The 57,057-nt window shown below is 72.9% G+C and carries 48 protein-coding genes and 2 pseudogenes (2 of these 50 cut by a window edge); 25 read left to right on the top strand and 25 right to left on the bottom strand.

Annotated elements, in window-relative coordinates:
* Positions 1–2,115, bottom strand: the 5' portion of a protein-coding gene (locus IF89_RS0105310) for a phosphoketolase (RefSeq protein WP_030761872.1). Its footprint begins 282 nt before the window's first position; 2,115 of the gene's 2,397 nt are visible here — the first part of the coding sequence; the start codon lies at positions 2,113–2,115; the stop codon falls past the left edge of the window.
* Between the two features lie 442 nt (positions 2,116–2,557).
* Here IF89_RS0105310 and IF89_RS0105305 point away from each other — a divergent pair, with 442 nt between their 5' ends.
* Positions 2,558–2,914, top strand: a complete 357-nt coding sequence (locus tag IF89_RS0105305) for a hypothetical protein (protein ID WP_051806810.1) — start codon at positions 2,558–2,560, stop codon at positions 2,912–2,914.
* 59 nt (positions 2,915–2,973) lie between these two features.
* A pseudogene (locus IF89_RS37710) lies at positions 2,974–3,911 on the top strand (flotillin domain-containing protein); the annotation flags it as partial.
* A gap of 182 nt (positions 3,912–4,093) precedes the next feature.
* Here IF89_RS37710 and IF89_RS0105295 read toward each other — a convergent pair.
* The 4 genes from IF89_RS0105295 to IF89_RS0105280 all read right to left on the bottom strand — a co-directional run bounded on the left by IF89_RS0105295 (position 4,094) and on the right by IF89_RS0105280 (position 6,139).
* On the bottom strand, positions 4,094–4,624 hold the full coding sequence (locus IF89_RS0105295) for a hypothetical protein (protein WP_030761866.1): 531 nt from the start codon (positions 4,622–4,624) through the stop codon (positions 4,094–4,096).
* A gap of 248 nt (positions 4,625–4,872) precedes the next feature.
* The gene (locus IF89_RS0105290; protein WP_030761863.1) at positions 4,873–5,268 is read right to left on the bottom strand and encodes a response regulator transcription factor; all 396 of its coding nucleotides are present in this window, start codon (positions 5,266–5,268) and stop codon (positions 4,873–4,875) included.
* Positions 5,265–5,840 carry a hypothetical protein gene (locus IF89_RS44460; protein WP_158717806.1) on the bottom strand — a complete coding sequence of 192 codons (576 nt, stop codon included), beginning with the start codon at positions 5,838–5,840 and terminating at the stop codon, positions 5,265–5,267. Before IF89_RS44460 ends, IF89_RS0105290 begins: the two co-directional genes overlap by 4 nt.
* Positions 5,837–6,139: a hypothetical protein gene (locus IF89_RS0105280; RefSeq protein ID WP_158717805.1), complete on the bottom strand. Its 303-nt coding sequence runs from the start codon at positions 6,137–6,139 to the stop codon at positions 5,837–5,839. Before IF89_RS0105280 ends, IF89_RS44460 begins: the two co-directional genes overlap by 4 nt.
* A 351-nt stretch (positions 6,140–6,490) precedes the next feature.
* On the opposite strand from IF89_RS0105280, the gene IF89_RS0105275 reads away from it, so the two are divergent.
* Together IF89_RS0105275 and IF89_RS0105270 are read left to right on the top strand one after the other, a co-directional pair.
* Positions 6,491–7,375: a helix-turn-helix domain-containing protein gene (locus IF89_RS0105275; RefSeq protein ID WP_158717804.1), complete on the top strand. Its 885-nt coding sequence runs from the start codon at positions 6,491–6,493 to the stop codon at positions 7,373–7,375.
* A gap of 152 nt (positions 7,376–7,527) precedes the next feature.
* Entirely contained in the window at positions 7,528–8,517 is a 990-nt protein-coding gene (locus IF89_RS0105270) for a helix-turn-helix transcriptional regulator (protein WP_030761854.1), read from the top strand.
* Between the two features lie 95 nt (positions 8,518–8,612).
* Here IF89_RS0105270 and IF89_RS0105265 read toward each other — a convergent pair whose 3' ends face one another.
* The 4 genes from IF89_RS0105265 to IF89_RS37705 form a co-directional block, all read right to left on the bottom strand.
* On the bottom strand, positions 8,613–9,017 hold the full coding sequence (locus tag IF89_RS0105265) for a hypothetical protein (RefSeq protein ID WP_030761851.1): 405 nt from the start codon (positions 9,015–9,017) through the stop codon (positions 8,613–8,615).
* A 48-nt stretch (positions 9,018–9,065) separates the two neighbouring features.
* Positions 9,066–9,497: a DUF2690 domain-containing protein gene (locus tag IF89_RS0105260; protein WP_051806808.1), complete on the bottom strand. Its 432-nt coding sequence runs from the start codon at positions 9,495–9,497 to the stop codon at positions 9,066–9,068.
* Between the two features lie 200 nt (positions 9,498–9,697).
* A complete protein-coding gene (locus tag IF89_RS0105255) occupies positions 9,698–10,882 on the bottom strand; it encodes a cytochrome P450 (protein WP_030761845.1) in 1,185 nt (394 codons plus the stop codon).
* Positions 10,872–11,579, bottom strand: coding sequence for a tRNA-dependent cyclodipeptide synthase (locus tag IF89_RS37705; RefSeq protein ID WP_043193026.1), 708 nt, complete (start codon positions 11,577–11,579; stop codon positions 10,872–10,874). Before IF89_RS37705 ends, IF89_RS0105255 begins: the two co-directional genes overlap by 11 nt.
* Positions 11,580–11,966: 387 nt before the next feature.
* On the opposite strand from IF89_RS37705, the gene IF89_RS0105245 reads away from it, so the two are divergent.
* A complete protein-coding gene (locus IF89_RS0105245) occupies positions 11,967–12,941 on the top strand; it encodes a TAXI family TRAP transporter solute-binding subunit (RefSeq protein ID WP_030761840.1) in 975 nt (324 codons plus the stop codon).
* A 73-nt stretch (positions 12,942–13,014) separates the two neighbouring features.
* Here IF89_RS0105245 and IF89_RS0105240 read toward each other — a convergent pair whose 3' ends face one another.
* The 3 genes from IF89_RS0105240 to IF89_RS0105230 form a co-directional block, all read right to left on the bottom strand.
* The gene (locus IF89_RS0105240; RefSeq protein WP_030761837.1) at positions 13,015–14,400 is read right to left on the bottom strand and encodes a sensor histidine kinase; all 1,386 of its coding nucleotides are present in this window, start codon (positions 14,398–14,400) and stop codon (positions 13,015–13,017) included.
* Positions 14,397–15,071 (bottom strand): response regulator transcription factor, encoded by a 675-nt coding sequence (locus IF89_RS0105235; RefSeq protein WP_030761834.1) that lies wholly within the window; start codon positions 15,069–15,071, stop codon positions 14,397–14,399. Before IF89_RS0105235 ends, IF89_RS0105240 begins: the two co-directional genes overlap by 4 nt.
* Positions 15,072–15,159: 88 nt before the next feature.
* On the bottom strand, positions 15,160–16,572 hold the full coding sequence (locus IF89_RS0105230; protein WP_234327657.1) for an MFS transporter: 1,413 nt from the start codon (positions 16,570–16,572) through the stop codon (positions 15,160–15,162).
* Positions 16,573–16,871: 299 nt separating this feature from the next.
* On the opposite strand from IF89_RS0105230, the gene IF89_RS0105225 reads away from it, so the two are divergent.
* The gene (locus IF89_RS0105225) at positions 16,872–18,212 is read left to right on the top strand and encodes a phytase (protein WP_030761828.1); all 1,341 of its coding nucleotides are present in this window, start codon (positions 16,872–16,874) and stop codon (positions 18,210–18,212) included.
* 61 nt (positions 18,213–18,273) lie between these two features.
* Here IF89_RS0105225 and katG read toward each other — a convergent pair whose 3' ends face one another.
* Positions 18,274–20,505, bottom strand: a complete 2,232-nt coding sequence (gene katG / locus IF89_RS0105220; RefSeq protein ID WP_030761825.1) for a catalase/peroxidase HPI — start codon at positions 20,503–20,505, stop codon at positions 18,274–18,276.
* A gap of 291 nt (positions 20,506–20,796) precedes the next feature.
* Here katG and IF89_RS0105215 point away from each other — a divergent pair, with 291 nt between their 5' ends.
* The 3 genes from IF89_RS0105215 (at position 20,797) to IF89_RS0105205 (ending at position 22,182) form a co-directional block, all read left to right on the top strand.
* Complete coding sequence (locus IF89_RS0105215; RefSeq protein ID WP_030761823.1) at positions 20,797–21,216, top strand: Fur family transcriptional regulator; 420 nt, start codon at positions 20,797–20,799, stop codon at positions 21,214–21,216.
* 151 nt (positions 21,217–21,367) lie between these two features.
* The gene (locus IF89_RS0105210; protein ID WP_030761820.1) at positions 21,368–21,736 is read left to right on the top strand and encodes an STAS domain-containing protein; all 369 of its coding nucleotides are present in this window, start codon (positions 21,368–21,370) and stop codon (positions 21,734–21,736) included.
* A 62-nt stretch (positions 21,737–21,798) separates the two neighbouring features.
* Complete coding sequence (locus tag IF89_RS0105205) at positions 21,799–22,182, top strand: ATP-binding protein (RefSeq protein WP_043193078.1); 384 nt, start codon at positions 21,799–21,801, stop codon at positions 22,180–22,182.
* Between the two features lie 116 nt (positions 22,183–22,298).
* Here the strand turns inward: IF89_RS0105205 and IF89_RS0105200 are convergent, their stop codons facing one another.
* The 4 genes from IF89_RS0105200 to IF89_RS37700 form a co-directional block, all read right to left on the bottom strand.
* A complete protein-coding gene (locus tag IF89_RS0105200) occupies positions 22,299–23,186 on the bottom strand; it encodes a SigB/SigF/SigG family RNA polymerase sigma factor (RefSeq protein WP_030761815.1) in 888 nt (295 codons plus the stop codon).
* A gap of 116 nt (positions 23,187–23,302) precedes the next feature.
* Positions 23,303–24,028, bottom strand: a complete 726-nt coding sequence (locus tag IF89_RS0105195; protein WP_030761812.1) for a metallophosphoesterase family protein — start codon at positions 24,026–24,028, stop codon at positions 23,303–23,305.
* Entirely contained in the window at positions 24,025–24,279 is a 255-nt protein-coding gene (locus IF89_RS0105190) for a BON domain-containing protein (protein WP_030761809.1), read from the bottom strand. Before IF89_RS0105190 ends, IF89_RS0105195 begins: the two co-directional genes overlap by 4 nt.
* The gene (locus IF89_RS37700; protein ID WP_324605302.1) at positions 24,276–24,926 is read right to left on the bottom strand and encodes a nucleotidyltransferase family protein; all 651 of its coding nucleotides are present in this window, start codon (positions 24,924–24,926) and stop codon (positions 24,276–24,278) included. Before IF89_RS37700 ends, IF89_RS0105190 begins: the two co-directional genes overlap by 4 nt.
* Positions 24,927–25,161: 235 nt before the next feature.
* Here IF89_RS37700 and IF89_RS0105180 point away from each other — a divergent pair, with 235 nt between their 5' ends.
* The 4 genes from IF89_RS0105180 (at position 25,162) to IF89_RS0105165 (ending at position 31,991) form a co-directional block, all read left to right on the top strand.
* A complete protein-coding gene (locus IF89_RS0105180; RefSeq protein WP_030761804.1) occupies positions 25,162–25,842 on the top strand; it encodes an HAD family hydrolase in 681 nt (226 codons plus the stop codon).
* A gap of 57 nt (positions 25,843–25,899) precedes the next feature.
* Positions 25,900–26,382, top strand: coding sequence for a DUF6328 family protein (locus tag IF89_RS0105175; RefSeq protein ID WP_030761802.1), 483 nt, complete (start codon positions 25,900–25,902; stop codon positions 26,380–26,382).
* Between the two features lie 238 nt (positions 26,383–26,620).
* Positions 26,621–30,571, top strand: coding sequence for a Pls/PosA family non-ribosomal peptide synthetase (locus IF89_RS0105170; RefSeq protein WP_030761799.1), 3,951 nt, complete (start codon positions 26,621–26,623; stop codon positions 30,569–30,571).
* A gap of 97 nt (positions 30,572–30,668) precedes the next feature.
* Positions 30,669–31,991, top strand: a complete 1,323-nt coding sequence (locus IF89_RS0105165) for a M1 family metallopeptidase (RefSeq protein ID WP_030761796.1) — start codon at positions 30,669–30,671, stop codon at positions 31,989–31,991.
* A 118-nt stretch (positions 31,992–32,109) separates the two neighbouring features.
* Here IF89_RS0105165 and IF89_RS37695 read toward each other — a convergent pair whose 3' ends face one another.
* The 3 genes and pseudogenes from IF89_RS37695 to IF89_RS49295 all read right to left on the bottom strand — a co-directional run.
* Positions 32,110–33,753, bottom strand: coding sequence for a PKD domain-containing protein (locus tag IF89_RS37695; RefSeq protein WP_043193023.1), 1,644 nt, complete (start codon positions 33,751–33,753; stop codon positions 32,110–32,112).
* Between the two features lie 470 nt (positions 33,754–34,223).
* Positions 34,224–34,532, bottom strand: a complete 309-nt coding sequence (locus IF89_RS49300) for a ricin-type beta-trefoil lectin domain protein (RefSeq protein WP_324605301.1) — start codon at positions 34,530–34,532, stop codon at positions 34,224–34,226.
* A gap of 697 nt (positions 34,533–35,229) precedes the next feature.
* Positions 35,230–35,901: pseudogene (locus tag IF89_RS49295) on the bottom strand (serine/threonine-protein kinase); the annotation flags it as partial.
* Between the two features lie 446 nt (positions 35,902–36,347).
* Between IF89_RS49295 and IF89_RS37685 the strand changes: the two are divergent.
* The 4 genes from IF89_RS37685 (at position 36,348) to IF89_RS0105135 (ending at position 42,113) form a co-directional block, all read left to right on the top strand.
* Positions 36,348–38,228 (top strand): VanW family protein, encoded by a 1,881-nt coding sequence (locus tag IF89_RS37685; RefSeq protein WP_078628100.1) that lies wholly within the window; start codon positions 36,348–36,350, stop codon positions 38,226–38,228.
* A 183-nt stretch (positions 38,229–38,411) separates the two neighbouring features.
* Positions 38,412–41,045, top strand: coding sequence for a SpoIIE family protein phosphatase (locus IF89_RS0105145; protein WP_420706877.1), 2,634 nt, complete (start codon positions 38,412–38,414; stop codon positions 41,043–41,045).
* A 70-nt stretch (positions 41,046–41,115) separates the two neighbouring features.
* Positions 41,116–41,736, top strand: coding sequence for an RNA ligase family protein (locus tag IF89_RS40640; RefSeq protein ID WP_030761787.1), 621 nt, complete (start codon positions 41,116–41,118; stop codon positions 41,734–41,736).
* Positions 41,733–42,113 (top strand): hypothetical protein, encoded by a 381-nt coding sequence (locus tag IF89_RS0105135; protein WP_030761783.1) that lies wholly within the window; start codon positions 41,733–41,735, stop codon positions 42,111–42,113. Before IF89_RS40640 ends, IF89_RS0105135 begins: the two co-directional genes overlap by 4 nt.
* Before the next feature lie 36 nt (positions 42,114–42,149).
* Here the strand turns inward: IF89_RS0105135 and IF89_RS0105130 are convergent, their stop codons facing one another.
* A complete protein-coding gene (locus tag IF89_RS0105130; RefSeq protein WP_030761780.1) occupies positions 42,150–44,237 on the bottom strand; it encodes a SpoIIE family protein phosphatase in 2,088 nt (695 codons plus the stop codon).
* 231 nt (positions 44,238–44,468) lie between these two features.
* Between IF89_RS0105130 and IF89_RS0105125 the strand changes: the two genes are divergently transcribed.
* On the top strand, positions 44,469–44,822 hold the full coding sequence (locus tag IF89_RS0105125; RefSeq protein ID WP_030761770.1) for a hypothetical protein: 354 nt from the start codon (positions 44,469–44,471) through the stop codon (positions 44,820–44,822).
* A 60-nt stretch (positions 44,823–44,882) separates the two neighbouring features.
* Here IF89_RS0105125 and IF89_RS0105120 read toward each other — a convergent pair whose 3' ends face one another.
* Together IF89_RS0105120 and IF89_RS0105115 are read right to left on the bottom strand one after the other, a co-directional pair.
* Positions 44,883–46,250 (bottom strand): pyridoxal phosphate-dependent decarboxylase family protein, encoded by a 1,368-nt coding sequence (locus tag IF89_RS0105120; RefSeq protein ID WP_030761768.1) that lies wholly within the window; start codon positions 46,248–46,250, stop codon positions 44,883–44,885.
* Positions 46,251–46,381: 131 nt separating this feature from the next.
* Positions 46,382–46,909 carry a flavoprotein gene (locus IF89_RS0105115; RefSeq protein ID WP_030761765.1) on the bottom strand — a complete coding sequence of 176 codons (528 nt, stop codon included), beginning with the start codon at positions 46,907–46,909 and terminating at the stop codon, positions 46,382–46,384.
* A gap of 59 nt (positions 46,910–46,968) precedes the next feature.
* Here IF89_RS0105115 and IF89_RS0105110 point away from each other — a divergent pair, with 59 nt between their 5' ends.
* The 5 genes from IF89_RS0105110 to IF89_RS0105085 all read left to right on the top strand — a co-directional run bounded on the left by IF89_RS0105110 (position 46,969) and on the right by IF89_RS0105085 (position 51,246).
* The gene (locus IF89_RS0105110) at positions 46,969–47,382 is read left to right on the top strand and encodes an SgcJ/EcaC family oxidoreductase (RefSeq protein WP_030761762.1); all 414 of its coding nucleotides are present in this window, start codon (positions 46,969–46,971) and stop codon (positions 47,380–47,382) included.
* Between the two features lie 56 nt (positions 47,383–47,438).
* Positions 47,439–48,263 (top strand): hypothetical protein, encoded by an 825-nt coding sequence (locus IF89_RS0105105; RefSeq protein ID WP_030761759.1) that lies wholly within the window; start codon positions 47,439–47,441, stop codon positions 48,261–48,263.
* A gap of 657 nt (positions 48,264–48,920) precedes the next feature.
* Entirely contained in the window at positions 48,921–49,565 is a 645-nt protein-coding gene (locus tag IF89_RS0105100) for a DUF4360 domain-containing protein (protein ID WP_030761756.1), read from the top strand.
* Positions 49,566–49,613: 48 nt separating this feature from the next.
* On the top strand, positions 49,614–50,300 hold the full coding sequence (locus tag IF89_RS0105095; protein ID WP_051806805.1) for a DUF4360 domain-containing protein: 687 nt from the start codon (positions 49,614–49,616) through the stop codon (positions 50,298–50,300).
* A gap of 397 nt (positions 50,301–50,697) precedes the next feature.
* A complete protein-coding gene (locus IF89_RS0105085) occupies positions 50,698–51,246 on the top strand; it encodes a GNAT family N-acetyltransferase (protein ID WP_030761751.1) in 549 nt (182 codons plus the stop codon).
* Positions 51,247–51,284: 38 nt separating this feature from the next.
* Here IF89_RS0105085 and IF89_RS0105080 read toward each other — a convergent pair whose 3' ends face one another.
* Complete coding sequence (locus IF89_RS0105080; RefSeq protein ID WP_030761748.1) at positions 51,285–53,114, bottom strand: serine/threonine-protein kinase; 1,830 nt, start codon at positions 53,112–53,114, stop codon at positions 51,285–51,287.
* 232 nt (positions 53,115–53,346) lie between these two features.
* On the opposite strand from IF89_RS0105080, the gene IF89_RS0105075 reads away from it, so the two are divergent.
* Together IF89_RS0105075 and IF89_RS0105070 are read left to right on the top strand one after the other, a co-directional pair.
* On the top strand, positions 53,347–54,486 hold the full coding sequence (locus IF89_RS0105075) for a hypothetical protein (protein WP_158717803.1): 1,140 nt from the start codon (positions 53,347–53,349) through the stop codon (positions 54,484–54,486).
* A 324-nt stretch (positions 54,487–54,810) separates the two neighbouring features.
* Positions 54,811–56,961 carry a discoidin domain-containing protein gene (locus IF89_RS0105070; protein WP_030761743.1) on the top strand — a complete coding sequence of 717 codons (2,151 nt, stop codon included), beginning with the start codon at positions 54,811–54,813 and terminating at the stop codon, positions 56,959–56,961.
* Positions 56,962–57,032: 71 nt separating this feature from the next.
* Here IF89_RS0105070 and IF89_RS0105065 read toward each other — a convergent pair whose 3' ends face one another.
* Positions 57,033–57,057 carry the 3' end of a GH1 family beta-glucosidase gene (locus IF89_RS0105065; RefSeq protein WP_051806803.1) on the bottom strand. The gene runs 1,355 nt beyond the window's last position, so 25 of the gene's 1,380 nt are visible here — the last part of the coding sequence; the start codon falls outside the window, past its right edge; its stop codon occupies positions 57,033–57,035.

Raw genomic sequence — 57,057 nt, 5'->3', positions numbered from 1 at the left:
GCGGTGCACCAGCCACGGGTAGCCGTGGTAGGCGAAGATCACCGGCTTGTCGCGGGTGAACAGGGCGTCGTATTCCAGGTCTGTCATGCCGTGCGGGTGTTCCTCGTGGGGCATGAGACGGGTCATGTCGACGACGTTCACCACCCGTACGGTGAGCTGGGGCAGGTGGTGCCGCAGGAGGCCGGCCGCCGCGAGGATCTCCTGGGTGGGTACGTCACCGGCGCAGGCAAGGACGACGTCCGGATCCCGCGAGCCGTCATCGGTGCCCGCCCATTCCCATACACCGGCCCCGCGGGCGCAGTGCGCGCGGGCTTCCTCCAGGGAGAGCCAGTCGAAGCACGGCTGCTTGCCGGCGACGATCACGTTGACGTAGTCGCGGCTGCGCAGTACGTGGTCCGCCACGGACAGCAGGGTGTTGGCGTCCGGCGGCAGGTACACGCGGACGACCTCGGGGCTCTTGTTCAGGACGTGGTCGACGAAGCCGGGGTCCTGGTGGGAGAAGCCGTTGTGGTCCTGGCGCCACACGTGGGAGGTGAGGAGGTAGTTGAGGGAGGCAATGGGTGCGCGCCAGTGCAGGGCGCGGGAGGTCTTGAGCCATTTGATGTGCTGATTGACCATGGAGTCGACGATGTGGACGAAGGCTTCGTAGCAGGAGAACAGCCCGTGCCGGCCGGTGAGCAGGTAGCCCTCCAGCCAGCCCTGGCAGGTGTGCTCGGAGAGGATCTCCATCACCCGGCCGTGCCGCTCGAGGTGCTCATCGGTGTCCAGGACCGGGTCCTGCCATGCCTTGCCGCTCGCGGCGTAAACGGCCTGGAGGCGGTTGGAGGCGGTCTCGTCGGGGCCGACGGGGCGGAAGTCGCGGCGCTCGCCGGTAGAGGCCATGACGCTCTCGAGGAGCTGGCCGAGTACCCCGGTCGGCTCATGGCGGGTCGCGCCGGGCCGGTCCACGGGGACGGCGAACCGTTCTAGCGGGGGCAGGGGCAGCTCCCGGAGCAGCAGGCCGCCGTTGGCGTGGAGGGTCGCACCGAGCCTGCGTTCGCCCTCCGGCACGCAGTCCAGCACCTGGGGGCGCGGCCGGCCGGTCTCGTCGAAGAGCTCCTCGGGGCGGTACGAGCGCAGCCATGCCTCCAGCTGGGCCCGGTGGCCGTCGTTGTCGCGGACTTCGGCCAGGGGAACCTGGTGGGAGCGCCAGGTTCCCTCGACGGGCACGCCGTCGACCTCGGCGGGCCCGGTCCAGCCCTTCGGCGTGCGCAGGACGATCACCGGCCAGCGGGGCCGTCCGGCGGGGGCGCCGGTGCGGGCTTGCTGCTGGATATGCCGGATGCGGTCAAGGGCCGTGTCCATCGCGGCGGCCATGTCCTGGTGGACCTGGTGGGGGTCGTCACCGGTGACGTGGAGCGGGTCGTGGCCGTATCCGCGAAGCAGTTCGTCGAGCTCGGCCTCGGGCAGCCGCGCGAGCACGGTCGGGTTCGCGATCTTGTAGCCGTTGAGGTGGAGGATGGGCAGGACCGCGCCGTCGTGGACGGGGTCGAGGAACTTATTGGAGTGCCAGGAAGCTGCGAGCGGTCCCGTCTCCGCCTCGCCGTCGCCGATGACGCACGCCACCAGCAGGTCCGGGTTATCCAGGGCGGCGCCGTAGGCGTGCGACAGGGAGTAGCCCAGTTCACCGCCCTCGTGGATCGAACCGGGGGTTTCGGGCGCCACATGGCTCGGCACCCCACCGGGGAAGGAGAACTGCCGAAACAGCCGGGTCATGCCGTCCTCGTCGCGACTCACGTCCGGGTAGACCTCGCTGTAGCTCCCCTCCAGCCACGAGTTGGCAAGAACGGCCGGCCCGCCGTGTCCCGGCCCCCAGACGCACAGCGCGTCGATGCCGTGTCGCTTGATGATCCGGTTGAGGTGGGTGTGCACGAGATTGAGGCCCGGGGAGGTACCCCAGTGTCCGAGCAGCCGCGGCTTGATGTGCGCCGGTTCCAGCGGCTTCCTCAGCAGCGGGTTGCCCATCAAGTAGATCTGGCCCGCCGACAGGTAGTTGGCGGCCCTCCAGTGCGCATCGAGCGCACTGAGCTCCTTGTCGCTCAGCGGTACGCCGTGGGGGCGCTCGTCCTTGCGCATGCTTCCTCCATGGTGTGTGGTTGCGGGTGGCAGACGGAGCCGGGCCGGTGGAGCCGAAGCGTGTAACGCCCACGGCGCAGGGATGCGAACGGCCAGAGCACCGCCCGGGGGCTTAGTCATCCCGCACTTTGACGGCCCGCGGCGCCATGGTCGCTAAATGCACCTGCCAGCCATGACGCTGACACAGCGAAAGTCTCGGAGTAAGGGCCAGATGGGCCACTTCAGCAGCCCGCCCTGGGCTGTTCTCGGTAGACCACCACGTACCCGTTTTTTTACGTGTCGTTTGGCTCCGGGCCCTGGGTCGAACGGCCTTTGGCGGGCGCCGATACGTCCCGGATAGGTGGGTCGTGCGGGGTCCGGTCGCACCGCGGCGGCGGGCCGGTCGGCTCTGCCGACGGCAGACGGCGCCCGACAGGCTGAGAGCGACCAAGGAGGAGTTCCCATGAGCGGTCTCAGGACCAGCCAGGCAGTCGACGTCCACGTCCGCAGCCGAGGACGCGTGCCTCAGGGTGCGGACACCTACGCACGGGGGAAGGTGCTCGCGACCCTCGACCACGTGAGCGAAGCGGTGCTGGCCGCACAGGTGAAGCTCACCCAGGCGGTCAATGATTCGGCGGCTCGTCCCGCCGCGGCCCAGGCCGTGGTCGATGTGAACGGCCGACCGGTACGTGTCCACGTGGTCGCGAGCACCATGTTCGAGGCGGTCGACCTTCTGCAGGAGCGTCTGGCCGCGCGGCTGGCCCGGGCACGACGGCACCGTCAGCGCGGGCTCCTTCGGTGCCCAGCAGGCGGGGTGTGACGGCACCGAGAACGGACAGCGTCCGCACCTGCCGCCCGAAGAGCGCCACATCGTGCGGCGACCGTGCCGGCTTCGCCGGACAGGTCGCCGAGGAGGCCGAGGCCAGCCTGTCGGGCCAGGGCCAGGGCCTGGACCTGGACGCCTTCCAGATCCAGGACATCACCGCCGAAGGGTCCTACCTCGAAGACCTCGGACGCCCCGAGGCGGCCCGCGCCAAGCAGGAAGCCGATATCGACGAGGCCAACGCCCGCCAGGCCGCCGAACAGGCCCGCCTGAAAGCCGAGGAGGAAATCGCCGTCGCCCAACGCACTCTGTACCTGCGCCAGGCCGAGATCAAGGCGGAGACCGACGCGGCGACCGCCCAGGCCAACGCCGCTGGTCCCCTGGCGGATGCCGACAGGCAACAGCAGATCCTCGCCGAGCAGGAGAAGGTCGCCGAACGTCAGGCAGCGCTGACCGACCGCCAGCTCGACACTCAGGTCCGCAAGCCAGCCGACGCCCGCCGGTACCAGGCCGAGCAGGAAGCGGAAGCCCTCCGCGTCGCCCGCGTCAGCAGGCCGAAGCCGAGCGCCTTGCCGCCATCGCCGCCGCCCAAGCCGAAGCCGAGCGAGCCCGCCTGACCGGCGAAGGGGAGAAGCAGCGCCGCTCCGCCCTCGCCGAGGCCGAGGCCATCGAGGGCGCCAAGCGAGGCGAGGCCGAACGCGCCCGCCGCGCGGCGATCGCCGAAGCCGTACGTCTGGAGGGCGACGCGGAGGCCGCGGCCATTCTGGCCAAGGGCGCAGCCGAGGCGGAGGCCATGCAGAAGAAGGTGGACGCCTTCGAAAGCTACGGCGACGCCGCGATGATCCAGATGATGGTCGAGGCACTGCCCCAGGTCGTGGCTAAGGCCGCCGAACCACTGTCCGCCATCGACAAGATGACCGTCACCTCCACTGACGGCGCGAGCAAGCTCTCCCGCACCGTCACCGACAACGTCGCCCAGGGCATGCAACTCCTCTCCCAATAGGGCGTGTCTTTCGGATCGGGCCGGGCCCCGCGTGCCCGGCCCGATCCGAAAGACACGCCCCAGCCCTGACCGCGACCTGACGACCCGTGCGGGGTGAACGGTTCACAGGGCGGGCGGGGGCCGAGGGGGCGCGGGCGGAGGCGTGACCGCACGCCTCCGCCGCACCGCGTCGCTCAGGAGCTGGCCGCCTTCGTGCAGGCCGAGCTGCCACCGCAGAAGGTCACGTCCCAGTGGTTGCCCTCGCGGGCGTACACATTGCCTGCCGCGGACCGGTAACGAGCCGCGCCGTCACCGCGGTTGGCGATCCTCGTGAAGCTGCCGGTGATGTAGTTGCTCACACAGCTGGTCGGGCTGAAGTCGATCTTGTAGCCGTTCCAGTGGCTGTAGGTGCCGGAGGCGTGCCCCGTCTCCGTGCCGCCCGTGATGGTCAGGTTGCAGGCGCTCGCCTTGCGCAGGGTGCTGACATCGCTGATCGTGGCTGCGTTGACCTGCTCCAGCGAGGTGCAGCTCGGGTTGTTGCGGTTGCTGCACCCTCCGCTGGAGGACAGGCCGATCCCGCCGGTCGCCTTGAGCTTGCTCACCGCCGAGGCGTGGCTGAGCTTGGCCGGGGCGGCGTGGGCGGTGCCGGGGACGAGCAGGCCGACGAGGGCGGCGGTGGTGCCGACGAGGCTGGTGGCGACGGTGGTGCGGACTCGGCTGCGCATGAGTTTTTCCCCTTCTCGGTGTCGGTGCGCGGTACCCGGGTCCTCACCGCGGTGTGCGGCGTGGACTGCCGGGCGGTGTCGCTCACTTCAGCACCATCAGGGGTGGTTGCCCAGGCCGAACAGGACGGTCGTCCGGTGCAGGACACCTGTCCGCAACCGGACGGGCGGACGGGTCGGGGACCCCTGACCGGACGGGAGCGGTACCGGACCGCAAGCAGCGGGGCTCCGGCTCCGGGCCGCCGCTGTCCTCACCTGCCGACGGGCAGCCAGCCGATCCGGATCGCCGCCAGCGCCAGGGTGAACCGGTTGTTCGCTCCGGTGCGCCGGCTCAGGGACTCCACGTGCCGCCGGACGGAGCGCTCGCTCACGTTCAGCCGGCGGGCGATCGCCCCGTCCTTGGCCCCGCCCGCCATCAGCACCAGTACGTGCCGCTGGAGCGGGGACAGGGGCGGCGGACTGCCGCAGGCCGAGTCGAGGCCGGCGGCCGTCGAGCGGGCGCACAGCAGGTCGATCTGCTCCAGGAGTGCCGTCTGCTCGGCCAGCAGCCGGTGGTGCGCCTTGAGCAGCCGTTCACGGTCCGCCAGCAGCTCCTGGTAGAGCCGCAGCGCCGGTCGGGCCTGCCCCTCGGTCGTCGTACTGGTCATGGTGCTCCTCCCGGCCCGTCAGCCGCGGCCGCGGTGCCGCTCCCGGCCCAGGTGATCGCGCCGTCGCAGTTGGCCTCGGTGAACTGCCGGGCCAGTGAACCGTCACCGGCCCGTGCCCCGGCGGCGGCCTCCTCGGCGAAGCGCCGGCCGTCCGGGTCCTGCGGTCCGTAGGTCGGCAGGACCTCCTCCAGCACCTGCAGCGCGGCAGCGGCGGCAGCGGCATCCGCGCGGTCGTGGGCAGCGGCCCAGGAGAGGTACCAGGCACAGGAGTTGGCGATTTCAAGGATGATCCGTTCGCTTCCGGCGGGCGCCGCGTCCGTTCCCCTCGGGGCGCTGTTCCGGGAGAGCCGGTCGAGGTCCGGCCGGTGGTCGGCCGGCCACCGGAAGTCGCCGGCCGCCCTGCGCAGCGCGGCGTCGAACCCCTGCTGGTCCAGCAGGACCGGCGGGGGCCCGGGGACGGGGGAGCCCGCGCCGGGCCCGCCCGCGCACCCCGTCGGCAGCGCGGACAGCCCGGCGGCCAGCACGCAGGCGACCGTGAGCGACTTCACGGGGGACGGCGCACGCGACCTCACACGGGGTTCCATGGTGGTGCCCTTTCTGCCGGAGGGTCCCGAGCCGGCGTCCAGCCGGCCAGGAAGGGCGCGCCGGTGAGCGCCCGGTGGATGATCCGGTCCGCCGTCGCGGCGGCCTCCCGCGCATCGGCGGCGAGCGGGAAGAGGACGATGTCGAGGCGTCCCGCCGTGGACCGGGTGTACACGTGCTCCAGTCGGTCGCCGGTGGTGGCGGTGGACCAGATGACATCGGTGACGAGGTTGCCGTCGAGGAGCAGCGCGGGCTGATCCGGTGACGCCGACAGAACGACGACGGTCATGATCAGATGCATGGACCGGTCAGTCCCAGATCAGGCCGAAGAAGTACAGGAACATGGCTGGCCTCCCTTTCGGAGAGAGCGGACGGGTGCGGCGGGCCCGCGGGGTGTTCCCGGGAACCAGCTTTCCGTCCGGCACCGGCCGGTGGAAGCGGCCGGCGGTGAGAGCAAGCGTTCCGGAGTGCTTGGTGTCACCGTCCGTTCCCCCCGCCTTACTGTCGGCGGATGTGAAACCGGCCAGATCCCGTGCGTATCGGGCAATCTGCCGGGAGGGCCTACGGATCCGCCCGCGGCTGCTGCATGCTGGTCGCCGTCCGGTCCGAGGCGGCTCGCGCCCAGTACGAGCGGATAGGCATGGACACGACCCTCGATCCTGCGGAGTCCTTCCACCGAGGAGCCCGCAGCGTGCGCTCCCGCCCGGGACCGGCCCTGCGCGGCCAGGTGCTCGGCTACCACGGCTACCGGTTGCCGGACGGCCTGCGCAGGACCCGCCTCGAAGTCCCCGACGGGGTGGTGACCCTGGTCATCGCCCTGGACGGCGGTCTGCGGCTCACCGCCGGCGGGCCGTCGCGGAGGGCCTCGTCCTTCCTCGCCGGGCTGCGCACGACCGCGACGCGGGGCGAGCACTCCGGGGGTTTGCACGGCATCGAAGTGACCTTCTGCCCTCTCGGCGCCTACCGGATCTTCGGAGTGCCGATGCGCTGCTTCACCGAGGCCTTCACCGACCTCTCCGACCTGCTCGGCCCGTCCGCCGGTCTCCTGGTGGAGCAGTTGCAGGAGACCGGCTCCTGGGCCGGCCGGTTCGCGCTCCTCGACGCCGTCTTCACCTCCTGCGCCGAGAAGGGCGGCAGGGTCTCGCCCGAAGTGCGCGAGGCGCTGCGCCGACTGGGCGGGGACTGCCGCCCGCAGGCCCTCCCCGGCATCGCCGAGGAGGTCGGCTGGAGCGCCCGCCACCTGAGGGAGCGGTTCGGGCAGCAGGTGGGGTTGGCCCCCAAGGCCGTGGCCAGGGTGGCCCGGCTGCAGCGGGCCCTGCGCCTGCAGGCGCGCGGCCTGGACGGTGCCGAGGTGGCCGCGCTGGGCGGATTCCACGATCAGGCCCACTGCATCAGGGAGTTCAAGGCCATGACGGGACTCACCCCCACGCAGTTCTCGGCCCACCGGGGCGGCCTGCCGGCGGGCTCACCGCTGGACCGTGTGGCGGGCCGGGTGACCAGCCTGCTGCTGCCGGACCCGGACTGAACTCCGATTCCTACAAGACCGCCGGGCGCTCCCTCCTCCATGCTGCTGTGCGCCCGGGCGGACCGGGCGCGAGCACGGCAGCAGGGCGCCGGGCACGGCAGGACAACGCTCGACAGAGCGGGAACGGATGCTACGCGGGGAGGAGCGCAGGGATGCTGTCCGCACTGGGACTCGACACACCGGCCGAGGCCGTCTACCGGCTGCTGGCCGCCCGGCCCGAGGGCTGGGGCGTCGGGCAGATGGCCGAGCACCTCGGACTGGAGGAACAGCAGGTCCGGGACGCACTGGACAGGCTCGCCGAGCTGACGCTGCTGCGGAAGTCGGCGGACCGCCCCGGGGGATGGCGGGCCATTCACCCCGAACTGGGACTGCACCTCCTCCTGCGCCGCCAGCAGGAGGAACTCGAACGCCGCCGCCGGGAACTGGCCGACACCCATGCCGCGGTGAGCCGTATGATCGCCGACTTCGCCGAACCCGCCGAGGGGAGCGAGGGGCCCGACAGCGAGCGCCTGATCGGCATGGACGCCATCCGGAACCGCCTCGAACGGATCGCCGGCAAGGCCACCTCCTCGGTCTGGACCTTCATGCCGGGCGGCGGCCACTCCCCGGCCTCCATCGAGGCGGCCCGGCACAATGACGCCCAGATTCTGCTGCGCGGAGTGGAGGTGCGCACCCTCTGCCTGGACAGCGTCCGCAACAGCGCCTGCACCCTCGACTACGCCCGTTGGCTGACCGAATCCGGTGGCGAGGTGCGCACGGTACCCACCCTGCCCCTGCGCATGATCCTCGTCGACGGGGCCAGCGCCCTGGTCCCGCTGGACCCGTCGGACACACGGCGTGGGGCGGTCCTGCTGCACGCCGCCGGGGCGATCACAGCACTGGTGACCTTGTTCGAACAGGTGTGGGAAGTGGCCCTGCCGCTCGGCGCGCAGCCGGCCCGGCACCGGGCCACCGGTCTGACGGCACAGGAGCGGGAGCTGCTCACCCTGCTGGCCAAGGGGCTGACCGACGAGACGGCGGCGGGACGGCTGGGCGTCTCCCTGAGTACCGTCCGCCGTTCCATGGCGTCGATCATGGAACGGCTCGGTGCCCGCAGCCGCTTCGAGGCCGGACTGCGTGCTGCGCAGGCCGGCTGGCTGTGATCACCGGCATCGACGCGGCCCGCGCCGCGGTGCCCCGTCCGCGGCGACGAGCGTCGCAGGAGACGGGGCACCGCGGGTCGCGCCTGCTCCTGCGGTCAGGAGTAGACGTTCCAGTTGAGGGTGCCGGTCCAGGAGATCCTGTGCGGGCTGACGACGTCCGCGGCCGCGCCCAGGCAGAAGACCGTACCGGCCCTGAAGCCCGAGCCGAGGCGTTGACGGGCGCCCGAGCCGACCTCCCGGTCCGTCCCGCGGACACTGCGGTCACTGCACTTGTACCAGAAGGCCTTCATCGCGATACCGCCGCTGTCGGCCCTGAGGTAGAGGTGCGAGCCGTCGGCGGTGATGGTGCGGGCAGTGCCGTAGTACGTGTTGCTCCCGCCGACCTGGCCCCCGACGTTGGCCGTGGTGGCCTGGGCCGGGGCGGTGGCCAGCGCGAGCGAGGCGGCGAGCCCGGCCGAGGTGACCAGGAGCCTCCGGGTGGTCGTGCCGAGCGGATTCATGCGGTGCACTTCCTCTCGTGGGAACGGCGGACCGGCATCGGCGGTGCGTCAGTAGCCGCTGGTGCAGGCTGTGTTGGTGCCGCCGAACTCGGAGGGCCAGATGCCGCAGGCCCAGGCCTTCACGTCCTTGTCGTTGATCATGACGCTGTAGAACTTTCCGCTGCCCCGGGTCGTGTACTTCTTCCCCTGGCTGTTCTTGATCTCTATCCGGGACCCGGACGGCGCGTTGATCTTGAATCGGCCCCACGCGGCGCGGCATGACGGGCTGTAGCGCAGCTCCATGGCGCCCATCGGGTCGCTCGACTCCCCTACGGTGCGGGCGTCGTTCTGGCAGTTGGTGTTGGCCGGGTTCAGGCCGTTGCACGCCGACCCGACACAGCTCGGGGCGGTCGGGGCGGCAACGGCGGCGGGAGCGGTCAGCAGACCGGCGACCAGGAGCACTCCGGCGCTCAGCGAGGCGGCTGCGATGCGGTTCCTCATGACATGCCTTTCGAAGGAGACGATGCGAACGCATGGGAAGCATCGGTCGGACGCAGGTGTCGGAGGAAGGTGGAGCGGCTGAGAGCAAGCGCTCACGAACGCTTGCTCTCAGCCGCGGGCGCACGGGGACGGCTCCGGCCGGATTCCCCCCGGCCGGCGCCGTCCGCGACGTGCGGGCGCGCCGCCGCGCGCCGTCGCCGTCACCAGAGGACGGGCAGCCGCTCCGGCAGGCGCTTCATGAAACGGGTGCGCCAGACCAGCTGGTCGAACGGCACGGCCAGCTGCAGGTTCGGCATCTTCTCCAGCAACACCTCGAGGGCGATCTCCGTGTGCCGCTTGCCCAGCGCGGTGGCCGGGCAGTAGTGCGGTCCGCCGCCGAAGGACAGGTGCGTAGCGGCGTTCGCGCGGTCGATGTCGAAGACGTGCGGGTCGGAGTAGACCGCCGGGTCCGTGTTGGCGGCCTCGACCAGGACGAGCAGCAGCTCGCCCTTCTTGACCTCGACGTCGCCGAGGGTCACGTCCTCCAGCGCGAGCCGCGGCAGGCCGTCGGCGATCGACAGGTTGACGCGCAGGAGCTCGTCGACGGCGGAGGGGATCCTCTCCGGGGACGTGCGCAGCTGCTCCCACACGTCGGGATTCTGCAGGAGGGAGACGATCGCCATGGTCAGGAAGCCCATGGTCGAGATCACTCCGGCACCGAACAGCGTGACGCCGACGGTCGCCAGCATCTCGTCCGTCAGGTGCGCGTAGTCGGGGTCCTCGCGCAGCGCGGCCAGCTCGGCCATCAGTCCGACGGTCGCCGGGTCGTCGAGGCGCTCGACCATGTACGCCATGTCGCGGTCCCAGTTGAGCTTGGCGCCCGTGACGGGGCAGGCCGAGTTCATGAACGCGATGTCCAGGCTGGCGGCCAGACGCGGGGCGTCGGCCTCCGGGATGCCCAGGATGCGGCAGTGGAGGTTCTCCGCGTACGGGTTGGTGAACTGCCCGCGCAGATCGACCGGAGCGCCGCTGCGCAGCAGACCGTCGACCAGGGTGTTCGCCTGGTCGCGCATCCAGCCGGTGAGGTTGCCGGTCTTCGGGTTGATCGCCTTGAGCACGGCCTTGCGCAGGCCGGCCCCGGTGATGTTGCCCATGTTGTTGACGACCTCGGGCGGGATCGTCAGCGCGTACTGCCGGGGCACGCCGGGGGCAGAGGTGTCCTTCAGGCTGAAGCGCGGGTCTTCGAGGACCTGCTTGCAGAGCGCATAGGACGAGACGAGCCAGGCCTCGTCACCGGCTATGGTGCGGACGCGCTTGACCGGCTCGTTGCGCAACTGCTCGACTTCGGCGGGCAGTTGGTCGCCGCGTGCGGAGAACGGGAAGTCGAGGAGGGTGTCAGCGGTCATCGGAGTCTCCTTCGGCGGGGGTGATGATGGCGTGGCCCTGATTGCGTGAGGCACGAAGCCCCGAGCCGCGCGAGTAGAGCAGTTCCGCCATGGGCAGGAGCTGGTGGTAGCAGTTGAGGGAGGAGGGCACGCCCAGGATGGCGGGTGTGTCCAGGAACAGCGGCGCCTCGGCGCAGACGTACTCCAGGCAGACCTCGCGCTGCCGGGTGGTGGCGGGCTTCCCGTCGAGGACCTTGGAGGAAAGGAACCCGTCCACGAGGGAGTTGCAGGTCTCGCGGAACTCGGGATCGATGTCGAGCAGGTTGTTCAGGTGGTTGTGGAGGCTCCGGTACGCCGGGATGTCGGTGAGGGACGACATCGGTCGGGCCCGTAGGCGGACGCCGGTGGGGTCCGCTTCGGCGGCGGCGTTGTTGACCTTGGCGCGGACACCGCGGAGGTTCTTCACCGCCTTGCGGCGGGCTTCGTCCTCGCCGTATCCGAGGGCCTCGTACATTTCCGCGACATGCATGTCGGTGTAGATCAGGTCGACCTGCGCGAAGTTGCGCAGCCCCCACTGGGCGAGGTCGTTGACCCGCTGGGCCGAGAAATAGCTGTTGCCCGGCGAGATGCCGATGACGGCGTGGTCACCTTCGTTGTGGATCACCTCGCAGTGCGGGGTGTATGGCCGGACTGTGAAGACTTCGGTTGCTGTCGTCAACAGGGGTCGGGTCCTTTGCGCCGCAAGTCCCGTGGGGCCCTGTGCCCCGGGTGTGGCGGCGACGTGTTGGAAGGTACCCCAACTCAGAGCGACGTTCCATGTCTCCTGGGTAGTAACTCATCTGGCGGACAGACCAGTTGACCAGGGCATCTTTCAAGCGTCGACACCGGCGCCGCGACGCCGCGACCTGCGGCTCGCCGCCCCGCCGCGCCCGGGAGGATCCACGGACGGCACCCCGGCGATCCGTTGCGATCCGTACTGCGGTTGTTCATCGGGCCGTCACCGTGGAGCCCCGCGGAAGCGGCCGCGATGCGGCATGCCGCATCATGGTGAGCCGCCCGCGGGCCGCATCCCCGCCCGTCCGACGACCCGCCTGGAGGCCGGCAGTTGAACCGACCGTCGCGCCGCGCGGTGCTCGCCGCCGGCATCGGCGCCGCCGCGGCGACGCTCGGTGTCGGATGCTCCGGCGACACCGGCCCCGTACGGCGGCTGCGGCTCGCGACGGGCCCCGAGGGCGGCCCGTACAACGCCTTCGGCAAGGCCCTGGCGCTCGCCGTCGGTGCCGGCGACCTGCCGCTGGAGATCGTCCCGGTGAGTACCGCGGCGAGCGTGAACAACCTGCGCGGTCTCGACGAGGGCTCTGCCGAACTGGCCCTGGCCATGGCGGACAGCGCCGAGGACGCGGTGCTCGGCCGTGACGCGTTCACCGGCCCCGCGGCGGTGGCGGCACTGGCCCGCGTCTACGTCAACTACACGCACCTGGTCGTCCCCGCCGACGGTCCGGTGCGCTCGGTGTCGGACCTCGCCGGGCGGCCGGTCGCGGCCGGCGCGACCGGTTCGGGGGTACGCGTGATCGCGCAGCGGATCCTGCGGGCGGCCGGTGGGGCCGGCCCGGGCGGATCGGGCGCGCAGGCCCTCGAACGGCCGCTGGGCCTCGCCGCGTCGGTGGCGGCGCTGCGCGAGGGCACGGTCGACGCGCTGTTCTGGTCCGGCGGCGTGCCCACACCGGCCCTGTCCGCGCTGGCGCGCGAGGTGCCGCTGCGCTTCCTGCCGCTGGACGCCTACGTGGCCCCGCTGCGGGAGCGCCACGCCCCCGTCTATACGGCGGTGACCCTGCCGGCCGGGGTCTACGGGCTCAGGGAACCGGTGGGCACCGTCGGCGTGGGCAACTACCTGCTGGCCCGTCCGGACATCGAGCCGTACGTCGTGCGGGGCCTGCTCCGGGTGGTCTTCGACCGGTGGCGCGACCTCCTGCGCGAGGTGACAGCAGGCGCCCGCCTGGAGCCCCGCTTCGCCATCTCGACCGGCCAGGTCCCCCTCCACCCGGGCGCGGCCGCGTACTACCGCTCCGTCTACGGCTAGGGCGCGTCTTTCGGATCAGGCCGGGCTCGCGAGGCTCGGCCTGATCCCAATGACACGCCGTGGGCGATGTCGTCTACGGCCGGCCGGTCCCCTCCGGCGGCGGCAGGTGGAGCAGGGCGGCGAGGCCGTGCGGGGTGTTGGCGGTGATGTCGAGGGCGCCGCCGCTGATGCGGGCGATCTCGTCGGCGATGGCCAGGCCCAGCCCGCTGCCGGGGACGTTCTGGTGGGTCGGCGAGCGGGTGAAGCGCCGCAGCAACGTGCCGAGTTGCTCCTGCGGTACGCCCGGACCGTCGTCCGTGACGCGCACGACGGTGCTGCCGTCCGGGCGCCGCTCGGCGCCGACCGCGACCCGGCCGCCCCGGGGCACGAACTTGACCGCGTTGTCCAGGAGCGCGTCCAGGATCCGCCCGGCCGCGTCGGGCAGGGCGTGCGCCCACAGGCCCTCCGCGACAGCCTCGGCCGTGAGTTCCAGCCCCGCCGCATCGAAGACCGGCGCCCAGGCCGCGACCCGGTCCCGTACCGCCCGCGACACGTCCTGGCGGGCCAGTCCGGCCGTACCGGATTCGACGCGGGCCAGGGCCAGCAGGCCGTCGAGCAGCTCCTCCAGACGCTCCGCCTCGTCCAGGGCCCGCGCGTGCTCGGCGAGCCCGGGCCCCGGGGTGATGTGCGGCTCGACGTTCTCCAGCTGCAGCACCAGGGTCGCCAGCGGGTTGCGCAGCTGGTGGGAGGCGTCGGCGACGAAGTCGCGCTGGCGGCCGATGGAGTCGGCCACGGCGTCCGCCATGGAGTTGAAGTGCTGCCGCAACCGCCGCAGTTCGGGCGGGCCGGTGTCCGAACCGGCCCGGGCTCCGAGGCTGCCGGCCGCCAGCCGTGCCACCGCCCCGTCCAGGTCGAGGACCGGCCGCAGCAGCCAGCGGGCGATGCCCGCGGCGACCAGGGCGGCCGCCGCGAAGGACCCCAGCGCCCCGGCGGCGACCAGCGACCAGCGGACCGTGACGTCCCGCCGTGCCGCGTCCGTAGGGACCGCCAGCAGGACGGCCCCGCTGACCCGCTCGTCGCGTCCCACCGGCTCGGCGAGCAGGACACGGCCCGGCCCCCACGGCCGCAGGGTCGGCAGCCGGTCGGTGGAGCGGCCGGTCAGGGCCCGCCCGCGGGCCTCGGCCGCCTCGGCGCCGGGTTCGGCGCCCGCCCGCAGCAGGGTCGCGCCCGTCGTGTCCACGACCACGACGCCCGCCCCGTACAGGTCGGCGTACCGGCCGATCTCGGCCGCCAACTCCGCCCGGTCGGCCTCGGTACGCATCCGCTCCGCCAGATCGGCGAACCGCACGGCCTCGGAGCGGCGCTGGAGCAGCAGGTGCTCGGTCCGCCCCCGCGCGTACCCCTCGGCCAGGGGGAGGCACAGCAGCAGCGCCGCGACCCCCATCAGTACCGTCAGTACGACCAGGAGCCGGCGCCTCACCGCTCCCCGCCGAGCTGGTAGCCGTACCCGCGGACGGTGCGCACCAGCCCGGAGCGGCCGGTCTTGGCCCGGATGCCCGCCACGTGGACGTCGAGCGAGCGCGAGGCGGCGAGGAAGGCGTCACCCCAGATCCGGTCCAGGATCTCCTCGCGGGTGTGCACCTCGTCCGGCCGGGCCGCCAGGAGGGCCAGCACGTCGAACTCCCTTCGGGTCAGGCGCACGTCGACGCCCGCCACGGTGACCGTGCGGCCCGCCGGGTCCACCTCCACGTCCCCGCGGCGCACCGTCGCAGGTCCGGGGGCGGTGCGGCCGGCGTGCGCATCCGTACGCCGCCGCACCGTGTCGATCCGGGCCATCAGTTCGGCCATCCGGAAGGGCTTGACCACGTAGTCGTCGGCGCCCGCCCGCAGCCCCTGCACGATGTCGCGCTCCTCGCAGCGGGCGGTCACCACGATCAGCGGCACGCCGCAGACGGTCCGCAGCCGCCGCAGCAGCTCTATGCCGTCCAGGTCCGGCAGGCCGAGGTCGAGCAGGACGAACTCCGCCTCCCGGGTGTGGCGCAGCGCGTCCTGGGCCCGCGCGACCCGCCGGACGGTGTGCCCGCGCTGGGCGAGGGCGGTGCCGAGTGCCTGGGCCATCCGGTCGTCGTCCTCGACGAGGAGCGCGTGCATGGGGGCCTCCTCGCGGCGGGGCGGGCGGCCGGCGCGGCCGCCGCCCGACAGGCTACCGCTGCCGCTCGGCGGGTCGCTCGGGGCGGGCTCACGGGGTGGAGGCCGCCGCGGCGTCACGCCGGTCCGCGGCCCGGTCGGCGTCCGCGTCGGCCTCGGCGCGGCTGAGCGCGGCGTCGCGGGTGTCCGGCATCAGCACGTAGGTGACGAGGGAGATCAGCGCGCAGCCGGAGACGTACCAGAAGAACATGGTCTCGTGACCACTGTCCTTGAACCAGAGCGCCACGTACTCGGCGGTGCCGCCGAACAGTGCGTTGGCGACGGCGTACGGCAGGGCCACCCCCAGCGCGCGGACCCGCGTGGGGAACAGCTCCGCCTTGACCGCCGCGTTGATGGACGTGTAGCCGGTGATGATCACCAGGGCGAGCAGGGACAGGCCCAGCGCCGACCAGTACGAGGAAGCCGATCCCAAAGCGGTCATGATCGGATACGTGCCGACGGTGCAGCCCACCGCGAAAGTGATCAGCAGGGGACGGCGGCCGATCCGGTCGGACAGCATGCCGGCGAAGGGCTGGAGCACCGCGAAGACGGTGAGAGCGGTGAAACTGACCAGGGTGGCCGTCGTCCTGGCCATGCCCGCGCTGCCGACCAGGTACTTGGTCAGATAGGTGGTGTAGGTGTAGTAGGCCACCGTGCCGCCGAGGGTGAGAGCCATGACCAGACCGGCCTGGCGCCGGTACTGCCACAGGGCTGCCAGTGTGCCGCGCGCGGTGTCGTCGTGCGCGTCCTCGCCGGCCGCCGCCTCCTCCTGGAAGGCGTCGGTCTCCTGGAGCCGGCGCCGCAGCCAGAAGACGACCACCGCGAACAACGCCCCGAGCACGAAGGGGATCCGCCAGCCCCAGCTCTCCAACTGCGATGTGGTCAGGGTGTGTTGCATCGTGATCAGAATGCCCAGGCCCAGCAGTTGGCCGCAGGTCATCGAGACGTACTGGAAGGACGAACCGAGGCCGCGCCGGTTGCGGGCGGAGGCCTCGGTCAGATAGGTGGCGCTGGCGGCGTACTCGCCGCCGATGCTCATCCCCTGGAGCAGCCGGGCCAGCAGCAGGACCAGCGCGCCGAAGTAGCCGGCCTGGCCGTAGGTCGGGGCGACGGCGATGAGCAGCGCGGCGACGGACATCATGGTGACCGTGAGCGTCAGGGCGCTCTTGCGGCCGTGCCGGTCGGCGGCGCGGCCGAGGATCCAGCCGCCCACGGGGCGCATCAGGAAGCCGACGGCGAAGATCCCGGCGGTGTTCATCAACTGTGTGGTCGGGTTGTCGCCGGGGAAGAAGGAGTCGGCGAAGTAGATCGCGAAGCTGGCGTAGACGAACCAGTCGTACCACTCGACGAGGTTGCCGAGCGAGCCGCCGATCAGGGCGAGGCGGCGCTTCGCGCGCTCGTCGCCGGGCGGCGGGACAGGGCTGGTTCCCGGCTCGGACCCGGGCACGACGGCGGACGAGGACATGGCGGCTCCGGAGAGAAGTCCCTGAGGGGAGAGGGGAGTGGCGACACCCCGCGAGTGGGGGAGTGCCCAGAGCATGCGGCCGCCGTGTCGCCCGGACAAGCTCCGCCGCGCAGATCTAACGTTCCGCTAAGGAAGCGGGAGGCACCCGGGATTCACGCGGTGGTCATGGACGCGTCATGCCTGCTCCATGGGGGTCACCCGCGGGTGCCCCACGGTGGGGGCGGCTCGGCCGCCGGGCGCCCGTGGGACCCGACTCCGCGGCCGGCCGCACCCCGGGAACCGACCGACCAGGAGGCAAGATGACCGCGATCCCGAGAAGGCGGACGACGGCGCTCGGCGTGGCCGCCGCGGTGGCCCTGGGGCTGCTCGCCGTACCGGCGCACGCCCGGGGCGACCGCGCGGCCCCGCCGTCGCTGCCCGGCGTACCCGCCTCCGTCGAGACGCCCTCCCTCTTCGACGACGAGGCCGGCGGCAACGCCGACGCGGACGACCCCGCCATCTGGCGCAACCCCGAGGACCCCGACCGCAGCCTGGTCATCGCCACCGCCAAGGAGGGCGGACTGCGCGTGTACGACCTCGACGGGCGCCAGGTCCAGTCGCTGCCGGCCCCGCCGCCGCCCCGGGACGGTGACGCCCCCGGCCGCTTCAACAACGTCGACCTCATCACCGGCCTGCGCTTCCCCGGCGGCCGCCACGACGTGGCCGTCGTCTCCGACCGGGGCCGCGACCAGTTGCGCGTCTACCGGATCGACCCCCGGCGGACCGGCGCACCCCTCGTCGACGTCACCGACGAGGACGCGGCCCCGCTCGTCTTCTCCGCCGGACCGGACGAGGTCGCCGACCAGCGCACCGCCTACGGCCTGGCCGCCTACACCGACCGCCGCAGCGGCCGCTCCTTCGCGGTCACCAGCCGGCGCCACGCCACCGCCCTCGCGCTGGCCGAACTCCTGCCCGATGTGCGGGGGAAGGTCGGCTACCGCACCGTGCGGACCACCTCCCTCCCCAGTGCCTTCCCGCTGCCCGACGGCAGGACGTGGACGCCCTGCTCGGAGCCGGGCGAGTTGCCCCAGGTCGAGGGCATGGTGATCGACCCGGACACCGGCGACCTGTACGCGGGCCAGGAGGACGTCGGCATCTGGAAGCTCGACGCCGACCTGCGCTCGCCCGCCCGCCTGATCGAGAAGGTCCGCTCCTTCGGCGTGCCCGGCACCTGGAACCCGCAGACCGAGGAGTGCGACGCGGGCGCCGACCCCGGCTACGGCGGCCGGCACCTGGCAGCCGACGTGGAGGGACTCACCATCTGGCGCGATCCCCGGCACCCGCGCCGGCCCGGCTACCTGCTCGCATCCAGCCAGGGCGACGACACCTTCGCCGTTTTCGACCGCGAGCGCAGTGACACCTACGTCCGCGGCTTCCGCGTCACCGCCGACGACACCCCCGGAGCGCCCGACGGCTCGCAGGAGTGCGACGGCGCCGCCGTCACCAGCGCTCCGCTGGGCAGGAGGTTCCCGAACGGCCTCCTCGTCGTCCAGGACGGGGCCAACACCCCCGCGAGCACGGGCTCCGACGGGGAGGTCCGTGCCGACACCGACTTCAAGTTCGTGGACCTGGGCCGCCTCCGGCGCGCCGTACGCCTGTGACCGCGTCCGGGCCCGCCGGCACCCTGCGGCGCCGGCCGGCCCGGACACCCGGACACCCCGATCAGACGAGGTCGAACCGGTCGAGGTTCATCACCTTGTTCCATGCGGCGACGAAGTCCTTCGCGAACTTCTCCTTGGCGTCGTCGCTGGCGTAGACCTCCGCGAGGGCACGCAGCTCGGAGTTGGAACCGAAGACCAGATCGGCACGGGTACCGGTCCACTTGACCTCGCCGGTGGCGGTGTCACGCCCCTCGAAGGTGTGCGCGTCCTCCGAGGTCGCCTTCCACTCCGTGCCCAGGTCCAGGAGGTTGACGAAGAAGTCGTTCGTCAGCGACCCGGGCGTCCTGGTGAACACGCCGTGCCGCGACTGCTGGTGGTTGGCACCCAGCACGCGCAGGCCGCCGACGAGGACCGTCAGCTCCGGCGCGCTCAGGTTCAGCAGGTTCGCCCGGTCCAGCAGCAGGTACTCGGCCGGAAGCCGGTTGCCCTTGCCGAGGTAGTTGCGGAAGCCGTCGGCCGCCGGCTCCAGCGCGGCGAAGGACTCCACGTCCGTCTGCTCCTGCGAGGCGTCCACACGGCCCGGTGTGAAGGGCACGCGCAGATCGAACCCGGCGTCCTTGGCGGCCTGTTCCACCGCCGCGGCACCGGCCAGCACGATCAGGTCGGCCAGCGAGATCCGCTTGCCTCCCTGCTGGGCGGCGTTGAACGCCTCCTGGATCCCCGTCAGGACGCGCAGCACCCCCGCCAGCCGGTCCGGCTCGTTGACCTCCCAGCCGCTCTGCGGCTGCAGGCGGATCCGGGCGCCGTTGGCGCCGCCGCGCTTGTCGCTGCCGCGGAAGGACGAAGCCGACGCCCAGGCGGTGGAGACCAGTTGGGACACCGTCAGGTCCGACGCGAGGACCTGCTGCTTCAAGGACGCGACGTCCGCGGCGTCGACGAGTTCGTGGTCGACCGCCGGCAGCGGGTCCTGCCACAGCAGTTCCTCGGACGGCACCTCGGGACCGAGGTAGCGCACGACGGGCCCCATGTCGCGGTGGGTCAGCTTGAACCACGCACGGGCGAAGGCGTCCGCGAACGCCGCCGGGTCCTCCAGGAAGCGGCGCGAGATCTGCTCGTAGGCCGGGTCGAAGCGCAGCGACAGGTCGGTCGTGAGCATCGTCGGCGCGTGCGTCTTCGACGGGTCGTGTGCGTCGGGCACGGTGCCCGCGCCCGCTCCGCCCTTGGGCCGCCACTGGTGGGCGCCGGCGGGGCTCTTGAACTGCTCCCACTCGTAGCCGAAGAGGATCTCGAAGAAGCTGTTGTCCCAGGTGGTCGGCGTGGTGGTCCAGATGCCCTCCAGACCACTGGTGATCGTGTCCCCGCCCTTGCCGGTGCCGAAGGAGTTGGCCCAGCCCAGGCCCTGCGCCTCGATCGGGGCGGCCTCAGGGTCGGCGCCGACGCTTTCGGCCGGGCCGGCTCCGTGGGTCTTTCCGAAGGTGTGGCCGCCGGCGATCAGGGCCACCGTCTCCTCGTCGTTCATCGCCATCCGGCGGAACGTCTCGCGGATGTCTCGGGCCGCGGCGACCGGGTCCGGGTTGCCGTTCGGGCCCTCCGGGTTGACGTAGATCAGACCCATCTGGACGGCGCCGAGCGGACTCTCCAGCTCGCGGTCGCCGCTGTAGCGCTGGTCGTCCAGCCACGCCGTCTCGGGACCCCAGTACACGTCCTCGTCCGGCTCCCAGACGTCGGCGCGGCCGCCGCCGAAGCCGAAGGTCTCGAAGCCCATCTGCTCCAGCGCGACGTTGCCGGTGAGGATCATCAGGTCGGCCCACGACAGGCTCTGGCCGTACTTCTTCTTGACCGGCCACAGCAGACGGCGGGCCTTGTCCAGGTTGCCGTTGTCCGGCCAGCTGTTGAGCGGGGCGAAACGCTGCTGGCCCGCGCCGGCGCCGCCGCGTCCGTCGCTGATCCGGTAGGTGCCGGCGCTGTGCCACGCCATGCGGACCATGAAGGGGCCGTAGTGGCCGAAGTCGGCGGGCCACCAGTCCTGGGAGGTCGTCAGGACCTCCGCGATGTCCTGCTTCACCGCGGCCAGGTCGAGGCTGCGGAACGCCGCGGCGTAGTCGAACTCCTCACCCAGCGGGTTGGCGACCGCGGGGTTCTTGGCGAGGATCTTCAGATTCAGCCGTTCGGGCCACCACTGGCGGTTCCCGCCGCCCTGGGTGGGGTGCGCCGCCCGCCCGTGCGCGACGGGGCAACCGCCGCCGCCCTCGGCCTTGTCGTCCGTGACGATCGCGTCGTGGTTCTCAGACATGGGAATCCTTCCGTACCAGGGGGATCGCGTGCTCAGGACCGAATGCGGTCGAACAGCGGGACAGGGGTCCCTGCGCACGGGGCCCGCCTCGTCGGTCGACGCGACGCCGAGCGGTCACCGTCGGCGTACTCCCGGCGCTCGGGAGTCTTCCTACCTCTTGGTTATCAACGGAACCGATCCTACGATGGACGCAGTCCAAGTCAAGATGAGTACCAAGCCCATATTCGATCGGATCGACGGACGCCCGCCGAGGCATGGAGGCGCCCGCCGCACCCGACAGGGGGAGCCGAAATGAGTGACCTGCTGGAACGGCTGCGGAGCCGCGGCTGGCGGCTGACCTCCCAGCGGCGGGTCGTCGCCGAGGTCCTCGACGGCGACCACGTGCACCTGACGGCCGACGAGGTGCACGCCCGCGCGGTCGAACGGCTGCCGGAGATCTCCCGGGCCACCGTCTACAACGCCCTGGGCGAGCTGGTGGCCCTCGGCGAGGTCGCGGAGGTCACCACCGACGGCCGTGCCAAGCGCTACGACCCCAACGCGCACCACCCCCACCAGCACCTGGTCTGCTCCGGATGCGGCCTCATCCGGGACGTCCACCCGACCGGTGACCCGCTCGCCGGCCTGCCGGACCAGGAGCGGTTCGGCTTCGCCGTCTCCGAGGCCGAGATCACCTACCGGGGCCTCTGCCCCGCCTGCGCCCCGCCGGATTGACCGCTGCGCCAGCGGGTAGGCGCCGTGCAGAACCGGGCGAAGCGACGCCGGAACGACCTCGGTGGGCGCGGCCGGCCATCGGTCGCGGTGCGCGGAGGGCGGCAGGACGATGGCGTTCACCCACCTGCGCACTGGGAAGAGGTGGTTCCCGATGGCCCCGCCGGCGGACGGTGACCGATTCGCCGTAGAGGTGCGGTCCGAGGGCGACATCCTCGTCCTCGCCCTCACGGGAGAACTGGACCACGACACGGCCGAGCCCCTGCGTGCCGCCCTCACCGCGGGCGTCGAAGGGGGTGCGCGCAGACTGCTGGTGGACTTCTCCGAACTCCGCTTCTGCGACTCCACGGGGCTGAACGTGCTGCTGCACAGCCGGCTCGCGGCGCGCGAGGCGGGCGGCACGATCGAGCTCGCCGGCCTGCGGCCCCCGGTCGCCCGCATGTTCCGCATCACCGGTGCGGACGGGATCTTCGCCGTGCACCCCGACCTGGCGCATGCACTGGCCGAACCGCGGCACGCGTGAGGGGGGAGGGTGCCATGGAGCCGCGGCCCCTCGACCGGAGGCGGAGCCTCCTGCTGGCAGGCATGAGTGACGTCGTCACCCGGTGCCGCGACTTCACGCGCGACGCCCTGACCGACTGGAAGTGGATGCCGGGTTCCCGCGACGACGCCGAGGACGTCCTGCTGCTGGTCTCCGAAGTGGTCGCCAACGCCTGCCTGCACGCGGGCGGGCCCCGCTCCCTGCTCCTGGACTGCACCGACGAACGGCTCCGGGTCGAGGTCACCGACGGCGACCCCGCCGCCCCCACGCCCCGCTCCCGCCCGGACCCGGCCCGCCCCGGCGGATACGGCCTGCTGATAGTGGAACGGATCGCCCGCCGCTGGGGCTCCCTGCCGCTCGCGGACGGCAAGTGCGTATGGGCGGAGATCGCCTCACCCTCCGGCTCCCCGGACGGCCAGTCGGCCTAGGCTTCCCGGACGGCCGGCCACACACTCCCCGTCCGTCCCGGCCGCGCGGAGCGTGCCGGCGGGCCCGCACGGGCCGTAGTGAAGAACAGGTGCAACGAACGAACGCGGTGCGGTCCTCAGGTCGGGCCGGCGTCCTCCTGCTCGCCCTCGTCGGCATCCTCCAGCATCCCCGCGCGCAGCTTCGCCATGATCCGGCTCAGCAGCCGGGAGACGTGCATTTGCGAGATGCCGAGGCGCTCGCCGATCTGCGACTGCGTCAGCTCGTCGCCGAAGCGCAGCTGGAGGACCAGCCGGTCCCGCTCACCCAGCGCGCCGAGCAGCGGCTTGAGTGTCTCCAGGTCCTCGATGCGCTCGTACGCCTCCTCCTCCGTGCCCAGCGAACGCGGCAGGGAGCCCCCGTCCGCGTCCTGCCCCACCGAGGTGCTGAGGGACTCCGCGACGTAGCAGTTCGCGGCCTGCCGCCCCTCGGCCAGGGCGTCGTCGCTGACACCGAGGTGCTCGGCGAGCTCGTGGTCCGTCGGCCGGCGGCCCAGGTCCTGTTCCATCGCGTCGCAGGATTTCGCCATGTCCAGGCGCAGCTCCTGCAGGCGCCGCGGCACCTTCACCGACCAGCTGGTGTCCCGGAAGAAACGCTTCATCTCGCCCGTGATCGTCGGCACGGCGAACGTGGCGAACTCCACCCCGCGCCCGACGTCGTACCGGTTGATGGCCTTGATCAGGCCGATCGTGCCCACCTGGACGATGTCCTCGAAGGGCTCGCTGCGGTTGCGGAAGCGCCGGGCGGCGTACTTGACCAGGCTGAGGTTCAGCTCCACCAGCGTGTTGCGGACGTACGAGTACTCCGCGGTGCCCTCGGTCAGGGAGCGCAGACGGTGGAAGAGCGCGACGGAGAGGGTCCGGGCGTCGTCCGTACTGACGGCCAGGGGGTTGTCGGGAATCTCGATGGCGTCCACCGGAGACCCGGTATGGACGGGGCCCGCGGTGTCGAAGGGCAAGGGGGTCATCAGTTTCCTCCGACGGGTCGGGGAGCTGCTGGTGCGCAGCGGGGCCGTCGTGGGTTCCCGTTCGGTTATATACCCGATCGTGGCGGCCTGACCCTTTTGGAAACTTTCCGGCGCCCTCAGCCGGTCGGCGGGGACAGGTGGTACACGGCGAAGGCGCGGTCGATGACGGGCATGGCCACATTGCGCACGCGCACCCCGCCGCCCGTCATCCCGTGCTCGGTGCCCATGTGGGCGTGCCCGTGCACCGCGAGGTCGGCACCGGCCCCGTCGATGGCCTCCGCCAGCAGGTAACTGCCGAGGAAGGGGTAGATCTCCGGCGGTTCGCCCGCCAGGGTGTCCGGCACCGGCGAGAAGTGCGTGAGCGCCACCCGTACGCTGCTGCCGTCGAGCTCGCGCAGGCTGCGGCCGAGCCCGTCCGCGCACGCACGGGAGTACCGGATGAAGGCCTTCATCTCCGGTTCCCCGAACTCGGTGGCGCTGCGTCCCGCGAAGCCCCCGCCGAAGCCCTTGGTGCCGGCGACACCCACGGTGACGCCCCGGATGTCGAAGGTGACGCCGGCGCCCTCCAGGACGTGCACACCCCCCTCGACCAGTTCGCGGGTGACGGCGTCCGGCTGGTCGCTCTGGTAGTCGTGGTTGCCGAGGACGGCGACCACGGGCACGGGCAGTCCGGCGACCTCCTCGGCCACCACCCGGGCCTCCTCGCGGGTGCCGTGCCGGGTGAGGTCCCCGGCCAGCAGCAGCAGGTCGGCGCAGTCGCCGAGCGTGTCGAAGGCGGGACGCAAGGTGCCGGCACTGTCCGGTCCGAGGTGGATGTCCCCGACGGCGGCGACGCGGATCACGACAGCACCTCCGCCGGTCCGGGGGGTCCGACGCGGTGCACCGTCAGGTCGTCGTGCCACGGGACCCCCTCCAGCTCTTCCCCGGCGATCCGCAGGACCGCCGCACGGGCGGCGTCGTCGGCCACGACGCCCCACACCATCACCCACGCGCCGCGTGCCTCCACGCGCACGCCGAGCTCCGCGACGTCCTCGCGCGCCAGGCGGTCGCGCAGGTGCTCCACGCGGTAGTCGAGGTTCTCCACGGCAGTCATGAGGTCCCCTTCCCCCGGTCGATGACCCGGAGCCGGTCGAGGAGGTACAGGAAGGCGTCCGGCAGCGGGGCGTCCCGGTGGACCCGGTCCAGCCGGTCCCAGTCGATCTGCTCGCGCAGCATCCGCGCCATCGGCAGGAGGTCGCCGAAGTCGCAGTAGTGCTCGGACAGGGCGGCGAGCCGGCTGTCCATCAGGTCGGTGGGGGAGAGGACCGGCATCCACACCGAGTCCACCGATTTCACGGTCGCCCGTTCCAGCAGCTCCTCGCTGACGGGACGGCGGGCGAGTTCGAAGATCAGGTCGATCTCCTCCCCGCCGGACCGGCCCTTGACCAGCCAGTCCTCCGCGGCGCGGCGCATCTCGATGCCGCCCTCCTCCAAGGCCTTGATCGCCGCGTCGGCGTCCTCGCGCCGCATGCAGAAGTCCGTGTCGTGCTGGAACCGGGCCGGGACCCCGTGGGCGAAGGCGGCCACGCTGCCCGCGAGCGCAAAGGGCTGCCCGGACTGCTTCAGCAGCGCCGCGACGTGCTTGGTGACCTCCAGGATCGCCTGGGTGTGGTCCCGGGGCAGCTGGCCGGTCATCTCGGGCGGGCTCAGCGACTCCGGGGGAGGGAACCCGTCGGCGGTGTCGGCAGGATGCTGATTCACGGAGGACCTCACTCGTCGGATCCGGCGTGCCGGGCAGGGGGACCGCGTGCTGACGGCTCGCTCCTAACCCGTCCGGCGCAGCCGAAACCCGTCCGTCCCCCGGACGGCGGACGGACGGTGCCCTACATGCCGCCCGGCCGGACGCGTGTTCGGGCGTGTCGGGGGTAGGCGCCGTCCGAGGCGGGGGCCGGACCTCCCCGCACGGTCCCGGCCCACCGACCCTGGAGGCGGAAAGATGAACCGCGCCGCTCTGTTCGACGTCGACGGGACCCTTGCCGACACCAACCACCTGCACGTCACGTGCTGGTGGGAGGCGATGCGCCAGGCCGGCCACAGCGTGGCGATGCACGACATCCACCGTGCCGTCGGCCTGCCCGGCGAGGACCTCCTCGTCCACCTGCTGGGCGACGACCGCGACCCGGGCGAGGACGAGCGGCTCAGCGCGGCGCACGACACGCTGTACGCCACCTACTTCGACCGCCTGCCCGGCCTGGACCGTGCCGCCGAGCTCCTGCGCGAACTCGACCGCAGGGGCTGGCGGGTCGTCCTGGTCACGTCGGCCGGCGAAGCCGAGCTGACCGCACTGCGGGGCGCCATCGGCGCCGACGACGCCATCACCGCCACCGCGAGCTCCGACGACGTCAGCGCGGGCAAGCCGGCCCCGGATCCGGTGCGCCAGGGCCTCGAACTCGCCGGGGCGGCCGCGGGCGACGCCGTGTTCGTCGGCGACACCGTCTGGGACATGAAGGCCGCGACCCGGGCCGGCGTCAGCTGCGTGGGACTGCTCTGCGGCGGTATCCCGCGGCGGGACCTGGAGGAGGCCGGAGCCCGGGCCGTCTACCGACACCCGGCCGACCTGCTGGCCGCCTTGGACGACAGCCCCTTCGCGGACGGGTCCCGTGAAGCAGGGAGATAGCACTTCGGCCGGTGCGTCGGGGCCCCGCCCCACGCCACACCACTTGGAGGAGAGAGCATGACCGGCACCACCGAGGGACGGGACGAGAGCCCTGAGGAACGCGCCGACCGGCAGTGGCAGGAACTCATCCAGGAGATCCGCGTCGCCCAGACCGGCGTGCAGATCCTCTTCGGCTTCCTGCTCACCGTGGTCTTCACCCCGCTGTTCCACGAGCTTCCGCAGACGGACCGGAACATCTACATCGCCACCATCGTCCTCGGCTCTTTGGCGACCGGCGCACTCATAGGCCCCGTGGCCTTCCACCGGATCGTCTCGGGCCGCCGGATCAAGCCCAAGGCCGTGGCCTGGGCTTCGCGCCTGACCTTCACGGGCCTGGTCCTGCTGCTGGCGACGTGCACGGCCGCACTCTTCCTCGTGCTGCGGGTGGCCACCCATGACGCCCTCGTCCCGTACCTGGTGGCCGGAGTGCTGGCCTGGTACCTCCTGTGCTGGTTCGCCCTGCCGCTGTGGGCCCGGCTGCGGTACACGGTGGAGAAGTGACGGGACGCGGGCGCCCGTGACAGCGCCCGGGCGGCCGGCGGTCCGCAGACCGCGAGGCTGCCGGCCGGGAGTCTGCCGGCCGACCGGGCGCGATCGGGCCACCCCCGAGGTTTCGACAAGAAAATCCTTGACCGCGCACTAGGCTGGTGGGTTGTTCGGCCACAGACCGGAACAAACGGGGTGATTCCGGTCTCCGCCGATGAACCGGACCGACTGCCGGAACGACACGCGAGGGCCGATGCCAGCCACACCCGACCGCACTGAACTCGCACTCCTCGACGACCGCGGCCCCCTGGAGCCCGCAGAAGGAGGTACGGAAGCGCACGGGGAGGCCGGCAAGGCGGCCCGCTTCCGCGCCGGGCCCGCGGCCCCGCCCCGCACCCTCGTCGACATCCTCGAATCCACCGTACGGGCCTGTCCCGACGAACCGGCCCTCGACGACGGCACCACCCGCCTCACCTACCGGGCCCTCGCCGCCGAGGTGGAGCGCGGCCGCCGGGCCCTCGCCGCCGCCGGCATCGGTCCCGGCGACCGCGTCGGCGTACGCGTCCCCTCCGGGACCAACGCGCTGTACGTGGCCGTCCTCGCCGTGCTCGCCGCGGGCGCCGCCTACGTACCCGTGGACGCGGAGGACCCCGACGAACGCGCCGAGCTCGTCTTCGGCGAGGCCGGCGTCCGCGCGGTGGTCGGCGCCGGACTGCGCATCACCCCCCGCGGGAGCGCCGCGGGACCGGAAGCTCCCGCGGGTGACCGCTCCCCACGCCCCCGGCCCGAAGACGACGCGTGGATCATCTTCACCTCCGGCTCCACCGGCAGGCCCAAGGGCGTCGCCGTCACCCACCGCAGCGCCGCCGCCTTCGTCGACGCCGAAGCGGCACTCTTCCTCGCCGAGGAACCGATCGGCCCCGGCGACCGCGTCATGGCCGGCCTGTCCGTCGCCTTCGACGCGTCCTGCGAGGAGATGTGGCTGGCCTGGCGCTACGGCGCCTGCCTCGTGCCCGTCCCCCGCAGCCAGGTCCGCAGCGGAGCCGACCTCGGCCCCTGGCTGGTGGAGCAGGAGATCACCGTGGTCTCCACGGTCCCGACCCTGGCCGCCCTCTGGGAGCCCGAGGCCCTCGGCGAGGTCCGGCTGCTCATCTTCGGCGGCGAGGCCTGCCCGCCCGAACTGACCCAACGGCTGGTCACCGAGGGCCGCGAGGTCTGGAACACCTACGGCCCCACCGAGGCCACCGTCGTCGCCTGCGCCGCACTCCTCACCGGCGACGAACCGGTCCGCATCGGCCTCCCCCTGAACGGCTGGGAACTCGCCGTCGTCGACGGGTCCGGAGACCCCGTCCCCATGGGAGGCAGCGGCGAGCTCGTCATCGGCGGCGTCGGCCTGGCCCGCTACCTCGACCCGGACAAGGACGCGGAGAAGTACGCCCCGCTGCCGTCCCTCGGCTGGCAGCGCGCCTACCGCAGCGGCGACCTCGTTCGCGCGGAGCCGGAAGGACTGGTCTTCCTCGGCCGCGCCGACGAGCAGATCAAACTCGGCGGCCGCCGCATCGAGCTGGGCGAGGTCGACGCCGCCCTCCAGGCCCTGCCGCACGTCGCGGGCGCCGCGGCCGCCGTCCGCACCGCCCGCAGCGGCAACGAGCTGCTCGTCGGCTACCTGGTCGTCCAGGACGGCTGGGAGCGTACGGCAGCCGTCGAGCGGCTGCGCGCCGAGCTGCCCGCGGCCCTCGTACCCCTCCTCGCCCCCGTCGCCGAACTGCCCACGCGCACCTCCGGCAAGGTCGACCGCGACGCGCTGCCCTGGCCGCTGCCGGACCTGGAGACCGCAGGCCCGGCCGAGGAACTCCACGGCACCGAGGCCTGGCTCGCCGAGCAGTGGCGCGAAACCCTCGGCACGGCCGTCACCAGCGCCACCGACGACTTCTTCGCGATCGGCGGCAACAGCATCGCCGCCGCCCGGCTCACCACACGGCTGCGCACCCGCTACCCGAGCGCGGCCGTGCTCGACATCTACCAGCAGCCCACCCTGCGCAAGCTGGCCCGCCGCCTGGAGAAGTCCGCACCCGACCGCCGCGCGGCCCGCCCCGTCGCACCGGTCCCCGTGCGTAGCCAGGCCGTCCAATGCCTCCTGATGCTCCCACTGCTCACCGTGCTCGGGCTGCGCTGGACGGTCGCCCTGCTGGCGCTCGGCAACGTCCTGCACCGCTTCGGCCCGTACCCGTGGGCACCCACCGCCTCCTGGTGGCTCGTCGCCGCGGGCGCCGTCCTCTTCTACAGCCCCCCTGGGCGCCTCGCCGTCGCCGCCGGCGGCGCCCGCCTGCTGCTGCGCGGGGTCGGGGCCGGACGGCACCCGCGCGGCGGCAGCGTGCACCTGAGGCTGTGGACCGCCGAACGGCTCGCCGAGTACTCCGGTGCCACGTCCCTGACCGGGTCCTGGCTGGAACGCTACGCCCGGGCCCTCGGCGCCAAGATCGGCCCCGAGGTCGACCTGCACGCTCTGCCGCCCGTCACCGGCATGCTCAAGCTCGGCCGGGGCTGCGCCGTGGAGTCCGAGGTCGACCTCTGCGGGCACTGGCTCGACGGGGACCAGCTGGAGATCGGACCCGTCCGGATCGGCGCGGGAGCGGTGGTCGGCACCCGCAGCATGCTCTTCCCCGGCGCACGGATCGGCAAGCGCGCCGAGGTCGCCCCGGGCTCCGCGGTCGTCGGCACCGTCCCGACCGGCCAGCGCTGGGCCGGTGCGCCTGCCGTCAAACTCGGCAGGGCGAAGCGCAACTGGCCCGACGAGCGCCCGCCGCGCGCGGTCCACTGGCGCGCCATGTACGGGGCCACCGGCTTCTGCCTGACCGTGCTGCCCGTCCTCGCCACCGTGCCCGCCCTGCTCGTGATCAGCGCTTTCGTGCCCGCCGACGCCGGACTCGCGCAGGCCCTGCGCGGAGCGCTCGTGGCCGTGGTCCCGGCGGCCCTCGCCTTCGGCCTCGCCTATGCGCTGCTGCTGCTCGCCGCCGTGCGCCTGCTCAGCCTCGGCCTGCACGCCGGGAACCATCCCACGCACAGCCGCACCGGCTGGCAGGCCTGGACCGTCAGCCAGCTCATGGACCTGGCCAGGGCGACCCTCTTCCCGCTGTACGCGGGGCTGATCACGCCGGTCTGGCTGCGCCTGCTCGGCATGAAGGTCGGCCGTGGAGCCGAGGTGTCCACCGTCCTGGCGCTGCCCAGCCTGACCACCGTCGGCGAGGGCGCGTTCCTCGCCGACGACACCCTCACCGCCCCCTTCGAACTGGGGGGAGGCTGGGTGCGGATCGGCCGCTCCACGATCGGCCGCCGCGCCTTCCTCGGCAACTCCGGCATGGCGGCGCCGGGCCGCAGGGTGCCCGACGACGGGCTGGTCGGCGTCCTGTCCGCCGCCCCCAAGAAGGCCAAGAAGGGCAGTTCGTACCTGGGCCTGCCCCCGGTCGAACTGCCCCGGTCCTCCGCGGCCGCCGACCGCAGCCGGACCTACGACCCGCCCGCGCGCCTGCTGTGGGCACGCGGCCTGGTCGAGCTGTGCCGGCTCGTCCCCGTCTTCTGCTCGGCGGCGCTCGCCGTGCTGGCCGTGGCGGCCCTGTGCGCGCTGACCGCCCGGAGCGGCCTGGGCGTCGCCGGCGCCGCCCTGCTGTCCGGAGTCGTGCTGCTGGCCGCCGGGGCGGCCGCCTGCTGCGTGACCGTCGCCGCGAAGTGGCTGCTGGTCGGACGGCACAGGCCGGGCGAGCACCCCCTGTGGAGCGGTTTCGTATGGCGCAACGAGCTCGCCGACACCTTCGTCGAGGTTCTGGCCGTGCCCTGGCTGGCCGGATCGATCCCGGGCACACCGCTGATGTCCCTGTGGCTGCGCGGGCTCGGCGCCCGCATCGGCCGCGGCGTGTGGTGCGAGAGCTACTGGCTGCCCGAGACCGACCTGGTCACCGTGGGCGATGCGGTCAGTGTGAACCGCGGCTGTGTGGTGCAGACACACCTCTTCCACGACCGGATCTTGAGGACGGATACTGTGGTCCTCCGCGAGGGCGCCACCCTGGGCCCGGGCGGAATCGTCCTGCCCGGCAGCACGGTCGGGGCGCGCAGCACCCTGGGCCCCGCCTCCCTCGTGATGGCCGGGGAGTCCGTCCCCGCCGACACCCGCTGGCTGGGCAACCCGATCGAGGCATGGCGGTCCTGAGGGTCGGGGCGCCGGCCGGGACGCCCGGCGGAACAGCGGGTACAGCAGGGGCACACCAGCACGGCGTACGAGCACGGCGCAGGGAGCGGAAGCGGTAGTGAGCGGCCAGACCACAGCGGTGTCGGACCCGTACTTTCCGGCCAACGGCGACGTCCGTTACCGCGTGCACCGGTACGAGATCGCCGTGGACTACCGTCCCGGCCCCAACCGGCTGGCCGGGACGGCCCGCCTCAGCGCGATCGCCGGCCGGGCGCCGCTGACCGAGTTCCACCTCAACCTGGCCGATTTCAAAGTGGGCCGTGTCCTGGTCGACGGGCGGGCGCCGCAGTACACCCACCGGGGCGGCCGGCTCCGCATCCGGCCGGCCAAAGCGCTGTCCGCCGGAGCCGCCTTCACCGTCGACGTCCACTGGTCGGGCAACCCCAGGCCGGTGCGCAGCCCCTGGGGCGGCATCGGCTGGGAGGAGCTGACCGACGGGGCGCTCGTGGCCAGCCAGCCGGTCGGCGCCCCCTCCTGGTACCCGTGCAACGACCGCCCCGCCGACAAGGCCTCCTACCAGATCTCCGTCAACACGCCGTCCGCCTACACGGTCGTGGCAGGCGGCCGACTGCTCACCCGGACCACCAGGGCCAGTACCACCACCTGGGTGTACGAGCAGCCCGCGCCGACCTCCAGCTATCTGGTCGGCCTGTCCATCGGCATGTACCAGACGGTCCTGCTGGGCGACCCCGGGCTCGGCGGGGTGACGCAGAGCGCCCATGTGCCCGCCCACCTGCTGCCGCGGTTCTCCCGGGACTTCGCCCGCCAGCCCGCCATGATGCAGCTCTTCGAGGAGCTGTTCGGCCCGTACCCCTTCGGCGAGTACGCGGTGGTCGTCGCCGACGAGGAACTGGACGTACCCGTGGAGGCGCAGGGACTGTCCCTCTTCGGGACCAACCACGTGGACGGCGTCCGCGGGTCGGAGCGGCTCATCGCCCACGAGCTGGCCCACCAGTGGTTCGGCAACAGCGTGACCATCGCCGACTGGCGCCACATCTGGCTTAACGAGGGCTTCGCGAAGTACGCCGAATGGCTCTGGTCGGAGCGCTCCGGCGGCCGTACCGCGCACGAGCAGGCCGCCGCCGCGCACCGGTCGCTCACGGCGCGGCCCCAGGACCTGCGGCTGGCCGACCCCGGCCGGAAGCTGATGTTCGACGACCGCCTGTACCAGCGCGGCGGCCTCGCCGTGCACGCCATCCGGCGGGCGCTGGGCGACGAGGCCTTCTTCCGCATGCTGCGCGACTGGGCCACCGCGCACCGGCACGGCGTGGTCGGCACGGCCGCGTTCACCGCTCACGCCGCCCGCTACGCCGCAGGCCCGCTGGACGAGCTGTATACGGCCTGGCTGTACGAGGCCGCCCTCCCGCCTCTGCCCGGATAGTTCCCGGACGGACGGACGGACGGCTTGCGCATGCGCCCCGGCGGCCTGCCGGAGCGGGCTGTCGGGGCGCTGCGGCAGCCCCGCCGGCGGTGGACGCGCCGGCGGGGCGGTTCATGCGTCAGTTCTTGGCGTAGAAGCCGAAGGTGTCCACGACCAGGTCGGTGGGCTGCCAGCCCATGTTCCAGAAGTCGATCACGTTGTACGGGCCGGAGCTCGCCTGGACCAGGTTCGGGACGGTCTTGCCGGGCGTCCAGTTCAGGTTCGAGGAGTTCGGCGGGGTCGGTTCGCTCGCCCAGTTGCCCTCGTAGGCCTCCCAGGAGTTCGGGTCCGGGGAGACGGTCAGGAAGCCGGTGCCGACGGTGTTGGTGACGGTGGCGTTGGTGATGAGGGCGGTGACGTTGGGGTCGCCGTTCATGACCTCGCCGTAGATGTAGGAGCGGCCGTCGAGCGGACCGTCCCACTCGCGGGTGTCGAACCAGCGCGAGGGCGTGCTGCGGATCAGCGCTGCGCCGCTCTCGGGGCTGTAGTAGCCGACGACGTCGACGACCACGTGGGTCCCGGCCCAGGCGCCGTTGCGGATGCTGATCCTGCCGTCCGCGCCGATCGGGACGATGACGGAGTTGGCGATGGTCTGGCCCGTCGTGAAGTTCACGTTGGAGGCCGTCGGCGCCGAGCCGCCGGAGGGGTAGACGGTCAGGTGGCCGTCGTTCTTCGGCTCGGTCACGGTCACGTTGAGCGCGACGGCCTTCGCGCTCGCCGGGACGCCCCCGCGGCCGTGGATCTGGGTGCTGAAGCTGCTCTGGCCCGGGACCTGGCCCCGACCGGTGCCGAGGCCCTCGCGGGTGTCGACGACGCGGCTGGGGGTGAGCGAGGTGTAACCGCTGGCGGCCGACTTGGAGAAGTAGCCGGTGACGTCGGCGACCAGGTCGATCGCGCCGTCGCCGCTGTTGTAGATGTTCACGAAGCCGTTGGCGCCGACCGACGCGATCACCATGTTCGGGACGGTCTGGCCCGGGGCGTAGTTGACGTTCGAGGTGGTCGGCAGGGCGCCGCCGTCGGCGTACACGCGGACGTGCCCCGCCCTGGCGGGGTTGGTGACGGTGACGTTCAGGACCACCGCGGTGGCGTCGGCGGGGATCTGCGCGGCGCCGCCGACCCGGACGCGGGCGGTGCCGAAGGCGGGGACCTTGGCACGGGCCGCGCCGGTGCCGTCGCGGGTGTCCAGCAGACGGGTCGGGGCGTGCGGGGTGAACTCGTTGCCCGCCGTCCGGATGACCGTCTGGTTGGTGCCGCGGACGCTGCCGTCGCCGCCGTCGATCAGGCTGACCTTGACGGTGTAGACGCCGGCCTTGGTGTAGGTGTGGTGTTCGGTCAGCTCGGTGGGGCCGTTGGCGCCCACCTGGACCTGGCTGCCGTCGCCCCACTCGACGCGCACACCGAGCGCCGTACCGGGGTCGCTGGAGACGAACAGCTTCAGCTCCACGCCGTGGGCGCTGGTGGTGGTGGCTTCGAGGCCGACCGTGGGGTCGGCGGCCGGCGCGGCGTCGGCCGCCTTCGCGCCGCCCTTGGCAGCCGGGTGGACCGTCTTGGACGCCGGGCTGGACGAGGTCTCGGACCGGTAGGCCTCGGTGGTGTTCAGGTCGAGGTCGGGAACGGCCACGCCGGGACCGTTCCCCTCCGTGGCTCCGGCCTGGCCCGCGGCGTCGGCGACCCCCGGTACGAGAGCGACGCCGGCCGCCACGATCGCGGCGGTGGACAGCATGAGTCGGCGATTACGCACCGGCCCCCCCATTTTCATTTTTGAACGTGATCAGGTTTGACGCGCTCAGAGTACATACGTTCGATGCCGTGCGCGAGGGGTTTCGATCACGGGGTGCGGGACGGCTCCGGGGTGCCGACTCGCGGCGGGGTGGCGGCGGGGCTGCTCGCATCCAAGCAGGTCAGGGACATCACCACCGCGGACTGGAGCCCTTGGCCGGCTCGGTCGCGGGGATGGCGCGCGGGCAGGGGGCCGAGGTCCCGGAGCGGATGGCCGCAGGCCGTGGCCGTCGCGGCCGCCCATGCCGCCAGGGCCAGGGGTGCCAGAGTCGTCGGAGCCGTCCGCCGCCGGTGCCGTCGCAGGATGTGTCCGCCCTCCCTGTTCGCCTACAGCCGGTCAGTCTGCCATCCCGCCGCGCAGGCGTCCCTTTCGGATCGTGCCGGAGGACGCGGGCCGGGCAGAATCCGAGTGACCTAGCTCTGGCGGGTCCAGCGCTGGGAGGCCTCACCGCCGCACGTCTTCGTCACGAGGCCGCTGCTCATGCCCAGGTCGAGGCAGCCGCCGCCGAAGTCGCTGCGGAGGGTGCCGCCGGAGCCCGTGCGCCACACCCGGCCGATGTCCTGGGCGCAGTCCCCGACGAAGACGGCCTGCCCGAGCCCGTTGGAGTAGAGGCAGCCGCCGCTCTGCTGGTTGACGAGCTTGAAGCCGCCGTCCGACCGGCCCTGCACGGTCCAGCGGGCGGAGCCGTCCGCGCAGTCGCCGAAGTCCGAGGCCCCGAACATCTGGGTGAGGCACCTGCCGTTGTTGCCGTTGCGGTAGCGGTAGGGTCCCCCCTGCGGGCGGGCGGGATCCGCCGCCGGCGCCCCCGCCGCTGCCTGCGCCCGGGTCGGGCGGGCTGCCGGAGCCGCCCGCACCGGGCTGGGCCCCGCCGCCGGGGACCGTACCGGCAGCGGGTCCGGCCCCCGCTCCGCCGACGGCCCCCTGGGCCTGGCCCGGGGCCTCTCCCGGGGGCGGCGCGGGCGGGGCCGTACCGGACGGGCTCCCGTCGGCCGCCCGCGCCGGCTCGGCCGCACCCGTCACGGGGCCCGTCGGGGTGTGCTGCGCCCCGGCGCCCGGCGCGGCGACGTGCGGCAGGTACTGGACGGCGAGGGTGGTGCCGCCCGCGACCACCACGACGGGCAGGACCGCGAGGAGGACCCGTGTGCGGCGGCGTTCGGGCCGCTCCCGCCCCTCCGGCGCGGAGGCGCCCCCGGAGGCATCCGCTCGGGGAGCGCCGGCTCCCGCGGGGTCCGGCTCGCCGCCGGTGAGGGGGAGCGTGGGCACGTCGACGGCCTGGACGTCCGCGGCGAAGGCGGCCCGTTCGGTCAGCCGGTCGTCGATGGCGGCGGGCCACAGCGGCAGCGTGTACGGACCCCGCCGGTAGGCACTTTCGAGGAGTTCGGGCGCCGTGGGCCGGTCGTCCGGATCCTTGGCGAGACAGGCCTCGACGAGGTCGGCCAGCTCCGGCTCCCGCTCCCGCAGCGGCTCCAGGTCGGGCTCCTCGTGGACGATGCGGTAGAGCACCCCGTGCCCCGACTCGTCCCCGAAGGGCGGCCGGCCGCACGCCGCGTAGGCGAGCACCGACCCCAGCGCGAACACGTCCGTGGCGCCGCCCGGCGGCCGCTTCCCCGAGGCCTGCTCGGGGGCCATGTAGGCGGGCGTACCCACGACCATGCCGGTCCTGGTCAGCCGGCTCTGCTCCGCCGCCCGGGCGACGCCGAAGTCGATGAGGGTCAGCCCGTCGAGGGTCAGCATGACGTTGGAGGGTTTGAGGTCGCGGTGCACCATGCCGAGCGCGTGCACCGGGGCCAGCCGTGCCGCGGCCTCCCGCAGCAGCAGCCACAGGGCGTGACCGGGCAGCGGCCCGCCGTGCAGCGCGACGGCCTCGCTCAGGGTGATGCCCGGAATGTATGCGGTGGCGAACCACGGGGGCCGCGCCGCACGGTCGCCGGCCAGCAGCGGGGCGGTGGCGTCGGCGGGCAGGCGGGCGAGGTTGTCCAGCTCGTGTCCGAAGCGGCGTAAGAAGTCCTCGTCCTCGGCGACGACGGAGGCGAGCAACTGCTTGACGGCGACGTAGCGCCCCTCGTGCACGCCCAGGTAGACCCGTCCCATGCCGCCGGCCCCGAGCCGCCCGGCCAGGGGTACCGGTCCGATGCGGACCGGATCCTCCGCCCCCAGCGGCTCGGCCCCGCTCCCCGTCAGGTCCCACACATCGCCCGCCCCACCAAGACCAGTACCAGTTCCCGGGAATCTATCCCGATGATCCGGTTGCGGCAAAGAGCCCTGTCCGCGGCCGAGTTGGGCCTCCGCGGAAGGGTGCATTCCGTGCGCGTCCCGTCAGTGCGCTCCGTGGACCGCGGCTGTCACCCGCCCGGGCCGGTACCTCTCCGCTGTCACCTGCATCCCCTCCGTAAGGGATCCGCGAGCGTGAGAACCATTACATTCCTCCCTCAATCGCCCCATTTGGCGGAATCATGATGCCGGGAAACTGTCGTCTACGTGCCGCGCCAGCCGCGGCCCGCGCCCTCCGGACACGGTCGGGCGCCACTGGGAGTGACATGGGACGCGTGCGCAGCGGGACCGGCAACCGGCGGACCACCCTGCCGATGGTGGCGGGCGGAGCCGTCGTCCTCGGGCTCGGCGGCCTCTACGTCACCGGGCTGGTGGCCGGCGACGACATCGACCAGGGCACGCGCGTGCGGGGCGTGGACATCGGCGGGATGACCGCGGCCCAGGCACGCCGGACGCTGGACCGGCAGCTCGGACCCACCGCAGCGGCCCCTGTCGCCATGAAGATCGGCGACCGGGTCGAGCAGGCCGACCCGGCGGCCCTCGGGCTGTCCCTCGACACCGGGGCGACCGTCGACCGCGCCGTACGCAAGGGCTACGACCCCGTCACCGTCATCGGCGGCCTCTTCGCCTCCGGCGACCGCGACCTCGACCCCGTGGTCCGCACGGACGAGGAGAAGGGGCGGGCCGCAGTCGACCGCATCGCCGCGACCACGGCCCGCGCACCGCGCGACGGCGCCATCTCCTTCGACAAGGGCGCGGCGAAGGCCGCCGCCCCCCTCCCCGGCATCACGGTCGTCGAGGACCGGGCCCTCGACACGCTCCGCGGCGCGTACCTGCGCACCGGCGCCTCCCCGGTCGAGCTGCCGGTCGAGCGCACCGAGCCGGCCGTCGGCACCGAGGAGACCGGACGGGCCATGCAGCAGTTCGCCCGGCCCGCCATGTCGGGGCCCATCGCGCTCACCGTTGCCGGGAAGAGCCTGTCCATCACCCCGGCCGTCCTCGGCGAGCACCTGAAGATGCGGCCCGACGCCCAGGGCCGTCTCGTGCCCGCCCTCGACTCCAAGGGCCTGCTCGCCGAGCCCGCCGTGGCCCGCCCCATCGAGGAGGTCAGCCGCCCGCCGGTGGACGCCGCGCCCCGGGTCGGCCCGGACGGCACCGTGGTCCTGGCCCAGCAGAGCCGTGCGGGGCGCAAAGTCACCGAAGAGGCGCTCGGCAAGGCCGTTCTGCCGCTGCTGACCCGCACGGGCACCGCACGCAGCGGCGAAGTGGCCACCGTGGCCGTCCAGCCGGACCTCACCAGTGAGAAGGCGCGGCTCGGCATCAAGGAGAAGCTCTCCTCCTTCACCGTCGAGTTCCCGGCCGCCCCGTACCGCAGCACCAACGTCGCGCGCGCGGTCCAGCTCATCAACGGGTCCGTGGTCCAGCCGGGCAAGGAGTGGAGCTTCAACCGAACGGTCGGTGAGCGCACCAAGGAGAACGGTTTCGTCGACGGCATCATGATCAATGACGGGCAGTACGTGAAGTCGCCCGGCGGCGGTGTCTCCGCGGTCGCCACCACCATGTACAACGCCGTCTTCTTCGCCGGCCTCAAGCCCGTCGAGCACGGCGCCCACTCCTTCTACATCGAGCGCTACCCCGAGGGCCGTGAGGCCACCGTCGCCTGGGGCACCCTCGACCTGCGCTGGATCAACGACTCCGGGCACCCCGTCTACGTCCAGGCCGAGTCCACCGACACCTCCCTGACCATCACCCTCCTCGGCACCAAGAAGTACGACGAGATACGTGCGACCAAGGGCCCGCGGACCAACATCACGCAGCCCGCGAAGCGCACCGGCAGCGGACCGGCCTGCGAGGTCCAGACCCCCCTCGAAGGCTTCGACGTGACCGTCGGCCGGGTCTTCATCCAGGGCGGCAAGGAGGTCCGCAGCGAGGAGTACAAGACCCACTACACCCCGCGCGACGAGGTCGTCTGCACCCCCGAGACGCCCGAGACGCCCGGGACGCCCGAGGGATCCCCGACCCCGGCCCCGTCGGCGCCCGCCGCACCCCGGACCCCCGCCACCGGGCTGACGGCGGAGGCCGCGGACGCCCCCTCCGCAGCCACGGCCGGCGACCTCGCCGCCGGGGGCGCACCCCGCTCCTCCTGAGCGGCGGCGCCCGACGACGCGTGACACTCCCGGCGCGGATTGTGCATGCCGGGAGCCAGGGACGCCCGGAAGTGCTACAACTGGGTTCGTGACCATTCCTCGCCACCCGTGCCGGGCACGTCGGTGCGGTCACCTCTAGGCAACCGCTTCAGGAGCGTCGCCGGCCAGGTATTCGTCCTCCAGGTGGCGATCGTGGTGTTGCTCGCCGCCGGAGCCCTCCTGGCCCTCGTGCTCCAGTCGCGGCACGACATCGACCGCGAGGCGCGCAACCGGTCGGTCGCCGTCGCCGAGACCTTCGCCAACCAGCTGGGCCTGGAGGGCGCCCTGAAGACGTCCGATCCCTCCGCGGTCCTGCAGCCCCTCGCCGAGGAGACGCGCAAGGCCGCCGGGGTCGACTTCATCGTGGTGATGGACACCAACGGGATCCGCTACAGCCACCCCCAGCCGGACCGCATCGGAAAACGGTTCGTCGGAACCATCGAGCCCTCCCTCCAGGGCAAGGTCCACACCGAGAGCGTCGAAGGCCCCCTCGGCAAGGAGATCCAGGCGGTGGTCCCCGTCCAGGACGACGACGGCCGGGTCGTCGCCCTGGTGTCCGCCGGCCTCACCGTCGAGAACGTCACCGGCGCCCTCGACCAGCAGCTGCCGGTCATCCTCCTGGCCATCGCCACGGGCCTGGCGTTGGCGACCGTCGGCACCTGGCTGATCAGCCGGCGCCTGCGCCGCCAGACCCACGGGCTCGGCACGCAGGAGATGACCCGCATGTACGAGCACCACGACGCGGTCCTGCACGCCGTCCGCGAGGGAGTGCTGATCACCGACGGCGACGGACAGCTCCTGCTCGCCAACGACGAGGCGAAACGACTCCTCGGCCTGCCCGACGACGCCGAGGGCCGCCACATCGCAGACGTGCCCGGACTGGAGCGCCGGATGGCCGACCTGCTCCTCTCGGGCCGCGAGGCCACCGACGAGGTGATCGGCTCCGGCGACCGCCTGCTCGTCGTCAACCAGCGCCCCACCCACCCCCGCGGCCGGCCCGAGGGCGCTGCGGTCACCATCCGCGACTCCACCGAGATGCAGATCCTGACCGCCCGCGCCGAGACCGCCCGCCGGCGCCTCAAGCTGCTCTACGACGCCGGCGGCGACGTCGGCACCACCCTCGATGTGGTGCGCACCGCCGAAGAACTCGCCGCCGTCGCCGTCCCCCGCTTCGCGGACTTCGTCACCGTCGACCTCGCCGACCAGGTCATCGACGGCGACGAGCCCGCCCCCGGGGCCGACATGCGGCGCACGGCGATCAGCGGGATCCGCTCCGACCACCCCCTGTACCCCGTCGGCCGGCTGATCGACTTCCTGCCGTCCACCCCGCAGGCCCGCGGCTACGGCACCGGTCGGGCCGAACTCGTCCCCGACCTGTCCAAGGCGCCCGGCTGGCAGGCCCAGGACCCCCCGCGCGCCCGCGCCATCGTCGACTACGGCATCCACTCCCTCATCGCGGCCCCCCTCATGGCCCGCGGCGTCGTCCTCGGCGTGGTCAACTTCTGGCGGTCGCAGAAACAGGAGCCCTTCGACGAGGACGAGCTGTCCCTCGCCGAGGAACTCGTCGCCCGCGCGGCCGTCAGCATGGACAACGCCCGCCGGTACACCCGCGAGCACGCCCTCGCCGTGACGCTCCAGCGCAGCCTGCTGCCGCGCGCCCTGCCCGAGCAGAGCGCCATGGACGTCGCGCACTTCTACCTGCCCGCCCAGTCGGGAGTCGGCGGCGACTGGTTCGACGTCATCCCGCTGCCCGGCAGCCGCGTCGCCCTCGTCGTCGGCGACGTCGTCGGACACGGCCTGCACGCCGCCGCCACCATGGGCCGGCTGCGCACCGCGGTCCACAACTTCTCCTCCCTCGACCTGCCGCCGGACGAGATCCTCGCCCGCCTGGACGACCTCGTACAGCGCATCGACCACGACCACAACGGGGACGCCGACGACGCGGAGAGCGGCGGAGTCCTGGGCGCCACCTGCCTGTACGCCGTCTACGATCCGGTGTCCCAGCGCTGCACGATGGCCCGGGCCGGGCACCTGCCACCGCTCCTCGTGGCCCCCGACGGCACCACACAGATCGTCGAGCTGCCCGCCGGACCCCCGCTGGGCCTGGGCGGCATGCCGTTCGAAACCGCGGAACTGGAGCTGGCCGAAGGCAGCCAGCTGGTCCTCTACACCGACGGGCTCGTCGAGGAGCGCACCCGGGACATCGGCGAAGGGCTCGAACTGCTCCGGGCGGCGCTCAGCCACCCCGACCGAGACCCCCACGACAGCTGCCGGGCGGTGCTCGACATGATGCTGCCCGCGCGCCCCACCGACGACGTGGCGCTGCTCATCGCGCGGACCCGGACCCTCGGCCCGGACCGGGTCGCCCAGTGGGAGGTGCCCTTCGAACCGAGCGCGGTCGGCGCCATGCGCAGCGTCGCCGCCAAGAAGCTCGACGAATGGGACCTGACGGAACTCGGCTTCGCCGCGGAACTGATCCTCAGCGAACTGATCACGAACGCCCTGCGGCACGGCAGCGAGCCCGTACGGGTCCGCCTCCTGCGCGACCACAACCTGACCTGCGAGGTCTGGGACGGCAGCAGCACCGCCCCCCACCTGCGCTACGCCGCCACCACGGACGAGGGCGGCCGCGGCCTGTTCCTGGTGGCGCAGCTCAGCGAGCACTGGGGCACCCGCTACACCCCCGACGGCAAGGTCATCTGGGCGGAACTGGCCCTGCCGGGCGCCCCGGGCGGCGAGGCCGTCCTCTCGGCCTTCCTGGACGTCGACCCCCTCTGACCGGCCGCGCGACCTCCACCCTGCGAAAAACGACCTCGCCGGCGGGCACCGAGATGGCTACCATCGCCCGGTGCAGCCCGAACCCGACTGGTCCCCCTACCCGAAGATCCCCGCCCGCACCAGGCTCGGAGAGGCCCGCGGCCGAACCTGGGTCGCCCACGAGAAGATCCACGGCGCCAACTTCGCCGTCGTGTGCGACGCGGCGGGCGCGCACCCCGCCAAGCGGCGCGAGCTGCTCGGCGACGGCGGACTCGACGACTTCTTCGGCGTCGGCCGGATCTGGCCGGCCCTGGCGGTCGCGGCCGCCCGCTGCGCGCAGGCCCTGCGGGAGGCCGTCGGCGCCGCACCGACCGCTGTGGTGACCCTGTACGGCGAACTGGCCGGCGGCCGCTACCCCCACCCCGACGTACCGGCCGTCCCCGCCGCGGCCGCCGTACAGACCGGCGTCTGGTACGCCCCCGATCTCGTCTGGCTGCCCTTCGACGCCATCGTCGCCGGCGCGGACGGACCGTGCTGGGTCGCCGACCGCACCCTCCGCACGGCCGCGGGACCGGCGGGCCTGCTGTGCGTACCGCTGCTGGCGGAGGGGCCGCTCGCCCGGCTCCAGGAGCTCCCCGTGCTCTTCCCGACCCGGCTCCGGGTCTCCTCGGCCTGCCGGCCCTGCCGGACAACCTCGCGGAAGGCCTGGTGATCAAACCGGCGGGGGAGTCCTGGGGGCCCACCCGCCCCATGGCCAAGGACAAGCAGCCCGCCTTCGCCGAGGACGACCGCTTCGACGGCGCACGCCCCTACCGGGCGCCCGCCGGGGGCGCCGCCGGCGTCCCCGGATGGCTGCTCGCCCACGGCACCGGCCTGCTCACCCCGGCCCGCGCCGCATCGGCCGTCAGCAAGCTGGGCCCCCGTACCCCGCCCGGGGACCTGGCCGCCGAGATCGCACGCGACGCCGCCGAGGAGGCGGCCGAAGGGCTGGGCGGCCTGGACGGGGCCACCCGCCGAGCCCTGGAGGAGTCCCTCCTCCCCGGCGCCCTCGCCCTGGCCCTCTTCGACGCCTCCGACCGGCGCAGCTGACCCTCCCGGCCGCCGGAGCGGCCGGCCGGGCCGGAGTCAGTGGCTGCCGCTGCGGTGGTTCGTGCCGATCCGGGCCGCCAGCAGGGCGATGTCGTCGTCGGCGGACGCCGGCACGAGATGGGCGATGAGCGAGTCGCACAGGTGGTCCAGGGGCTGGAGGGGCTCGGTCAGCAACCCGGTCAGCTCGCCCAGGCGCTCGTCGATGTCGCGGTTGCGCGACTCGATCAGGCCGTCGGTGTAGAGGACGAGCAGGCTGCCCTCCGGCAGGGTGATGTCGGTGGTGGTGAAGGTGACCCCGCCGACTCCCAGCGGGGCCCCCGGCGGAGTCTTCACCAGGTAGACGGTGCCGTCGGGCTCCGCCACCGCGGGCGGCGGGTGACCGGCCCGGGTGACCGTGCAGCGACCGGTCGCCGGATCGCACACCACATACAGGAACGTCGCCAGCATCGGCTCCGCGAGGTCGGCGAGGGTCGCCTCCAGCTGGTGGAGCAGCGCGGCCGGCGGCATGTCGAGCCGTGCGAGGGCGCGGACCGTCGCCGACAGGCGGCCCATCACGGCGGCGGCCGCGATGCCGTGGCCCATCACGTCGCCCATGAGCAGGCCGGCCCGGCCGCCGGTCAGGGGGACGACGTCGTACCAGTCCCCACCGACCTCGTTGACGTCGCTGGCCGGCAGGTAGCGGTGGGCGATCTCGATGCCGGGGGGCGCGGTGATGTGCTGCGGCAGCATGCTGCGCTGCAGCACGACCGCCGTCTCGTGCTCGTGGTGGTAGAGGCGGGCGTTGTCGATGCTGATGGCGGCCCGCGCGGCGAGTTCACCGGCGAGGGTCACGTCGTCGGAGCCGAACGGGGGCGATGGCCGGGTGCGGAAGAAGGACGCCACCCCGAGGACGAGACCCCGCGCGACGAGCGGCACCATCATGAACGAATGCACGCCCGCCTCGACGAGCTGCGCCGGCTTGGCGGTGTGCCGGGCCGCCGGGGCGACCGCCATCGCGTCGAGGTGGGCGACCAGGAAGGGCTGGCGGGCCGCGAGGGCCTGGGTGTACGGCGCGGCCGGGGGGAAGGTGAGGGTTCGGCCCAGCGGCGCGAGGATCTGCGTGACTCCCGACCCGGCCAGCGGGGTCTTGCCCAGCCGGCGCAGCGCGGCGCCTCCGGTGAGCCCCATGCCCGGCTCGTTGCCGCGCGCGAGCGATTCCAGTACGTCGACGGTGACGGCACTGGCCAGGTGGGGGACGGCCAGGTCGGCCAGCTCCTGGGCGGTGCGTTCGAGGTCGAGGCTGGCGCCGATCCGGGAGCTGGCCTCGGTGAGCAGGGCCAGCCGCTGGCGCCCCGCCTCCGCCTCGGTGTGGTCGCGCTGCTGCTCGGTGATGTCGAGCAGGGAGGCGATCACGCCGATCGGCTGTCCGCCGGGATCCTCGGCCCGCACGTAGGAGCACGCCCATACGTGGTCGTGGTCCGGGTCGGCGGGGGTCCGGCCGGTGCGCAGCCGGTTGAGGACCGGTTCCCCGGTCTCCAGGACCTGGCGCATGGCCTCTTCCATCTCGCCCGCGTTCACCTCCGGCAGCACCTCGGCCAGTCGCCGGCCCACGTGCGCGGACTCCGCCAGCCCGTTCATCGCCTCCAGGGCCGCATTGACCTGCAGGAACCGCAGCTGGGTGTCCAGGACGGCGATCCCCACGGGCGAACGGGCGAACAGGCCGTCCCACACTGCCGAGGACCCGCGGATCCGGCGCGCCGCGTGTGCGTCCGCCGCGAAGACCAGGACCGCGGAGGCGCCGTGCCGGCGGTCGGGGACGGGGCAGGCCCAGATCTCCAGCTCCAGGGGGTGCCCGTTGCGGTGCCAGGCCGTGACCGTCCCCATCACGCCTCGTCCGGTCGCGGCCGTCTCCCACAGGGAACGGCCCAGGCTGCGGTCCGCGCCGGGGTGCAGGAGGTCGGCGATGTGCCGTCCGAGCACCTGGGGCGGGTCGTATCCGAGCAGCTCCTGCGCGCCGAGGTTCCACCGCACGATCATGCCGTCGCCGCTCGTCGCCAGGAGCGCGACCGGCAGCGCGCCCAGCCATCCGCCGGCGTCCTGGGCGGCGCCGCTGATCAGGTCGTTCAGCGGCATCTCCTCGTGCATCCCGCACCCGCTCCTTCCGGGCGGACCCGGCCCCGCCGCTCATCACCTTCATCCTCGCCCCGGGCGAGCGGCGGCGCCCCCCGGCCGCAGCACACGGGTGCCCGTGCCACTCCCCGTCCGCACGCGCCGTCGCGTCCGCGCCTTCATCCGGTCGGCCGAGCACAGCAAGCCGGCCGCGCCGGACCGGGCCACGCTGTGGGCAAGGACCACCGCACAGACGAGGACCGCACCATGTCCCACAGGCGACGTATCGGCATCACCGCGGGGGCCGCAGCGCTGCTGCTCAGCGCCACCGCTTGCTCGGGTCTGGGTCGGAGCACCGTCGGCGTGCTCAGCTTCCGCGGCCACGACTCACCGGTCGAGATCAGCTACTCCAACACCCTCGTCACAGGGTGCCACCGGATCGCCATCCCCGACGGCGCCACCCACGTCGTGAACAACACGCTCGTCGACGTCGTCCTCTACCAGAACTTCGACTGCAAGCCGTCCGACGAACCGAACAACGGGATCTACGTGGCGACGACACTCTCGGACGTGACGGCCCCCGGGGCCGGCTCCTGGCGCAGCTTCAGCGTCGTCCACTGACGCGTACGCGGCATCGGCCGGCGTGGACAGCCGGCCCGCCCGGCCAGTGCGGCGTACGCGTCAGTGGCCCGCCGCGGCCCGTCGGATCGAGTCGAGCGCGCGGGCCACGTCGTCGTCGTCCGTGGACCAGTTGCTCACCGAGATGCGCATGACACGCCGGCCGTGCCAGGTGGAGCCGCTGATCCATGTCGTACCGTCGGCGAGGAGCCGGGCGAGCACCCGCTCGGTGCGCTCGTCGCCGCCGAACTCGGCGCACACCTGCGTGAACACCACCTCGTTGAGCACCCGGGCCCCGTCGATCGCGGCGATGCCCTCCGCGAACGCGCGGGCATGGCGGCACAGGCCGTCGACGAGGTCGGCGACGCCCGTGCGGCCGAGGGACCTGAGCGCCGCCCACACCGTGAAGGCGCGGCCGCGGCGGGAGAGTTCGGGGACCGTGTCCACCGGGTCGCCCTGCTCGTGCTGGATGAGGTAGTCGCCGCGCAGGCCCATCGCGGCGCGGAGCGCGGACGGGTCGCGTACGACGGCGACACCGCAGTCGTAGGGCACGTTCAGGGTCTTGTGTGCGTCCGTCGCCCAGGAATCGGCGTCGGCGCAGCCCGCGGTCAGGTGGGCGAGGCGCGGCGAAGCGGCCGCCCACAGCCCGAAGGCCCCGTCCACGTGCACCCACGCACCGGCCGCCCGGGCCGTCCGCACGGCGTCGGTGAAGGGGTCGAAGGCGCCGGAGTGGATGTCTCCGGCCTGGAGGACGACGACGGCCGGGCCCGGCCCGCCCGCGGCGAGGACGCGCCGCAGGTCCGCCGGGTCCATACGGCCCTGCCCGTCCGCGTCCACCAGGGAGGGAGCGCCGAGCCCGAGGTAGCGCAGTGCCAGGTCCACGGCCATGTGCCGGTCCCGGCCGGCGACGACGCGCACGGGCGGACCTCCGGCGAGCCCGTCACGGCCCACGTGCCGGCCCGCGCGCCGCAGCACCTCGTCGCGCGCGGCGGCCAGGCAGGTGAAGTTCGCCATCGTGGCGCCCGTGGTGAAACCGACGGCGCCGCCGTCCGGCAGCCCCAGCAGGTCGAGCAGCCACGCGCCGGCGACCTCCTCCACCGCCGCGCACGCGGGCGAGGCTGCCCGCATCACCGCGTTCTGGTCCCAGGCGCTGACGAGCCAGTCCGCGGCCAGCGCGGCGGGCTCCGTACCACCGACCACGAAACCGTAGAAGCGGCCGCTGGGGAACGCGGTCAGTCCCGGCTCGCAGGCCGTCGCCAGCAGGTCGACGACATCGGTCGGGGGGCTGGGGTCGTCCGGCAGTTCGGTTCCGAGCGCGCGCACGGTCTCCTCGACCGAGGCGCGTGCGGGAACCGGCCGCTCGGACAGGCTCGCCAACCACCGGACGGCATGGTCGTGCGCCCGCCGGAGGGCGGCCTCGCGCGCGTCCATACCTCGGACTATGGGACAGGAGCCGCCGCCCTGCAAGCCGCGGCCCGTGGACGCGTGGCCGCAGACGCGGGCCCGTACGCGCGCTGCTCGGGCACGCCTGGCCCGTTGGCGCTTCCCGGCGCCCGCGCCGGTCAGTGTGGGACGGGGGCGGGGTCGAGGCCGCCCAGGGCGGCGGCCCAGGGGAAGGGGGCGGGGGCGTCGGCGGGCGTGTTGTCGTGCTGGAGCAGTCGGACCCCGGCGTTGCGCAGCGTCGCGAGTGAGGTCTCGTACTGCGGGTGCGCGGCGAGGGCGCTGTTGGTGCAGGAAACGGCAGTGACGGGCGTGCCGTTGCCGAGGGCTTCGGCGGCGAGGCCGATGGCCAGCCGGTCGGTGAGACCGAGGGCCCATGCGTTGACCGTGTTGAAGGTGGCGGGCGCGTAGAGCAGCGCGTCGGCAGCCGGCCACTGCTCGGCTTCACCGGGGAGCGGGTACTGCCACAGGACCGGGTGGCCGGTGAGGGCGGCGAGCCCGTCGAGGCTCTCCGCGAGCCAGTGGGCGGCGGTGGGCGTGAGCCCGAGGCAGACGTCCCAGCCGCGGGCCTGGGCGTCTTCGACGACGTGGGCGACGTCGAACACGGGTGGGGCGGCGGAGCAGAGGAGGTGGAGGGTCTTCATGGTCATGCGGCAATATGATCATACGGCTTGACCTCAAGTGTGGTTGAGGGAGCAGGATCGGGCCCATGGACACCGGACAGGCCGCCAGGGCCGCAGACATCAAGGCGATCGAAGAGGTCGTCGCCGCCGTCGAGCGCACACAGCGGGCGAAGGACGCGGAGGGCTTCCTGGCCCTCTTCCACCCCGACGCACTGTGGACGACGGCACACGGCAGGGTTCTCATCGGCTTCGAGGCGATAGCCGCGTTCACCCGTGCCGTGCTGCCCGGGGCGAGCTGGGACGGCGAGGTCACCTACGAGGTCGTCCACGTGCAGTTCCTGCGGCCGGACGTCGCCGCGGTGAAGGTGCGGCAGGCCTACCACGGCGCCGACGGCAGCGAGGGCGCGCCGCTGTACGTGATGACGAGGGAGCCGGACGGGCCCTGGCTGCTGACCGCCTGCCAGAACACCCAGGTGGTGAAGGAGCCCGGCCCGGCCTGATCCGTACCGGCAGCGTCCCTCTCGCAGCACGGCCGTCGCCGGGGGACAGTGGAGCTGTGGTCGACGTCGAGGCGGTGGCAGCCGAGCTGTACGGGCTCAGGCCGGAGGAGTTCACGGCCGCCCGGGACGCCCACGCGGCCGCCGCGCGCAAGGCCGGGCAGGGGGCCGAGGCGAAGCGCATCGCCGCCCTGCGCAGGCCCACGCTCGCGGTGTGGGCCGCGAACCGGCTGGCCCGAGCCGACACGGACCAGGCGCAGCACCTGCTGGAACTCGGCCGCGGGCTGCGCGACGCGCACCGGACCCTGTCGGGGGAGGACCTGCGCAAACTCTCCCACCAGCAGCACGTGGTGATCGCCGCAATGGCGGGCGAGGCCCGTCGCCTGGCCGGTGAAGCGGGGCAGGACCTCTCCGCGGGCGTGCAGCGGGAGGTCGAACAGATCCTGCGCAGCGTCCTCGCCGATCCGCAGGCGGCCGACACCTGGGCGCGAGGGGTGCTGGAGAAGGCGCCGCCCCCGGCCGTCGGCTTCGCCGACGTGGCACCGGCACCGGACGCGCAGCCGCGACCGCGCCGGGCGGAGCCGGTGCCACCGGCCGAGCAGCCGGACACGCGCGAGGTCGAGCGGACGAGCCGGGAGGCCGAGTCGGCCGAGGAGGCGCTGGCCCGCGCGGAGGCGGAGCGGGCGGAGGCCCACACCGGCCTGGTCATGCTCGACGAGCAGATGGCCCAGCTGGAGGAGCGCCTTCACCGTGCCCGGTCGGAACGCGAGCACCTCGCGGCCGCGGCGTCGGCCGCCGAGCGCCGCCACCGCGAGGCGGCACGGGCCGCGAAGGCGGCCCGTGCAGCGGCCGACGCGGCGGCCCGGAAGGCCCGCCGCCCCTGACCGGCCCGTCGGCACAGGCGCCCGGTGGGTGGTCACCGGCTGTCCGGAGCACCACGGGCTGCCGTCGAGCGAGGAGGGCAACCGGGTCCGCGCCGACCCGCCCGGCGGCGGCGCTGCGGAGATCGAGTGCGACGACGCGGGCCGCATGCCCGCCGTACGCCTGACCGCGGCCCCACCGACGCCTGCTTTCCGGACCCTGCCGCCGGGCACCCGTTCCTCCCCGGCCGGGCCGGCAGCGTCCGCCGTCACGTCCACCGGCCAAGTTGTGCCCCGGGGGGCACTGGGCCGCCCGAACGGACCGGCCCGCCATCCGCTGCCGCCCACCTGCGCCGCGACGCCCCGCGGCCGGATGTCGCGGCGGGTTCCGGGGCGGCCGCCGGGGGCCCGAGGGGAAGGAACGCCGGCGTCCGGTGCGCCTGCTGGGGCCGGTGTGCCATCGCCGGCCCCACCGAACCGGACCTTTCCGGTCCATCCGGAGCGGCGCCGGAGCACCGCCGTACGGGGAAACGGCGGCGCAGCGGAATTCGGCCATCGGACGGCCGCGCACAGCGCCGGGGGGCGGTTGTCCGTATCCCGTCCTTTCCCCGCACACGGCCGCGTGGTGGCATGTGCATGCCTAAATTCGAACGGCGGTCCCCGACGAATGGAGAAACGAAGATGGTGCTCCGCAAGCTGACCGTCGGCGCGGCGGTGGCGGCGTTGTCCGCCCTGGCAATGCCGGCACAGGCCCACAACGCCACGTATCCACCCGGGAGAATCACGGTCGACGTCGTCGGCGTGAACGGATCGGGATGTCCCCAGGGAACGGCGAGCGTCGCCGCCGCCTCCGACAACACCTCCTTCACCGTCACCTACAGCGACTACCTCGCCCAGACCGGCGCCGGCTCCGGCGGCACCGATTTCCGCAAGAACTGCCAACTCGCCCTGCAGATCCACGTGCCGCAGGGCTTCACCTACGCCATCGCCCGGGCGGACTACCGCGGCTTCGCCCACCTCCAGCGCGGGGCGTACGGCCAGGAGCGCGCCAACTACTACTTCCAGGGCATGGCCCAGACGACCCGCCGGACCCACCAGTTCAACGGCCCCTACTCCGACAACTGGCAGGCGAGCGACCAGACCGACTACGCCGACCTGGTCTGGGCGCCGTGCGGCGAGGAGCGGAACCTCAACGTCAACAGCGAACTGCGCGTCTACCCGGGAACATCGAGCCCGCAGGCCCTGAGCTTCATGAGCATGGACTCCACGGACGGCAGCGTCAGCACGGTCTACCACTTCGCGTGGAAGGAATGCCCCGCGCTCTGACACGGCGTGAGCCTCGGAACCAGCACATCACGGTCAGGAGTGACAACGATGTCCCATTCCCTGCTCCGCACCCTGTTCACCGGCGCCGCGGCCGCGGCACTCATCGCCGCGGCGACCCCGGCCGGAGCCGCCGGCCCCACCCCGCAGATCACCGCGCCGCCCGACAAGATCGTGATCGAACTCGCCACGGTGAACGGGTCCGGTTGTCGGGAGGGCACCGCGGAAGTGGCCGTCGCACCCGACAACACGGCCTTCACCGTCACCTACAGTGACTACCTGGCGCAAGTCGGGCCCGGTGCGCCACCGACCGGATTCCGCAAGAACTGCCAGCTCAATCTGCGGGTCCACGTCCCTTCGGGATTCACCTACGCCATTGTCCAGGCGGACTACCGCGGATTCGCCTTCCTCCAGCCCGGCGCGTGGGGCCAGGAGAAGGCGAACTACTACTTCCAGGGAATGCCGCAGACCACCCAGCGCACCCATCAGTTCAACGGCCCGCTCAATGACAACTGGCAGGCGACCGACAGGACGGAGTACGCCGACCTCGTCTGGGCGCCGTGCGGCGAGAAGCGAAATTTCAACATCAACACCGAACTGCGCGTCAACGCGGGCACGTCCAACCCGCAGACCGCCACCAGCTTCATGACCATGGACTCCACCGACGCGAGCGTGAGCACCCTCTACCACCTCGCCTGGCAGGCCTGCCCGGCCCCGCGGCCCCGCCCGGGCCAGTAGCGCATCGGATGCGCCGCCCCTGAGACGGCCCGGCGGTACGGGCGTCGTGGGTCCCGTACCGCCGGGTCCCGTGCCGCCGCCCCTACCGCCGGGACCGGCGGCGCTCAGGCCGCCTGGCGCGGCCGCCACGGCACGTCGCCGCGGCGCGCGGTCAGGTACATGGGGACCACGGCGGCCGCCGCCGGCACATCGGGCAGCGCGTCGACCACGGCCACGCCGCGCCGGTCTGCCTCGGGCGCTCTCGGCCGGGGCTGATGCTGCCTGTCTCCATGACGGGCTCCTTCCGGGAGTACGCCCCGTCAGCGTGCGGTCGATACCTGCGGGTTGCGTCCTGCCGCCAAGAACCGGCCCCGCCCGGGGTGCGCGCACCGTATCGGTGATCGGCTACGTTGGCGCGATGTCCGAACTGCGTACCGAACGCCTCCTCCTGCGCGCCTGGCGGGAGTCCGACCTGCGCCCCTGGGCGGCGATGAACGCCGACCCCGAAGTCCGCGAGCACTTCGACGGCGTGCTCACCCGCGAACAGAGCGAGGCGTCCGCGGCCCGCTTCCAGGCCGCCCTCGCGCAGCGCGGCTGGGGCTGGTGGGCCGTGGAGGCCCTGGCGACGGGCGAGTTCGTCGGCTTCACCGGACTGGACCCGGTGGACGACGACATGCCCTTCACAGGGGTGGAGATCGGCTGGCGGCTGGCCCGTACGGCCTGGGGGCACGGCTTCGCCACCGAGGCCGCCCGCGCCGCCCTGGCCTTCGGCTTCGAGACCCTCGCCCTGCCCGAGATCCTTGCGGTGACCACCGCCACCAACCTCCGCTCCCGAGCGGTGATGCGCCGTATCGGGATGACCCGCGACCCGGCCGACGACTTCGACGACCTCACGGTGCCCGACGGGCCGCTGCGCCCGAGCGTGGTGTACCGGCTCCGGGCGGAGGACCACCACGCCGGTCGGTAGCCCCCGCGACCGGCGCCGGCGGCCGTACGGGAGCGCCGTCAGCGGGAGGCGGAGCCCGCGGCGCCGTTGCGCCAGACCGTCACATCCAGGGTGAGGTAGGTGCTCGGCGAGTCCTCCGGCGAGATGCCGCGCACCGTGACCAGCCCGAGGTGACCGGTACCGGTCGTCACGCAGACCTGGCGGCCCGTGCCGAGCTTGTTGACGTACACGTTGTCCGTGAAGCGGGTCTCGGCGCGGCACGTGGCGAGGGAGCCCTGCTGACCCGGGTCGAGGAGCACCAGGCTCCCTCCCTGGCCCTCGGCGTCGAGGTAGCCGCCCGTGTCGTACGACAGCTCGTACCCGCCGTCCTCGCCCTTCTGGGGGCGCAGCGGGTCCTCGCCGAGGGTGAGGTGGTAGCCGGCAGTGAGGTTGACGCCCTTGTAGTCGGAGGGCGTGGGATCGGGGCGGTCGCTGCCCGTCGCGGGCTTGGAGCCGTCGGCCCGGGTGCCGCCGTTGCCCGCGCCGCCGCCGACCGTGCCGCCGGAGGCCGAGGAAGCGGCGCCCGAGTCGCCCCCCTTGTCCTTCACCAGCCCGTACACGGCCGTGCCGCCGACGACCGCCAGCACCAGGGCCGCGGCGACCACCGCCGGACCCCGCTTGCGCCCCTGCGGCCCGGGCACCGACTGCTGCGGCTGGAACGGCAGCGGCTGCCCGGACATCTGCGGGTGCATCGGCGGGGGAGTGCCGAACCGGGAGGGCGCGTACGGGCCGACGGCGGGATACGCCGGCTGCGCGGCCGGCGGCTGCTGCGGGGCCGGCGGAGGACCCTGCGGGGCCTGCCCGGTGCCCTGCACCGTCGGGGCATACGGTGCTGCGCCGCCGGCCGTCGCGGCCATGGCCGTCGGCGGATGCGCCGGAGGGGGCGGCGTGAGGTCCGGGGCCGGCGCAGCCGACCGGGCGGAGATCTCCGCGGTGACCGCTGCCGGCAGCCAGTCCTCGGGCCTGCGCAGCGACGTGGCGTCGTTGGCGGTCCGGCACAGCGCGATGACCTCGGCGACGGACGGGCGGTCCGCCGGGTCCTTGGCGAGGCAGCGGGTGACGAGCTCGGTCAACCGCGGCGGTACGTCCGACAGTTCGGGCTGCTCGTGCACGATCCGGTAGAGCACGCCGTGCGAGGGCCCCTCGCCGAACGGGGGCGCTCCGACGGCCGCGTACGCCGCGACCTGGCCGAGGGCGAAGACGTCGGTGGCCGGTCCGACGCCCCGCCCGGCGGCCTGCTCCGGCGCCATGAAGGCGGGCGTACCCACGAAGACCCCGCTGCCGGTGAGGGAGGTGGCATCGGCGGCGTGGGCGATGCCGAAGTCGATGACGCGCGGGCCGTCGGCGGCGAGCAGGACGTTCGACGGCTTCAGATCCCGGTGCACGATTCCGGCGCCGTGGATCACCTGGAGGGCCTCGGCGATCCCGGCCACCAGCAGCAGCACGGTCTCGACGGGCAGGGGGCCGTGTGCGGCCACGGCGGCGGCGAGCGAGGGTCCCGGCACGTAGGCAGTGGCCAGCCAGGGGTGGGGGCCGTCGGTGTCGGCGTCGATGACGGGCGCGGTGTAGAGGCCCTGGACCCGCTGCGCGGAGCGGATCTCCTGGGCGAACCTGCGCCGGAACTCGGGGTCCTCCGCGAACTCGGGCCGGATCACCTTGATGGCGACGGGCCGCCCCCCGGGGGTGTGGGAGAGGTACACCTTGCCCATGCCGCCCGCGCCGAGCCGTGCGCTGAGTCGGTAACCGGCCACCGTGCCGGGGTCGTCGGGACCCAGGGCCTCGAAGTGCGCGGCCGCCCTGTCGCCACGGTCGCCCATGTCGCCCTCGCCACCCGGCCGCTGACCGTCCATCACCCTACTGCTCCTCAGTCCGCCCGATCGGTGCGCACCGCACCCTATCCGAGTCGCACGCGAGCACCGGCCCTGCGTACCGCGCACCCGCACCGGCTGCGGACGGCTCTGCTGCGTCGCCGGCTCCAGGGCGGTTGACCTGCGGCGGCAGGCCCCGGCGCCGGCCGGGGGCCCTGCCGGGGAGCCGACCGGGGCGGGTTACCTTGTCCCTCGATCCAAGGGGGAAACTGCAATGTCGCACAACACGGGGTGGGCACCCCACCCGGGGCAGCCCATGCCGCAGTGGGGAGGCGGTCATGTGCCGCCGCCGGCGCCGAAACCGGGCGTCATACCCCTGCAGCCGCTCACCGTCGGGGACGTGCTCGGCGGGGCGTTCTCGACCTTCCGCCGTTACTGGAAGGCCCTGCTCGGCGTCGCGCTCGCCGTACAGGGCGCCGGACTCCTGCTCGTGGTTCTCGCGATCGGCATCACCATCGCGCTGGTGCACGACCGGCTCTCCGCGGTCCTCGACCCCGGGCCGGGGGAACGCGCCGCCGCCGAGGACGTGGTGGCCCTCGTCCTGGCCTTCGCTCCGGCCGTGGTGCTCCTGGTCGTCGCGTTGACCGTGGGCGCGGCGATGATCAGCGCGCTGGGCCCGGCCGTGATCCAGGAGGCCGTGCTGGGCCGCCCGACGACCTTCGGCGCGATGTGGCGGCGCTGCTGGTCCCGGCTGCCCTCCGTGCTCGGCACCGTGGTGCTCGCCGGCCTGATCGCGGCCGCCCCGATGCTCCTCGTCCCTGCAGTCGGAGTGCCCCTGGTCATCCTGTCCGCCGACGGGTCCGGGCCGCCGGTCGGCCTGTTCGTGCTGCTCCTGGGCGTGCTGGCCTGCCTGCCCGTCTCGGTCTGGCTCGCCACGCGCCTCAGCCTCGCGCCGGCCGCCGCGGTGTGCGAAGGGCCCGGTCCCGTCGCCGCGCTGCGACGCTCCTCCCAGTTGGCCGAGGACGGCTGGTGGCGCGTTTTCGGCATCACCATGCTCGGCCACTTCGTGGCGATGGCCGTGGGCTACGCGATCCAGATCCCCTTCACCCTCGTCGGCATGGTGGCTTTCCTGCCTGCCATGATGGAGATGGACGCCGGCGGGGCGGACGCGGATCCGAGCGTCGCGATCGCCGGACTCGCCGTGTACCTGGTCTGCATGGTGCTCGGCGGTCTGCTCAGCGGGCTGTTCCAGTTCACCTTCCCGCCGCTGGTCCTGGCCCTTCTCTACGTCGACCTGCGGATCCGCAAGGAGGACCTGGCGCCGTCGCTGCTCGCCGCTGCGGCCACGACCGCGCCCGACCGGACGGCTCCCACCGCCTCGGGGGACCCCGACGATCCGCCGTCACCGACCTGACGCACCCTGTCAACCACCGAACGCATGTCGTCCCGGCGCGACCCGCCGGGAACACTTCCTGAACAGTCGAACGCGACCGCTCCGAGGGCCTTCGGGGCGGTCCGTCGCACAGCCTCCTCGTCGGATCCTGCGCTCACCTCGCCTGATTTTTTTCGTCAATACTTTTCACAAGATTTGAAGAAACTCCGAGTTCACAGCCCTGAACCGCGCCTGACGCATCATCCGGCCTTCGGCCCGTGAACGCACAAGCCCTTGACGGCCCCCTCGGCGAGCAGTTCACTCACGCTTCGATCCCTCGGAGCCACGACGTCAGGAGCACCCCACATGCCCCCACGCCCCAGCCCGTCCCTCGCATCCGTCCTCGCGGCCGCGCTGGTCGCAGCGCTCCTCGTACTGCTGCCCGGCGCCGGCGCCCAGGCCGCGCCCGTCCTGCTCTCGCAGGGCAGGCCCGCCACCGCCTCCAGCATCGAAGGCCCCGGCACCCCCGCCCCGGCCGCCGTCGACGGCGACAACGGCACCCGCTGGTCCAGCCAGTTCGCCGACCCCCAGTGGATACAGGTGGATCTCGGCACCCCCGCCCGGCTGAGCCAGGTGGTGCTGCGCTGGGAGACCGCCCACGCCCGCGCCTACCGGATCGAGCTGTCCACGGACGGGTCGAACTGGACCACGGCCTACTCCACCACGGCCGGTCCCGGCGGCACCCAGACCCTCGACATCACCGGCACCGCCCGGTACGTGCGGATGTACGGGACCGAGCGGGCCACCCCGTGGGGCTACTCCCTCTGGGAGTTCCAGGTCCTCGGCACCACGGGCACCGACCCCACCCTGCCCGGCGGCGGTGATCTCGGACCGAACGTGATCGTCTTCGATCCCTCGACCCCCGGTATCCAGGCCCGGCTCGACCAGGTCTTCCAGCAGCAGGAGTCCGCACAGTTCGGATCCGGCCGCTACCAGTTCCTCTTCAAGCCCGGTACCTACAACGGTCTCAATGCCCAGATCGGCTTCTACACCTCCATCTCCGGCCTCGGCCTGAGCCCCGACGACACCACCATCAACGGTGACGTGACCGTCGACGCCGGCTGGTTCAACGGCAACGCCACCCAGAACTTCTGGCGCTCCGCCGAGAACCTGGCCCTCAACCCGGTCAACGGCACCAACCGCTGGGCCGTCTCCCAGGCCGCGCCGTTCCGCCGGATGCACATCAAGGGCGGACTCAACCTGGCTCCCGACGGCTACGGCTGGGCCTCCGGCGGCTACATCGCCGACTCCAAGATCGACGGCCAGGTGGGCAACTACTCGCAGCAGCAGTGGTACACCCGCGACAGCTCGATCGGCGGCTGGTCCAACGGCGTCTGGAACCAGGTCTTCTCCGGCACCCAGGGCGCACCCGCACAGGGCTTCCCCAACCCGCCGTACACCACCCTGGACACCACGCCGGTCTCGCGCGAGAAGCCCTTCCTGTACCTCGACGGCAACGACTACAAGGTGTTCGTCCCCGCCAAGCGGGTGAACGCACGCGGCACGTCCTGGGGCAACGGCGCCGCCCCGCAGGGAACTTCCCTCCCGCTCAGCCAGTTCTACGTGGTCAAGCCGGGCGCGAGCGCCGCGACGATCAACCAGGCGCTGACCCAGGGCCTGCACCTGCTGTTCACCCCGGGCGTCTACCACGTGGACCGGACCATCCGGGTCGACCGGCCCGGCACCGTCGTCCTCGGTCTCGGCCTCGCCACGATCATCCCGGACAACGGGGTGACCGCCATGAAGGTCGGTGACGTCGACGGCGTGCGGCTCGCCGGATTCCTGATCGACGCGGGCCCCGTCGAATCGCCCTCGCTGCTGGAGGTCGGGCCGGCCGGCACCGCCACCGACCACTCCGCCGACCCGACCAGCGTGCAGGACGTCTTCATCCGAGTCGGCGGCGCGGGGCCGGGCAGGGCCACCGTCGGCATGGTCGTCAACAACCACGACACGATCGTCGACCACACCTGGATCTGGCGCGCCGACCACGGCGACGGCGTCGGCTGGGAGACCAACCGCTCCGACTACGGCTTCCGCGTCAACGGCGACGACGTGCTCGCCACCGGGCTGTTCGTCGAGCACTTCAACAAGTACGACGTGCAGTGGAACGGCGAACGCGGCCGGACGATCTTCTTCCAGAACGAGAAGGCGTACGACGCCCCCGACCAGGCGGCGATACAGAACGGCTCGATCAAGGGCTACGCCGCCTACCAGGTGGCCGACTCCGTCGACGTGCACGAGGGATGGGGACTGGGCAGTTACTGCTACTACAACGTCGACCCGACGATCCGCCAGGAACACGGATTCCAGGCGCCCGTCAAGCCGGGGGTGAGGTTCCACGACCTGCTGGTCGTCTCGCTCGGCGGCAACGGCCAGTACGAGCACGTGATCAACAGCACGGGCGCCCCGACCTCCGGGACCTCCACGGTTCCCTCCACGATCGTGTCCTTCCCCTGACCCCGGCCCCGTCACGGCGCTGCGGGGCGGCCGGAGCCGCCCCGCAGCGCGCACACCCCCCGCGGCCGGGGTCACCCCGCCCGGTGGGCGGCGATG

This window comes from Streptomyces sp. NRRL F-2664, assembly GCF_000719345.1.
Lineage (GTDB): Bacteria > Actinomycetota > Actinomycetes > Streptomycetales > Streptomycetaceae > Streptomyces.
This window is presented reverse-complemented; position numbering and strand designations above follow the sequence as displayed.

Coding starts and splice junctions, on each gene's coding strand:
- IF89_RS0105275 (WP_158717804.1), top strand. CDS start 6,491: ATGGACACGACCCTCGATCCTGCGGAGTCCTTCCACCGAGGAGCCCGC.
- IF89_RS0105255 (WP_030761845.1), bottom strand. CDS start 10,882: ATGACCGCTGACACCCTCCTCGACTTCCCGTTCTCCGCACGCGGCGAC.
- IF89_RS37695 (WP_043193023.1), bottom strand. CDS start 33,753: ATGCTGTCCACCGCCGCGATCGTGGCGGCCGGCGTCGCTCTCGTACCG.
- IF89_RS0105205 (WP_043193078.1), top strand. CDS start 21,799: ATGAGTGACGTCGTCACCCGGTGCCGCGACTTCACGCGCGACGCCCTG.
- IF89_RS0105100 (WP_030761756.1), top strand. CDS start 48,921: ATGGTGCTCCGCAAGCTGACCGTCGGCGCGGCGGTGGCGGCGTTGTCC.
- IF89_RS0105075 (WP_158717803.1), top strand. CDS start 53,347: ATGTCGCACAACACGGGGTGGGCACCCCACCCGGGGCAGCCCATGCCG.
- IF89_RS0105180 (WP_030761804.1), top strand. CDS start 25,162: ATGAACCGCGCCGCTCTGTTCGACGTCGACGGGACCCTTGCCGACACC.
- IF89_RS0105095 (WP_051806805.1), top strand. CDS start 49,614: ATGTCCCATTCCCTGCTCCGCACCCTGTTCACCGGCGCCGCGGCCGCG.
- IF89_RS37685 (WP_078628100.1), top strand. CDS start 36,348: ATGGGACGCGTGCGCAGCGGGACCGGCAACCGGCGGACCACCCTGCCG.
- IF89_RS0105125 (WP_030761770.1), top strand. CDS start 44,469: ATGTCCCACAGGCGACGTATCGGCATCACCGCGGGGGCCGCAGCGCTG.
- IF89_RS0105115 (WP_030761765.1), bottom strand. CDS start 46,909: ATGACCATGAAGACCCTCCACCTCCTCTGCTCCGCCGCCCCACCCGTG.
- IF89_RS0105200 (WP_030761815.1), bottom strand. CDS start 23,186: ATGACCCCCTTGCCCTTCGACACCGCGGGCCCCGTCCATACCGGGTCT.
- IF89_RS0105210 (WP_030761820.1), top strand. CDS start 21,368: ATGGCCCCGCCGGCGGACGGTGACCGATTCGCCGTAGAGGTGCGGTCC.
- IF89_RS0105305 (WP_051806810.1), top strand. CDS start 2,558: ATGAGCGGTCTCAGGACCAGCCAGGCAGTCGACGTCCACGTCCGCAGC.
- IF89_RS0105225 (WP_030761828.1), top strand. CDS start 16,872: ATGACCGCGATCCCGAGAAGGCGGACGACGGCGCTCGGCGTGGCCGCC.
- IF89_RS0105190 (WP_030761809.1), bottom strand. CDS start 24,279: ATGACTGCCGTGGAGAACCTCGACTACCGCGTGGAGCACCTGCGCGAC.
- IF89_RS0105230 (WP_234327657.1), bottom strand. CDS start 16,572: ATGTCCTCGTCCGCCGTCGTGCCCGGGTCCGAGCCGGGAACCAGCCCT.
- IF89_RS0105270 (WP_030761854.1), top strand. CDS start 7,528: ATGCTGTCCGCACTGGGACTCGACACACCGGCCGAGGCCGTCTACCGG.
- IF89_RS0105175 (WP_030761802.1), top strand. CDS start 25,900: ATGACCGGCACCACCGAGGGACGGGACGAGAGCCCTGAGGAACGCGCC.
- IF89_RS0105080 (WP_030761748.1), bottom strand. CDS start 53,114: ATGGACGGTCAGCGGCCGGGTGGCGAGGGCGACATGGGCGACCGTGGC.
- katG (WP_030761825.1), bottom strand. CDS start 20,505: ATGTCTGAGAACCACGACGCGATCGTCACGGACGACAAGGCCGAGGGC.
- IF89_RS0105235 (WP_030761834.1), bottom strand. CDS start 15,071: ATGCACGCGCTCCTCGTCGAGGACGACGACCGGATGGCCCAGGCACTC.
- IF89_RS0105265 (WP_030761851.1), bottom strand. CDS start 9,017: ATGAATCCGCTCGGCACGACCACCCGGAGGCTCCTGGTCACCTCGGCC.
- IF89_RS0105130 (WP_030761780.1), bottom strand. CDS start 44,237: ATGCACGAGGAGATGCCGCTGAACGACCTGATCAGCGGCGCCGCCCAG.
- IF89_RS0105085 (WP_030761751.1), top strand. CDS start 50,698: ATGTCCGAACTGCGTACCGAACGCCTCCTCCTGCGCGCCTGGCGGGAG.
- IF89_RS0105295 (WP_030761866.1), bottom strand. CDS start 4,624: ATGCGCAGCCGAGTCCGCACCACCGTCGCCACCAGCCTCGTCGGCACC.
- IF89_RS0105170 (WP_030761799.1), top strand. CDS start 26,621: ATGCCAGCCACACCCGACCGCACTGAACTCGCACTCCTCGACGACCGC.
- IF89_RS0105260 (WP_051806808.1), bottom strand. CDS start 9,497: ATGAGGAACCGCATCGCAGCCGCCTCGCTGAGCGCCGGAGTGCTCCTG.
- IF89_RS0105120 (WP_030761768.1), bottom strand. CDS start 46,250: ATGGACGCGCGCGAGGCCGCCCTCCGGCGGGCGCACGACCATGCCGTC.
- IF89_RS0105070 (WP_030761743.1), top strand. CDS start 54,811: ATGCCCCCACGCCCCAGCCCGTCCCTCGCATCCGTCCTCGCGGCCGCG.
- IF89_RS0105110 (WP_030761762.1), top strand. CDS start 46,969: ATGGACACCGGACAGGCCGCCAGGGCCGCAGACATCAAGGCGATCGAA.
- IF89_RS49300 (WP_324605301.1), bottom strand. CDS start 34,532: ATGTTCGGGGCCTCGGACTTCGGCGACTGCGCGGACGGCTCCGCCCGC.
- IF89_RS0105215 (WP_030761823.1), top strand. CDS start 20,797: ATGAGTGACCTGCTGGAACGGCTGCGGAGCCGCGGCTGGCGGCTGACC.
- IF89_RS0105280 (WP_158717805.1), bottom strand. CDS start 6,139: ATGACCGTCGTCGTTCTGTCGGCGTCACCGGATCAGCCCGCGCTGCTC.
- IF89_RS0105290 (WP_030761863.1), bottom strand. CDS start 5,268: ATGACCAGTACGACGACCGAGGGGCAGGCCCGACCGGCGCTGCGGCTC.